This is a genomic window from Streptomyces sp. 796.1 (assembly GCF_047525675.1).
Taxonomy (GTDB): domain Bacteria; phylum Actinomycetota; class Actinomycetes; order Streptomycetales; family Streptomycetaceae; genus Streptomyces.
Genome location: NZ_JBLIWA010000010.1, coordinates 1 through 57,671, shown reverse-complemented (window position 1 = coordinate 57,671; position 57,671 = coordinate 1). Strand labels below are relative to the sequence as shown.

Genomic DNA, 57,671 nt, shown 5'->3' with positions numbered 1-57,671 from the left:
GCCGTGGTGCGACGGTGCCGTAGTGCGACGGTGCGGTACCGAAGACACCGAACGCGCCGAATGCATCGAGTACATCGACGACGAGGCGGGGGCACGGGCCGACGGCGTGCGCACGCCGCGGTCCGATTCCTCGAAGGTGAGCCAGAGGCTAAAAGGACTAGACCAAAGCGTCAATAGGTATGGACCAACATCAACGTCCGGGTGGGTCGGCGGAGTTCCGGCATCCCGGTCTGCCGAGGGGGCGGATTTTAGACATTCGACGGCGAAAGATCTTGTGAGCCAGCCCACAGCGGCCGGCCCGCGTACCCCACCCGGCCCATGGCAGACTGGAAGGCGTACCAGTGACGTCAGCGCACTCCGGGGTCGGTGAAAGTCCGAACCGGCGGTTACAGTCCGCGACCCGTCCGCTGCCAGCGGCCGGTTGACCAGGTGAAACTCCTGGACCGACGGTTAAAGTCCGGATGGGAGGCAGTGCGCGACGGGCGAGCACCGGTGCGCCGTCGCCCGGCGGCTCCCCTTGGGGTGAGCTGCATCCCGGCCTCGGCGTCCCCGCCGTGCTCAGTCCGTTGTCCTGTCATTTCCTGACAGCCCCGGAGTCCGTGCCCGAAGAGGCAGGAGGACCCGGTGGCCGCCGAAGAGGCACCCCCGAGCGAGATCGCCGCGATGCGCCGTGCCATCGCGCTGGCAGCCCGCGGCCTCGGCCACACCCGCCCCAACCCCGTCGTCGGCTGCGTCGTCCTCGACGCCGCAGGCCAGGTCGTCGGCGAAGGCTGGCACCAGCGGGCCGGCGGCCCGCACGCCGAGGTGCACGCCCTGCGCGCGGCCGGCGACCGGGCCCGCGGCGGCACCGCCCTGGTCACCCTGGAACCCTGTAACCACACCGGCCGCACCGGCCCCTGCGCCCAGGCCCTCATCGAGGCCGGCGTGGCCCGCGTCGTCTACGCCGTGCCCGACCCGAACCCGCAGGCCACCGGCGGTGCCGCGACCCTGTCCGGGGCCGGCGTCGCCGTCACCGGCGGCCTGCTCGCCGCCGAGGCCGCCGAGGTCAACGAAGCCTGGCTGACCTCCGTGCGCACCGGCCGCCCGTTCGTGCTGTGGAAGTACGCCGCCACGCTCGACGGGCGCAGCGCGGCGGCCGACGGCACCAGCCGCTGGATCACCTCGCCCGAGGCGCGCGCCGACGTGCACCGGCTGCGCGCCCGGGCCGACGCCGTCGTCGTCGGCTCCGGCACCGCCCGCCAGGACGACCCCCACCTGGCCGTCCGGCACCCCACCCACGAGGGCGAGCCCGCCCAGCCACTGCGGGTGGTCGTCGACACCCACGCCACCGCCGTACGCCCCGGCGCCCGCGTCCTGGACGACGCCGCGCCCACCCTCGTCGCCGTCTCCCACCAGGCCGACGCCCGTCACCTGGACGGGCTGGCCGAAGTGGTCCGGCTGCCGGCCGCGCCGCACGGCCCCGGCCTCGACGTCACCGCACTGCTGGCGGCGCTGTACGCCCGCGACGTGCGATCCGTACTACTCGAAGGCGGCCCGCGACTGGCCGGCGCCTTCATCGCAGCCGGCGCGGTCGACAAGGTCGTCGGCTACCTCGCGCCGGCCCTGCTGGGCGCCGGCCCCGCCGCGCTCGCCGACGCCGGAATCACCACCATCGGACAGGCGTTGCGGCTAGGCGTGACCGACGTCGCCCGCATCGGCCCCGACCTGCGGATGACGGCCCTGCCGCAGCGGCCGAACCATCCCGCCACCTCTCAGGAGAGCTGACTGTGTTCACCGGAATCGTCGAAGAACTGGGTGAGATCGCCGCCATCGAAGAGCTGGGCGATGCACCCGCCGAAACTCCCGAAGCTCTCGAAGCGGCCCCGGCGCGCGCCGCCCGGCTCAGCATCCACGGCCCCAAGGTCACCGCGGACGCCCAGCACGGCGACTCGATCGCCGTCAACGGCGTGTGCCTGACCGTGGTCGCCGTCCAGGACGGCACCTTCACCGCCGACGTGATGGCCGAGACGCTGCACCGCTCCAGCCTCGGCGCGCTCCGCGCCGGCTCGCGGGTCAACCTGGAGCGCCCGATGGCGCTCGGCGGCCGGCTCGGCGGCCACCTCGTCCAGGGCCACGTGGACGGCACCGGCGTGATCACCCACCGGGAGCCGGCCGAGCACTGGGAGGTCGTCACCGTCTCGCTGCCGCCCGAGCTCACCCGCTACGTGGTCGAGAAGGGCTCCATCACCGTCGACGGCATCAGCCTCACCGTCGTCGACGCCGCCACCGACCACTTCACCGTCAGCCTCATCCCCACCACCCTGGCGCTCACCACGCTGGGCCACAAGCAGGTCGGCGACCCGGTCAACCTGGAGGTCGACGTGCTCGCCAAGTACGTGGAACGGCTCCTGGCACACGGCACCGTGCCCGGCGCGCCGACCAGCCCCGCCCAGGGCGCGGCCGACATCCGGGCGGAGGTGGCCCGGTGAGCTGGTGGCAGGAGCTCGCGGACGGGCTCAGCGACGAGGCGTTCACCCTCTTCGGCCAGCACGTCATCTGGTCCGACATGATCGGCAACCTCTTCGGCCTCGGCGCGCTCGCCCTCGGCTGGCGGCGTTCCATGTGGACCTGGCCGGTGCAGTTCGTCGCCGGCGCGGTGCTGGTCACCGCGTACGCCGCCGCCCACCTCAGCGGCGGCCTCGGCAAGCAGCTCCTGGTCATGGCCGTGGCCGCCTGGGGCTGGCGGAAGTGGCACACCGGACGCCAGGACCAGGGCGGCCAGATAGCGGTGCGGTTCGCGAGCTGGCGCGAGCGCGCCGTGCTCGTCGGCGGCACCGCCGCGGGCACGCTCGCCGTCGGCGGCCTGTTCACCGCCGTGCCCGAGCTGTCCTGGAACCCCTGGCCCGACGCCTACATCTTCGTCGGCACGCTCACCGCGATGGTCGCCCAGGCCCGCGGCCTGGTCGAGTTCTGGTTCGCCTGGCTGCTGGTGGACCTGGTCGGCGTCCCGCTCGCCTTCAGCAGTGGCCTGGCCTTCTCCGGCCTGGTCTACGTCGTCTACCTCGCGCTCGTCCTGTGGGGCGCCCGCGACTGGTGGCTGCGCTCGCGCACGGGCGCGCCCGCTCTGGAAGGAGCGCCCGCATGACCGCGTCCGTCAACTGGCACCACCCCGCCGCCGAGCGCGGCGGCACCGCCGGACCCACCCGCCTCGCCCCCCGGGACCTCGCCCTGGACCCGGTGGAGCGGGCGATCAGCGAGATCGCCGCCGGCCGGCCCGTGGTGGTGGTCGACGACGAGAACCGGGAGAACGAGGGCGACCTGATCATCGCGGCCGAAAAGGCCACCCCCGAGGTCGTCGCCTTCATGATGAGCGAGTGCCGCGGCCTGATCTGCGTGCCCCTTGAGGCCACCACCATCGACCGGCTCGACCTGCCGCAGATGGTGGAGCAGAACAGCGAGGCGATGCGTACCGCCTTCACCGTCTCCGTCGACGCGGGCCCCGAGCACGGCGTCACCACCGGCATCTCCGCGGCCGACCGCGCCGCCACCATCCGGCTGCTGGCCAACCCGCACAGCACCGCCACCGACTTCGTCCGCCCCGGCCACGTCTTCCCGCTCCGCGCCCGCGCCGGCGGCGTCCTGGCCCGTAACGGACACACCGAGGCCGGCGTGGACCTCGCCAGGCTCGCCGGGCTGCGCCCCGCCGCCGCCATCGTGGAGATCGCCGGCGAGGACGGGGTCATGCTGCGCCTGCCCGAGCTGGTGCCCTTCGCCCGCAAGCACGGTCTGGCGATCATCTCCATCGAGGACCTGATCGCCTACCGGGCGTCGGCCGAGCCCACCGTCCGCCGCGAGGCCCAGACCCGGCTGCCCACCGCCTTCGGCGACTTCCAGGCGTACGGGTACCGCTCCGCGGTGGACGGCATCGAGCACATCGCGCTGGTCCAGGGCGAGCTGGGCGACGGCGAGGACGTCCTGGTGCGGGTCCACTCCGAGTGCCTGACCGGCGACATCTTCGGCTCTCAGCGGTGCGACTGCGGCCCCCAGCTCCAGGCGTCCCTGGCACGGGTCACCGCCGAGGGCCGCGGCGTCGTGCTCTACCTGCGCGGCCACGAGGGCCGCGGCATCGGGCTGCTGTCCAAGCTGCGCGCGTACGAGCTGCAAGAGCGCGGCCGGGACACCCTGGACGCCAACCTGGAACTCGGGCTGCCCGCCGACGCCCGGGACTACGCGGCGGGCGCCCAGATCCTCACCGACCTCGGGGTCCGCTCGATGCGGTTGATGACCAACAACCCGGACAAGGCCGCCGCCCTCGTCGAACACGGCCTGCGCATCACCGGCCGGGAACCGATGCCGGTCAAGGCCGGTGAGCACAACCTGCGCTACCTGCGCACCAAGCGCGACCGGATGGGCCACGAACTGCCCTGGCTCGACACGGACCAGACCACCACCTGCGACCAGTGACCCCAGCGACAGCCACCGGGCCCCACACCTCCCGGGCCCACCCCGGCACACCCACACCCACCGGGCACCGCCCCGCCACCGCCCCGTACGAACCCGTCCGAAATCCGGAACACCCCGTGCACACCCCTTCTCACCAGGGCCTTCAGCAGCACAGCATGTGAGCGAGCAGGACGCGGGACGGCCCGAAAGCCAGCCAACGCCCGGGCCCGCGGCCCCCGAAGGAACAGCAGCAGCGGCCGTACCGCACGGCAAGAGCACCGCAGCAACCGCAGCACCGCACCAAAGGTTCAGAGCAGCACAACCCCAGCAGCAAGAGAACAGCACAGCAGCACAGCGCACCGAGGAGAGACATGAGCGGCCAAGGCGCCCCCGTACTGTCCGTGAAGAACTGCGGTGACCTGCGGGTCGCCATCGTCGCCGCACAGTGGCACGAGAAGGTGATGGACGGCCTGGTGGACGGCGCGCTGCGCGCGCTGGCCGAGCTCGGCATCGACGAACCCACCCTGGTCCGGGTGCCCGGCAGCTTCGAGCTCCCGGTGGTGGCCAAGGTGCTCGCCGGCCGCGGCTACGACGCGATCGTCGCGCTCGGCGTGGTCATCCGCGGCGGCACCCCGCACTTCGACTACGTGTGCCAGGGCGTCACCCAGGGGCTCACCCAGGTCAGCGTCGACACCGGCGTGCCCATCGGCTTCGGCGTGCTGACCTGCGACGACGAGCAGCAGGCGCTCGATCGGTCCGGGCTGGACGGCTCCCGCGAGGACAAGGGGCACGAGGCCGTCACCGCCGCCGTGGCCACCGCCACCACGCTGCGGACGATCTCCGAACCCTGGCGCTGAACCCGCCCCGGGCACCCCGTAGGCTAGGCACACCATGGCCAACAAGACATTCGAGGAGCTCTTCACCGAGCTCAAGGACAAGGCCGCCACCGGCGACCCCAGCACCTCGCGCACCGCCGAGCTCGTGGGCAAGGGCGTGCATGCCATCGGCAAGAAGGTCGTCGAAGAGGCCGCCGAGGTGTGGATGGCCGCCGAGTACGAGGGCGCCGACGCCACCGCCGAGGAGATCTCGCAGCTCCTGTACCACGTTCAGGTGATGATGGTCGCCCGCGGCATCTCCCTGGACGACGTATACGCTCATCTGTGACGGAGCGCCGCCGTGGCGGACCCCACGGCGGCGCCCGCCGGCGACTCGTCCCGGTCATCCCCGGGCGGGCCCTGCCGCACCGTCCCCCTCACGCCCGCCACGCCCTCCGCAGCGCTCGACCAGCGCGCCGGGCCGGCCCCGCACCGCGCGTACCAGCGGCGCACGCACCGCCGTCGCACTGCACGCACCGCACCGCAACTTGTCGCACAGCCCAGTACAAGCACCGCACCGCACGTAGAGTCCCTGCGTCTCCCGCGCCGTCTCGCGAAAAGGAAGCCCATCCCATGCTGCGCATTGCCGTCCCCAACAAGGGTTCACTGTCCGAGCCTGCGTCGGCGATGCTCCATGAGGCCGGCTACCGACAGCGCAAGGACCGACGCGAGCTGGTCCTGGTGGACAGCGCCAACGAGGTCGAGTTCTTCTTCCTGCGCCCCCGCGACATCGCCGTCTACGTCGGCTCGGGCCGTCTCGACATCGGCATCACCGGCCGTGACCTGCTGCTCGACTCCGGCTCCCAGGCCGAGGAGATCATGCAGCTCGGCTTCGCCGGCTCCACCTTCCGCTACGCGACGCGCCCCGGCACCGCCACCGACGTGCGCGAGTTCGACGGCATGACCGTCGCCACCTCCTTCTCCGGGCTGGTCACCAAGCACCTCGCCGACCACGGCGTGGACGCCGCCGTGGTGCACCTGGACGGGGCCGTCGAGACGGCCATCCAGCTCGGCGTCGCGGAGATCATCGCCGACGTCGTGGAGACCGGCACCACGCTGCGCAACGCCGGCCTCGAAATCATCGGCGAGCCGATCCTGGAGTCCGAGGCGGTCGTCATCCGCCGCGCCGGCGAGTCCGTGGACGACCCGAAGGTGCAACAGTTCCTGCGCCGCATGCAGGGCGTGCTGGTCGCCCGCAGGTACGTGATGATGGACTACGACATCCGGGTGGAGCACGTGGAGCGGGCCGTGGCCCTCACCCCGGGGCTCCAGTCGCCCACCGTCTCCCCGCTGCACCACGAAGGCTGGGTCGCCGTCCGCTCGATGGTCCCCTCGAACGAGGCGCAGAAGATCATGGACGAGCTGTACGACCTGGGCGCCCGCGCCATCTTGACCACCGGCATCCACGCCTGCCGCCTGTGACCGTCTCCGCATCCCACCGATGCACCCGCGCGTGGCCCGCACCTTCGGCCACCCGCGGGCCCGCCGGGGGCGCCGGCCACCAGCCGGCCCCGCGGCGCCCCACCCAGCACACCTGAGAGGCCAGCCCCGTGTCCGCCCCCGCGCCCCAGCCCGAGCTGCCGATCACCTTCCGTCCGACCCGCACCCGGGTCGTCCTGCTGGCCGTCGGCATCCTGCTGTTCGTCACCCTGCTGGCCATCGCGCTGGCCCTGCCGAGCCTGAGCCCCGGCGAGCGGATCAGCTTCATCTTCACCGGCGTGCTCTTCTGCGGCGTGCTCGCGCTGCTCGCCAGGCCCAAGGTGGTCGCCGAGCGGGACGGGGTGACCGTCACCAACCTGACCACCGTACGGCGCCTTGAGTGGCCCGAAATCCTCAAGGTCAACCTCCGGCCGGGTGACCCCTGGGTCTTCCTCGACCTCGCCGACGGCACCAGTCTGCCCGTCCTCGGCATCCAGCCCGGCATCGCGAAGGCGCAGGCGATCGACGACGCGCGGGCGCTGCGGGCGCTCGCCGAGACCTACGGCACCGGCGACCACACCCGCTGACGGCCCTGCCCCAGGCGACTCCTCCTTGATTACTCTGGTGCCGGGGCGCGTCCCGCGCCCCGCCCTCCGGTGGCAGCGCGCGCCGTGCGCGTGCCCGGAGGGGCACCTGCGACCCGAGGAGTGAATTCCTCCGCCGATGGACGGTTCGTCCTGTAGTACCCGCGCCGCCTCGCCACGTTCCCGGGAGGCGGCGGCATGAGCCTCACCGTCTCCCTCGCGCTGCTCGCCGCGGCGTTCTTCCTCATCCTCGCCAACGGCTTCTTCGTCGCCGCCGAGTTCGGCCTGGTCACGGTGGAGCGGGCGGACGCGGAGCGGGCCGCGGCCGGCGGCGACCGCCGGGCCGCCACCGTGGTCAGCGCGCTGCGGGAGCTCTCGTTCCAACTCTCCGGAACCCAACTCGGCATCACCATCACCTCGTTGGTGGTCGGCATGCTCGCCGAGCCCGCCCTCGGCCACCTGCTGACCGGCCCGCTGACCGCGACCGGCGTCCCCGCCGGCGCCGTGCCCGGCCTCGCCGTGGTGGTGGGGATGCTGGTGGCCTCCGCCGCGCAGATGGTCATCGGCGAGCTGGTGCCCAAGAACTGGGCGGTCTCCCGCCCGCTCCAGGTCGCCCGCTTCGTCGCCGGCCCGCAGCACGCCTTCGCCCGCTTCTTCCGCCCGCTGATCGCGCTGCTCAACACGGTGGCCAACCGGCTGGTGCGGACCCTGGGGGTGGAGCCGACCGAGGAGCTGGCCTCGGCCCGTACCCCCGGCGAACTCGTCTCGTTGGCCCGGCACTCGGCGCAGGCGGGCGCCATCGAGCAGGACACCGCCGACCTGTTCGTACGCACCCTCTCGCTGGCCGGGCTCACCGCCCAGCACGTGATGACGCCGCGACTGCGGGTCAGCGCCCTGCACGCGACGGCCACCGGCCAGGACGTGCTGAACCTGACCCGGGCCACTGGCCTGTCCCGCTTCCCGGTCTACCGCGAGCGGCTGGACGAGGTGATCGGCATGGTGCACCTCAAGGACGCGCTCGCCATACCGGCGGGCGACCGGCTGCACACGCCGGTCGACGCCATCGCCCAACCGCCCCTCCTGGTGCCCATGACGCTGCCGGTGCAACTGCTGCTCAAGCAGTTGCGCAGCGACCAGCCGATCGCCGTGGTGGTGGACGAGTACGGCGGCACGGCCGGCGTCGTCACGCTGGAGGACATCGTGGAGGAGCTCGTCGGCGAGGTGCGCGACGAGCACGACGCGGCCGACCTGCCGGAGCTGGTCCAGATCGCCGGCGAGGACGGCCGACTGGTGTGGGAGGCCGACGGGAGCTGTCGTGTGGACACCCTGCTGCGGATCGGGCTCGCCGCCCCGGACGGCCCGTACGAGACCGCCGCCGGCCTGGTGGCCGGGGTGCTCGGGCGGATTCCCGCGGTGGGTGACACCGTCGAGCTGCCCGGTGGCTGGAAGTTGGCCGTCCGCCAGGTGGGCCACCACCGGGCGGAGCGGGTGCGCATCGTCCGTACGGTGCTGCCGCCGGCCGTGCTGCCGGCCCCGGCCGCGCCCGGTAGCCAGCTCGCCAGGACCGGGGCGGCCTCCGCGGCCCGCGGTGCGGCGGGCGTCGAGCCCGGGCCGCTGGCCCCCACCGGCGCGGCGGAGCGCCCGCCGGTGGACGGCGCGGCCGTCCTCGACACCGGCGGTACGGTCCGTGCCGAGTGCGCCCCGGCCGCGCGGGGGACCGGCCGATGAGCGTGCTGCAACTGCTGTTCGCGCTGCTCCTGGTGCTCGCCAACGGCTTCTTCGTGGGCGCCGAATTCGCCCTGGTCTCCGTCCGCCGCAGCCAGATCGAGCCGCAGGCGGCGGCCGGTTCGAGCCGCGCGCGCACCGTGCTGACCGGCCTGGAGAACCTGCCGCAGATGATGGCCGCCGCGCAGTTCGGCATCACGGTCTGCTCGCTGACGCTGGGCGCCGTGGCCGAGCCGACCGTGGCCCGCCTCCTGGAGCCGGCCTTCCACGCCGTCCACCTGCCGCACGCGCTCATCCACCCGCTGGGGTACGCCATCGCGCTGGCCGCCGTGGTCTGTCTGCACCTGGTCATCGGCGAGATGGTGCCGAAGAACCTGGCGATGGCGGCCCCGGAGCTGACCGCGCTGTGGCTGGCGCCCGGCCTGGTCACCTTCGCCCGGCTGTGCCGCCCGGTGACCGCGTTCTTCGGCACCTGCGCGCACCTCGTACTGCGGCTCTTCCGCGTGGAGCCGAAGGACGAGGTGGAGGCGGTCTTCACCAGCGAGCAGCTCACCCACTTGATCGCCGACTCCCGGCAGGCGGGGTTGCTCGCCCCCGACGAGCAGGAGCGGCTGGCGGACGCGCTCGTGCTCGGCACCCGCCCGGTCACCGAGGTGCTGCTCGACCCGGCGACGCTGGTGACCGTCGATCCCGCGGTCACCCCCCGACAGGTCGAGGAGCTGACCGTACGCACCGGCTACTCGCGCTTCCCGGTGCGCGGCCCCGGCGGCGCCTTCATGGGCTACCTGCACGTGAAGGACGTACTCGACCTGGAGGAGCGGGAGCGCGCCGTGCCGCAGCACGTGTGGCGGCGGATCCACACGCTCCGGGCCGAACTGCCGCTGGACGACGCGCTGACCGTGCTGCGCCGGGCAGCGGCCCACCTGGCGGCGGTCAGCGACGCGTCGGGCCGGGTGATCGGGCTCGTCGCCCTGGAGGACGTGTTGGAGATGCTGGTGGGCGAGGTGCACGACCCCGCGCACCGCTCATCGGCGCCCGCCGCGCGCGGCTGACCACCCCGGGCCGGTGGCACCCGCCGCCGGCCCGGGCCCGGCCGCACGCACCTCGCACCACAGCCCCGGCCGCCCGGCCCCTCCCGCTCAGCCGAACGGCGGGTCCTTGCGGTGCCGGTCGGTCGGGCCCCGCCCGGACAGCACCTCGCCGTACGCCTGCATCAGGTCCGGCAGCCGCAAGGTGGCCAGGTCCTCACGCTCGGGTGTGCCGCTCCAGCCGGAGAGCCGCAGGTCACGGTAGGCGCAGCTCTTCTCGTACAGGGTGCGGAGGAAGCGGCCGTTGCCGAGCTCGTCGATCCAGCCCTGGTCCACCACGTGGCCGCTGATGCTGCGCAATTCCTCCACGGCCTCCTCGTCCCACCGGTCGCCGTTCTCGGCCGCCAGCACCTCGCCGATGGCGGTCAGCTCCGGCGGCCGGTAGCTCGGGAAGTCCACCCGGGTGGTGAAGCGGGAGCCGAGGCCGGGGTTGGCCGCCAGCAGCCGGTCCATGCCCTCCGGGTAGCCGGCGAGGATGACCACCAGCCGGTCCCGGTTGTCCTCGGCGCGCTTGAGCAGCACCTGGAGCGCCTCGTCGCCGTACGCGTCGCCCTTGGAGTAGCCGGAGTTGGAGAGGCTGTACGCCTCGTCCACGAAGAGCACGCCGCCCAGCGCCGAGTCGATCAGCTCGTTCGCCTTGACCGCGGTCTGGCCCAGGTACTCGCCGACCAGGTCCGCCCGGCCGGCCTCCACCAGGTGGTCGCCGCCGAGCAGCCCGAGCGCGTAGAAGACCCGGCCCAGGATGCGGGCCACGGTGGTCTTGCCGGTGCCGGAGGGGCCGGAGAAGACGAAGTGGCGCTTGGGCGGCTGGACTGGCAGCCCCTGTCCGGTGCGCAGCCGGGCCATCCGTAACTGCGCGGAGAGCGCCCGCACCTGACGTTTGACCGGCTCAAGGCCGACCATCCGGTCTAGTTCCTTCAGGGCGTCGGCGAGCAGCGCGGGGTCGGCGGGGCCCGGCGGTGGGCCCGCAGCGGCCGGGCCGGACGCCGACGCCCGGTGCCGCGGCCCGTCGGGGACCCGGGGCGTGCCGCCGAGCGTGGGGTCGGGGCCGGTCCGCAGCTCCCGCCCGTCGGCCGGGTCCAGGGTGGGCGCCGGGTCGCCCTCGATGCCGTCCGTGGCGTCCTGCCCGGCGCCGGCCAGCGAGACCGGGGCCAGGTCCGGGCCGTCCTCGAAGCCGTCGGACTCGGCGATGGCGGCCAGCCGGGCGGCGGTGTCCATGAAGGTGGCGTCGATGCGGTGCACCGCCCGGTACAGCGGCAGGGCCGCCGCGCTGCGCCCGATGCCCTCGTGCGCGCGGGCCAGCCAGTAGCGCAACTCCTTGCGCTGCGGCTGCTCGCTGCGGCACCGCATCAGCGCGGCGGACAGCAGTGGCTCCGCCTGCCCGTACATCTCAAGGCGCACCCGGGCCATGCCGCCGAACAGTCCGGCCTCGATGCCGAGCAGCGGGTCCTGGAGCAGCGGTTCGGTGTGCCGTACGAGCTGGTCCCAGTCCTTGACCAGATAGGCCCGGCAGGCGTGCAGGAAGCGGGCCTGCGGATCGGCCTCGACCGGCGGGCAGCCGGCGAGCGCCCGGTCGAGCTCGGGCACGTGTCGGCCGTCGAGCCAGTGCGAGGCGTGCGCGAGCAGCAGGTCACGGCCGCTCTCCAGGACCGGCTGCACCCACCAGCCGAGCCAGTACCAGGAATTGAGTGAGCGTCGGTGCCGGCTGCGCTGCTCGCCGAACCGGTCGCGGTGCCGGTACATGCGCAGCAGCGCGGTCGCGGTGTCGGCGCGCAGCGCGTGGAGGCCGAGCCAGCCGTCGGCCATGCCCGGATCGAGCTCGACCGCGGTCCGGAATTCCTCCTCGGCCTGCGGATACGCGCCCATCGTGTAGGCGTCGACGCCGCGCAGCCAGGCGAGATCGGCCGGGGCCTGCGAGCCCTGGATGCCGAAATCCATCACATCCCCCACAAACCGAGCCCCCGTGGTGTGGCGCCGGGCGGGTGCCCGGTCGCCGCCTTGCCGAACCGCCATGCCATGACCGGGGATTGGCCAGTGTGCAAGTGCGTCCGCCCGTCGGCTGCACTGTTGGGCATCGTACCTGCGAAGACGGTGCTGGCCGAAGGGTGCGCACGGCTGTTCGTCCGGGAAGGGCGTGATCCGGTCGGTGCCCCGGGCCGTTCCGGAACCGCATGGACCGATTCCGGAAGTGGTCACCCAGGGTGAGCATGGAGTGTCACAAAGCGCGCAAATCGCAGGGCGGAGAATGGACGAAGCCCCCGATCACGGGGGAACAATCGGGGGCTTCGCGTAGTAGGGCGACCCGTACGAGTCGCACATTGAGAACGTAAGACCTGTATGGCCCCCAGGTCAAGCGGAGTTGGAGCACTTGTCCGACCGGGTCGGGGCGTGGGAGCTGACCGGGGCGGTGTCGTTCACGCAGAGTGATGCTGATGGTGGCTCATGCGGTGGCTCCTGGCCCCGGCAGCACCACGTACCCCTCCGGTCCCACATCCTGCTGGCGGACCAGGGCGTCGGCGTACGGGCGCGAGGGGTCGGCGGCGAAATGTGCCTGCTCCGCGGGCACCCAACCGGCCCAGAATTCGGACATCTCGGGTCCGTCCCGCCGTTGCCCCCGGCCCCAGGAGTCGCGCGCGTCCCGTTCCATCCACAGCAGGCACGCCAGGAACGGCCGCACGGCCCGTCGCCCCGCCCCCACGCCCTCGACCAGCACCACCGGGGCCACCGGCAGCGTGCGCCGGGTGGCGAAGCGGCGGGCGTGCCAGTCGTAGACCTCGTACGAGGCGTCGACGCCGCGCGCCAGCGGCCCGAGCACCTGCTCGTGCAGGCGCGCCGACCAGTCGAAGAGCGCGGCGTGGCTGGCCAGGTCGTCGGTGTGCAGCACGGGCGCCCCGCCGAGCGCGGCGGCCAGTCGGCCCGCGAAGGTCGACTTGCCCGACCCCGCGTGGCCGTCGACGGCGATCAGCCGGACCGGGCCGCAGGACGGGGGCAGGGCGTGCAGGCGCGCGGCGAGTGCGGCGAGTGCGGGATCGGTGCGGTGGTTCACCGGCTCACCCTACGGGCGGGGCGCGCGGCGGGCGGCCCGGTGCGCTGCGGGGCGCGACGTGCATCGAACGCGCCGTCGGTCGCGTCACTGGCCCTGGGCGAGGCGAAGCGGTCATAGTGGGGCCATCTGTCGTGCACCTGACGTCGCATCGGATGACTGGGGGTTTCCCACCATGAGCAGACGCACCCCACGGCGTACGCTCCTCACCGCAGCGCTCGGCGTCACCGCCGGCCTGGCCGCGGTCTCACCGGCCCGGGGCGCGGACCGCCCGCGGGGCACCGCGGCGACGGCCGCCACCATCGGTTCGACCGTCTCGAACCGCTCCTGGTCGAGCGGCCTCGACTGGCGCACCGGCGCGGCCCGCGGCGTACGGGTCCGCGACGGTCTGCGCCCCGGCATCGCCCTGGCCGAACCCGCCGGCACCACCGACTACACCGACCCACACACCGGCACCACCGCCCGCTGGGAGTACGCCACCTGGACCAGCCCGGTGCACACCCTGCCCACGCCGGCCAACGAGGTCATCGCCTCCTGGAACGCGCACACCCCCCAGGGCAGCTGGCTCCAGGTCGAACTGCGGGTCGGGTACACCGACGGGACCGTCAGCCCCTGGTACGTGATGGGCCGCTGGGCGGCGGGCGACACGGACATCCGGCGGACCTCCGTCGACGGGCAGGGCGACACGAAGACCAGCGTCTCCACCGACACGCTGGCCGTGGACGCGGAACCGGCCGCCGCGGGGCTGCGGATCGCCGCCTACCGGCTGCGCCTCACGCTGCACCGCCGCCCCGGCACGTCGCTGTCGCCGCTGGTGTGGCGGGTGGGCGCGATGGGCTCCAACGTCCCCGACCGGTTCACCGTGCCCGCCTCCGAGCCCGGCATCGCCACCGGCCGTGAGCTGACCGTGCCGCGCTACTCGCAGGAGATCCACAAGGGCCAGTACCCGGAGTACGACAACGGCGGCGAGGCGTGGTGCAGCCCCACCTCGTCGCAGATGATCATCGAGTACTGGGGCCGCAAGCCCAGCAGCAAGGACCTCGCCTGGGTCGACCCGGCCTACGCCGACCCCCAGGTCTGCCACGCCGCCCGGTACACCTTCGACTACCAGTACCAGGGCTGCGGCAACTGGCCCTTCAACGCCGCCTACGCCGCCACCTACCGGGACCTGGCCGGCGTCGTCACCCGACTGGACTCCCTCACCGACGCCGAGACGCTGATCGCCGCCGGCATCCCCCTGATCACCTCGCAGTCCTTCCTGCCGACCGAACTGACCGGAGCCGGCTACGGCACGGCCGGCCACCTGATGACCGTCACCGGCTTCACGGCCGATGGCGACGTGGTCGCGGGCGACCCGGCGAGCGAGAGCAACGCCGCGGTGCGCCGCGTCTACCGGCGACGAGAGTTCGAAAACATCTGGCTGCGCACCAAGCGCTACAACGCCTCCGGCAAGGTCGTGGGCGGCACCGGCGGCGTCTGCTACGTGTACTTCCCGGCCCGGCCGACCTTCCGACAGCTCTGGGCGCTGCGGGCGGTGGGGATCTCCTGCTGAGCGGTGGGGCTCGGGGCGCAGCCTCCTCGATGGCGTGACGGGTGGCGCCCGCTTGACGTCGGCTGACCCGGGCCGGTGAGATCCGTCGGCATGTGCTCAAGCCGGGGCGCGAAGCCATCGACGTTCCGGGCAATGGCCGCGAGAACCGAAGGCAGCGCTCGCCGGGCCCGTTTCTGCCCGGTCGGGCGGCATCGCAGCAGCCGCGGCGCTAGCGGGGCGCCGGCTGGTCCGTAACGGTGAAATGCGCCGGCCCGTGCTAAAGCCGCAGCGCGAACCTTTCGATGCTCCGGGCGAGGGCCACGAGATCAGATGCGGCGCCGGCCAGCTCGGTCAATCCGGGCTGTGCGGCATTGCGGCAGGGCTCCGTCAATTCGCTGCGGCTGCGGCGTGCTCGACTTCGACCAGTGCTCGCGCAGGGCAGCACGCTGCTTGAGCGGGACCGAGGGCACGAACGTCCGTAGGCGTAGCGGTACCAACATCTTTGTCGTGTTGCCGGCATGGCCGCCCTTCCTGGAGCGGCTGCGCTTCGTCGCCGCATGTCAGCTCATCTCGCGGCACACCGCCTCACCCCGCGACGTATCCCGCAAGAACTCCGAAACGAAGGAAGCAGTCATGGCCGGAATCAGTGCAGCGCAACAGCACCAAGAGGACCTGGAAGTCGCGCTGTGGGACGCGCCTTCGCCCCGGCCGGAGGCATCCGCAAGGTACGAGGTCGCTGCGGTCGACGCCGACGGAAACGACCAGGCAGTGGGCAACAAGGCGGCGGGGGACGGCAGTTCGCTGCCCGATCTGGGGCCCCTGTCGGCATTCGGTACGTGGGAGTCGGTAGCCTCCACCATCATGCACAGGGCCGTGGCGATCAGCGACTTCAACCCGGAGAGCGAGGTATTCGACCCGGTCTCCTGGAACAACTATCTCCAGAAGTTCTCCACGATGCCGTTCTTCCTGTCCTATACGTCCGACCAACGCGATGCGAACATCTCCTCGCTCTCGCTGGAAAAGGGCGTCAACGCGGTGGATGACCTGCTCAAGAACATCCTGGCGCCGGCGGCCTGGGAAGGCGTTCTGACGTCCATCCAGAAGATCGGCCAACTGGCGTTGGAGAGCGAAGGAAAGACGCAGAAGCAGAGCAACCAGCAGACCGGTGTCCTCTCACGCCGCAGCAGCCGGCTCTATCTCGGAGTCGTCCGGACCATGGTGGAGATGAAATACAAGTCGGGCAAGGGGTACGAGCAGCTAGAACAGACGATCGTGGTCCGCCGCGGCTATGGCGAACTCGACTTCGAAAAGTGCAAGCGCAGCGCCAGCAAGATCCTTGAGTGGGATAGCAAGAACGTCGACGAATGGGAGAAGGGGACGGGCAGCTACCATAAGCCGCCCAACAACAGCCCAGCCTGGGGCAAGTAGGCCGGCGGAAGCCCCACCCGGGGTGCGCAGGCCAATGCACGACCCTTTCGCGATTTCCAGCGGACCCCCCGGGGCAGGACCCATGTCCAGGAGATCCACGTTCCCCGAGAAGGCAGCGCCGTTCTCCGCGAATGCGCAGCCTCTCCAGCGGGCGCCGGCATCGACCTTCACCCAGGTCCTCTTCGACAACCTCGGTCAGACGGAGGGCGGTTACGCCTTCCTCCGCGAGCACGGGCGCGAGCAGTTCGTGAGCTGGTCGGAGCTGTCGCGGGAGGCCCTGCGCCGGGGGCGCCGGCTGCTCCGGGGCGGCTGGCGCAAGGGGGAGCGCATCGCCCTCGTCATCCCCGATGAGCAGGAGTTCGTGTTCACCTTCCTGGGTGCGGTCGCGGTGGGCGTCGTCCCGGTGCCCCTCTATCCGCCCACGGGCTTCGGCGCGTTCGAGGCGTACTGCGAGGGCGCCACCGCCATCCTCCGCACGGCGGGGGCCACCGCGCTCGTACTGCCGAGGAGTCTGGTGGACCGGTTGGAACCGCTCTTCCGCGCGGTCGCTGGCCTACGGGCCATCGTTGCGGAGGAGTTGTTCACCACCCCTTCGATGGGGCGGGTGCCCAGGCCCGAGGCGATCCTCCCGGACGACGTGATGTTCGTGCAGTTCACCTCGGAGAGCACGGCGGTCCCTAGGGGAGTGCAGGTCACGCACGCCAACGTGCTCGCCAACTGCGCGGCCATCATCAGTGCCCTGCGCCTCGAACGCGGCCGGGACCGGGGCGTGAGCTGGTTGCCCATGTACCACGACATGGGGCTGATCGGCTTCGTACTGGCGCCGTTGATCGCGCGCTGCCCGGTGAGCTTCCTCCCGACGCTGCGCTTCGCGTTCGCCCCGGGCCGCTGGCTGGAGACGGTGAGCCGGCACCGTGCGACCGTGACCTTCGCCCCCAACTTCGCCCTGTCGCTGGCCGTCGCACACACGCCGCCGGCGGAGCTCCAGCGGCTGGACCTGTCCTGCTTGCGGGTCGTGGGCTGCGGCGCCGAGCCCAACCACCCCGAGACGCTGCGCTCCTTCGCGGCGCACTTCGCGCCGGCCGGGCTGCGGCCGGGGGCGGTGGTGCCGTGTTACGGCATGGCGGAGGCGACGCTTGCCATGTCGTTCTGCGAGATCGGAGTCCCGGTCGCCCCGGACGTCATCCAGCGGGAGCCGTACCACGCGAGCGGCCTGGCGCGGCCGGCGCCGGCGGCGGGGCCAGACCAGGCAGCGGGCGCCACCGGGGCCCAGATGGCCTTCGTGCCCTGCGGACGCCCCATCGCCGGTCACCGCCTCCTGATCGTGGACGAGGAGGGGAAGCCGCTCCCCGAGCGGCACGTCGGCGAAGTGGTCTTCCACGGGCCGAGCGTGGCTGCGGGCTACCAGGGGGACGCGGAGGCGACCCGCCGGAGCTTCACGGCGCACGGCCTGCGTACGGGGGACTGCGGATACCTGGCGGCAGGCACCCTCTATGTGACGGGCCGCAAGAAGGACCTGCTGATCATCAACGGGCGCAACCACGATCCCCAGTCGGTGGAGTGGGCCGCGGCCGAGGCGGCCGGCCTGCGGCAAGGCAGCGTCGTGGCCTTCACCCGGCCAGGACGGGCCACCGAAGAAGTGGTGATCGTCGCCGAACTCCGCGACGGGGACGCCGCTGCGGTCGCCCGACAGATCCGCGGCCACATCCAGACGGAACTGTCCCTGCCCGTGGGGGACGTCCTCCTGGTGAAGCCCGGGGAGCTGCCCAAGACCTCCAGCGGCAAGGTCAAGCGGAGCGCCACCCGACAGCGGTACCTCCAGGGCCGGTGGCGTGCCCTCCCGAGCGAGCTGAAGACTCATTCGTACCCCCTCGACGAGGAACAGCCATGAGCACCCGTACGAACCACCCCCAGCTACCCCCGCACGAGCGGGCGCGGCTGTACGCCCTGATCCACGAGAAGCTGGACCTCGGCGGCGAGGATTGGCCCGATGAGGTCAACGGCACCACCGTGGTGCGGGAGTTGCCGGGGGTCGACTCCCTCAAGCTGCTCCGCCTGCTGGGCGCGATCGAGTTGGACTTCCGGGTCAACCTGGGCTTCGAGGCCATCCCCCAGGTGCAGACCGTGCAGGACGTCGAGCGGCTGATCTGCACCTCACGCGCGTCGCGCGATGCGGCCCGCGATGCGCACACCCCGAGCGCCGGAGGGCGACCGTGAGCGCGCTGACCCAGGGCCAGGCGCGGTACGAGGCGTTGCAGATCGCCCTGTGGGCGGCGGGCCCACGGACGCTCTCGTGGGAGGTGCTGGAGAAGCTCGGGTTGCTGGGCGACGACAGCGACCACGAAGCGGGCGTGGGCAACGCCTACGGCGGGGACAGCAGGGGGCTGCCCAGCCTGGGGCCGCTGGAGCCCTTCGGCTCGTGGCAGTCCGTGGCCGCCACCATCCTGCGCAAGGCCGAGCACTCCGCCGGTTTCGACCATTCGTCCACGGTCTTCGACCCCGTCCAGTGGGTCACCTTCCGGGATCAGTTCGAGACGATGCCGTTCCTCACCGGCATCACCGACGACAGCTACGTCGCCGCCATCTCCGCACTCTCCCTGCGGCCGGCCATCTCGGCGGTGACCGAGCTGATCGGCGGTCTGGTGACGTCGGACACGCTCACCGCCGTCATCAACTCCATCAAGAAGATCGGCCAGTTGGCGGTCGAGAACGAGAGGCGGGAGCAGAAGAACAGCAATGTGCAGCAGGGGGTCCTGACCGTGGTGCGCGGCGAGCTGCGCCTTGGGCTGCTCAGGACCACGGTTCAGATGGTGTACCGGTCGGGCAAGGGGTACGAGCAGCTCAACCAGAAGATCACCGTCAACCGCCTATTCGGGAGCCTCGACTACGACAAGTGCATCCGGAACGCCGGGACGCTGCTGGAGTGGGACAGGCGGGACGTGGACGAGTGGGTGAACGGCACCTGTAGCTTCCCGTTCCCCCGCAACACCAGTCCTGCCTGGGACAACTGAGGGGACGGCGGGGCGCGGCGCGGGCCGGCATCGGGCGGGCCCGCACCGGCGCGGCGCTGGGGGAGCGGACGGCGGGGGGGATGGGGCGGCGGTGGTGCGGGGCTGGGGCGCCGGGTGGCGCCGGGCCGCACGCCGAGGCGTTCGTGGGGGGATCGGGCGCGGCGCACCAGAGCGCGGTGGGCGGGGAAGTGGCGGGAAAGCGCCAAGAGGGGAACGCTCGTACGACGAAAAGTGGCCGCGCATGGAAACTCCTCGGCCACGGCGCTGTATTGAGACGCCACGTGCGTACCTGTGAGCCTCCTCTACCTCATCAGGCCCACTTCACACGCGCACCAGGCGACGGAGCCACCCTGAGCACGGCAGAATTCCCCCTGGCCCGCGGCCAGATGCGGATCGTAGATTTCCGTTTGCGTCTTCCCTTCGAACGAGCGATCAGTAATGTCTGCTCAGCAACGGCGCGCGGAGCCGGATCACATTCCCCGGGAGAGGCGGAGATTACCGATGGAGTGGGCCGTAGTGAGGCGCGAGGCGTGACCGCGGGGCCGAGTGGAAGACAGGACGGCGATCCCTACGGCCTGGGGCCGGGCAGCGAAGAGGACCGGCTTCGGCGCTTCGCCACGATCTGGAGCCGGGCCGTCCGCCCGGCCACGGCAACGCCCATGGCGGAGCGCGAGTTCGAGGAGTACCTGGTGCCGCTCGCGCGCCGGCTCGCTCACGCGCTGCGCACCATGCCGCTGGACACCCGGCCCGCCTACGAGGTGGGGCAGGCGCTCGTCGCGGCGCGGTGTTACGACGCGGGCGCACTGCCCCTGACGCTCGGGGTGCTCGACGCGTACCTGGTGCTCTACTGCCCGCCCGACCGCCCGATGCTGGCCGAGGAGAGCCGGGCCCGCTGCGCCAGGCTCCAGCACGCGGTGGCCGCCGGCTTCGCGCACGCGCTCAGCGAACGGGCCAAGGGCGAGCAGGAGTCGGCCTCCCGCGAGGCGCTGGCCGCCCGGGCCGCCGCCGAACAGGCCCTGCACGCCAGCGAGGCGCGCTTCCAGGCGGTCTTCGACGGCGCGGTGATCGGCGTCGGCGTGGCCGACCTGGAGGGTCAGGTGCTGCTCGTGAACGACGCGGTGGCCCGGATGTTCGGCCGCCCCGGCGACCACCTGCTGGGCGAGAACGTGGCGGACTGGGCGCACCCCGAGGACGTCCCGACGGCCATGGAGGTCTACCAGGAGCTGATCACCGGCCAGCGCGAGCACTTCCGGATGGAGAAGCCGTACTACCGCGGCGACGGCAGCGTGCTGTGGACCAACCTGACGGTCACGCTGCTGCGGGACGAATCGGGGGCGCCGCAGTACCAGTTGGCGCTGATGGAGGACATCACCGAACAGCGCAGGCTGCGCGACCGACTGCGGTACGAGGCCACGCACGACGAGTTGACCGGGCTGCCCAACCGCACCCTCTTCTTCGAGCGCCTGGACGAGGCGGTGTCGGCCACCGTCACCCGCACGCCCGCTGCCGACACGGCGGCTCCGACGGCCACCTCCGCCTCCGTGGGCGCCTCTGCCCCCGCGGCACCTTCCGCGTCCACCGCCCCTTCCGCGTCCACGGTGCCCGTCGCCGCCTCCGTCCCGTCCGCCCCGGTCGAGGCGGAGCCGATACCCGAGCCCCCTGCCGACGCCATTCCCCTTCCGTCCGCACCACCCGCCGGCGAGATACCCGCCGGCGGAACACGCCCGGATGAGCCCCCCACCCCCGTTCCCGCGACGGAAGCCCGCTCCGACGCCCATGCCCAGGCCGACGCCGAAGCCCCCGCGTCCGGTGGGTCCGGCGCGGACCCCGGCTCCGCGTCCGGCTCCGCCGCCGGCCGGCCGGCCCCGAGCATCGCCGAATCCGGCAAGTTCGGCATGTGCTACGTGGACCTGGACGGCTTCCGCGCCGTCAACGACAGCCTCGGTCACGCCGTCGGCGACCACCTGCTGATCGCCGTGGCCGAGCGCCTCCAGACGTGTCTGACCCAGCCGTCGCAGATCGTGGCCCGCCCCGGCGGCGATGAGTTCTTCGCCCTGACCGTCGGCCCGACCGCGCCCAGGGACGCCGTCGACCTCGCCGAACGGATGCTCCAGGCGCTCGCCGAGCCGGTCCGGATCAAGGGCCGTGACCTGCTGGTGCGGGCCAGCATCGGGGTCGCGAGCGGCGTGCGCGGCGAGACCACCAGGGCCGCCGTGCTGCGCAGCGTCGACATCGCCATGTACCGGGCGAAGGCGGCGGGCGGCAACCGGTACGAGGTGGCCGACGCGGCCTCCGACGCCCGGGTCATCGCTCGGCACAGCCTCACCAACGGGCTGCCGGCGGCGCTGGAGAACGGCGAGTTCTTCATCGAGTACCAGCCGCTGGTGCGCCTTGAGGACGGTACGGTGCGCGGCGCCGAGGCCCTGGTGCGCTGGCTGCACCCGGTGCACGGGGTGCTCGGGCCCGACCAGTTCATCGCGCTGGCCGAGAACACCGGGCTGATCGTGCCGCTCGGGCGCTGGGTGCTGGCCGAGGCCGCCCGCCAGGCCAGGGCCTGGCGCGACGCGGGCTGCGGCGCCGAGCCGTTACGCGTCAACGTCAACCTCTCGCCCTGCCAGCTCCGCTACCCGGACCTGGTCGCCGACACCGTCGCCGTACTGGAGAACGCAGGGCTCGAACCGGCGGCGCTGTGCCTCGAAGTGACCGAGAACGACCTGATCGGCGCGGACGAGGAGGCGCTTCGCCCGCTGCGGCAACTCGCCGAGATGGGCGTGGACATCGCCCTGGACGACTTCGGCACCGGCTACTCCAACCTCGCCTACCTGCGCCGGCTGCCGGTCAGCACGCTCAAGCTGGACCGGTCGTTCACGCTCGGCATGCAGAGCGATCCGGCCGACCCGGTGGACGTGAAGATCGTGGAGGGCATCGTGTCGCTGGCGCACACGCTCAACCTCGCGGTCACCGTCGAAGGCGTGGAGACCGGTTCCCAGGCGGAGCACCTGCGGATGCTCGGCTGTGACACCGCCCAGGGCTGGTACTACGCCCGCCCCGGCCCGCCCGATCGCCTCCACCAACTGGCCCTGACGGATGCCGCGGGCGGCTGACCCCGCCCGCTCGGCCCCGCCCGCAACCCCCGCGCCGGCCCCGCCCACCCCCGACCCTGCCTGCCCGCCGGCCCCGCCCACCGGGCGCCCGTAGCCGAGCGGGTCCGTACGGAGTGTGGGCGGGGGCCGGCCCGCTACCGGGCTGAGCGGCTGACGCGCCGTCCACGCCAGCCGCCGTCTCATGGGCGTCGACCCGCGCCGACGCCTGCCGTCCGGGGAGCGGTTCACCCGTCGAGTGTGCGCCGCTCCTCCTCGCTGAGCAGCCGGGAGCGGATCAGGAAGCGCACGCCCTCGGGGGCCTCCACCGAGAACCCGCTGCCCCGCCCCGGCACGACGTCCACCGTCAGATGTGTGTGGCGCCACCGCTCGAACTGCTGGCCCGCCATCCAGAAGTCGATCCGCTCGGCCACCCCGGCCACCACGAGCGAGGCGAGCAGCACATCGGACGAGCCGGTACGGAACTCGCCGCGCGGATAGCACATGGGCGCGCTGCCGTCGCAACATCCGCCGGACTGGTGGAACATGAGCGGCCCGTGCATCGCGGTGAGCCTGCGCAGCAGCTCCTGCGCGGCCTCGGTCAACGCGACGCGCGAGACCCCGTACGGCTCCCTCATCCCGTCCCCTCCCTCGCCCGCGCGGCCCGGCCTACGGGCAGTCCGGCCTACGGACAGCCCGCCGTGCATCGGGCGCGCCCGAGCCACCCCGAGGCCGTTCGGGGACACCTAACCCCGCCCGGGGTTGCGCGATGGTTGCACGGGGCGTGCGGCCAGGTCCGCGGGCGCGGGGCCGGCGTTCGGGCGCGCCGAGTACGAATCCGCGCCTACGAGTGCGCGTACGGCACCGCGCCCCGGCCGTCCCGATCCTCGTCACCCGGCCCGGCCCACCGTCAGACGTTCCACAGGGTTATGACGCAATGGGAGTAGGCGCGCCGCGGGGCGGTCATTACGTTGTGTCCACGACAAGAGGGCGTGGTTCGGCCCCTGTCATCTCCCTCTCCTTCCCCCCCGCATGTTCGTTCTGAGACGAGGTGCCCCCGTGAGCCGTGCACGACGTACCCTCAGCCTGCTGGCCGGCTGTCTGGCCCTGTCACTGGGTTCGGGCCCGCTGGCCCAGGCCGATCCCGCGCCGCGGGACGAGGCCGCCGCCGCGCCCTTCTGCTACGACGAGCCGTCGCAGCCCACCGCCGACGTGAGCGACCTCAAGGCCGCGTTCACCGGGGCCAACTGGATGCGCACCCTCCAGGCCATGTACCAACGGCGCTGGCCCAGCGGCGAGAAGCTGGCCATAGCGCAGGCCAAGGACCAGTACTGGGACCAGTTCGTCAACAAGCGGAGCTTCAACGGGTTCGCCGAGTCGATGATGGTGGCCATCCACGAGGAGACCCACATGTGGGACCTCGACCCGTCCCGTACCAAGTGGGACGTGTCGATCGCGGCCTGGATCAACGGCTCCCAGCAGGCCATGCAGGTGCCGGTGCACGGCGGGTTCCCGCGCAAGGAGATCCTGCCGCTGATCAAGGACCGGCTCACCGCGTCCATGGACGACACCTACCTGCGGGACCGCACGCAGGGCGAGTACCGCTTGCAGGGCGTGCTGGCCGAGCAGAACGCCGGGCTGACGGGGCTGCCGGCCGTCACCGTGGTGCACGAGTTCATCAAGGGCGTCGGCGCCAGCAACGCCCGCGACATCGCCGCCACCAACCTGCGCTACCTGCTGCTCTACCTGCGGGTGGCCAAGGACAGGCACCCCGACTACTGGGCCAAGATCAAGGCCGAGCCCAAGCTGCGCGAGCTGGTGTTGACCCAGTTCCTGCGGACGGCCTACTGGTTGGAGAAGTCGGCGCCGTACACCGGGGTGGTCGGCGGCCCCGACGCGGACAAGATCACCAAGACCAACTACGCGCCGGAGAACATCGCCGTCCTGGAGGAGTTCACCGGCCGCAAGGTGCGGGTGGACGCGCAGCGGCACTGCACCGCGGATTGATCCGCAGCCCCGGTCGCCGTGTCCCCGACCGGTGATCGGGGCGTGCCGCACGGGCGACCGCCGGGCCGGGCCCTGGCCCGGCGGTCGCCGCTGGACCACCGCCGCGACGGCCGGCCGGCGGCCCGGTGCGACCAGGTGGGTGGCCCCGGTCGAACCGCGCCGCCCGGCGCCGTCGGCCCGGCCCGGGTCAGCCAGGCCGAGGCCCAGGTCAAGGCCCCCATGAGGCCCCCGGTCGGACCGGTCGGAGTGTCGGTCACGGACCGGTCAGGGCCTCGGCCGTGGGGTCGGGTGCGGCCGGTGCGGTGGCGGGCGGCCAGCGTCGGTCGGCGAGCACCGGGAAGGCGTCCCGGACCCGTGCGACGATCCCCGGATCGACCTCGCAGCGGGTCACCCCCTCGTCCGTACCGGCCTCGACCAACACCGTGCCCCAGGGGTCGACCACCCGGCTGTGCCCGCCCAGTTCGACCCCGTCGCCCTGGACGCCCACCGCGTTGCAGGCGATCAGCAGGACCTGTTGCTCCACGGCCCGGGCGGTGGTGAACAGCCGCCAGTGCTCGCGCCGCGCGGCCGGCCAGGCGGCCGGGGTGATCACGGTCTGCGCCCCGCGGTCCACCAGGTCCCGCCACAACTCGGGGAAACGCAGGTCGTAGCAGGTGGTGGCGGCTACCTGGCCCCACGGCGCGGCGGCCACGGTGAGCCGGTCGCCCGGGGTCAACAGCGCCGCCTCGCGCGAGGCGTGCCCGAAGACGTGCACCTTGCGGTACGTGTGCACCAGCGACCCGTCGGGCGCCAGCAGTACGGCGGTGTTGAACAGCCGCCCCTGCGCGTCGCGTTCGACCACGCTGCCCAGGTGCAGATGGGACCCGAGCTCCTTGGCCCAGGCGCGCGCCGCGGTCACGGTCGGGCCGGTGAGCGACTCGGCGTACGCGGCGTAGCGGTCGAAGGCGAAGTATCCAGGCGCCCAGAGCTCGGGGAGCACGACCAGGTCGGCTCCCGCGGCTGCGGCGACCATCCGGCCCACTCGGGCCCTGCGGTCGGCGGGGGACTCGTCGGCGGGGCTGGCCACCTGGACCAGTGCGATCTTCATGCGGTACTCCCTGGGCTGGCCGCGGCGGCGCCCACGGAAGACGCGCACCGTGCGGGCGGGCCACGCGGCGGCGGCACCGACACCGGCGGCGTCCGGGCGTCGGCGGTGTGGGCTGGGGCGCGGGCTCGGACTTGGGCGTGGGCATGGCTCGGGCATGGCTTGGGCTGAGGCTTGGGCTTGAGCTCGGTGAACAACCTTATGTACGCCATGTATACGTTCCGCCTACGAGCGGCACAAGAGCGCCTGGCGGCAACGCCGTTGGGCTCCGGGGGCGCGGCTCAGTCGAGGCCCACGAGCCGCGCGAGTGGGGTGGGCGTACGGGCTCGGCGCGCGGGTCACGCGCGGCGCGCCGGTCTGCTCCGGACGCCGAGTCATGCGCATTGATGCGCCCTTGCCGCTGCGCGAACGCCATGCATACATTGCGTCTATGACGGGTTCCAGGGTGGCACGGGAGAGCGCGCAGGACACCACGTACCGCTGGTTGAAGGGCCGCATCGGGGCGCTGCCGCGGCACGAGGGGATCTTCATGACCGAGGCGGAGGTGTGCGAGGCGACCGGCAAGTCCAGGACGCCGGTGCGCGAGGCGCTGCTTCGGCTGGAGACCGAGGGGTTCCTACGGATCGTGCCGAAGAAGGGCGCCTACGTGCCGCCCATCTCCGATGCCGAGATCGAGGCCGTCATGCAGGCGCGCGAGCTGGTGGAGGAGTGGTCGGTGCGCCGCGTCGCGCACCTCGCGGACGATCTGACCGCCGAGTTGACCGAGCTCGTCGAGCGGCAGGCCGGTCTGATGGCCGACCCGGTCGCGTTCATCGAGTGCGACCGCGCCTTCCACCGCGCCATCGTCCGCGCGGCCGGGAACCCGGTCCTGGTGGAGGTCTACGAGTCGTTGCGGGACCGCCAGGTGCGCATGGGGTTGCGGGCCATCGCCGCGGCCGAGGACCGGGCACGTGCGGTGCTCGCCGAGCACACGGCCATCGTGACGGGCATCGCATCGGGCGACCCGGAGCGCGCCGCCGCGGCCCTCGGCGCCCATCTCGGCGGCACCCTCGCGGTGCTGAACCTGCCTGCCGTGCGGCATTGGAGCGACCCCGGGCGCCCTGACCAGCGGGCGGAATGACGCCGGGCGGCGCGGCGCTCCGGTGCCGCACCGTCCACCAACGGCTGCGCCCCGCCGGCGCCCTCCGAACGCGGAGGGGCCGGCGGGGCGCAGCCGGTTGACGCGGCGTCAAACGCATCAGATGCCGCCAGGCGTGCCAGACCTAGCAGATGCGTCAGACGCGGCGGGAGGGCGCCCGCCGCGCCAGACGGGGCGGAACGCCCACCGCCCGTGCGGACCTACAGCGTGCGCTCCAGCCGGTCGGCCATCAGCTTGACGAAGCGCGAGGGGTCGCTCAGCTCGCCGCCCTCGGCCAACAGGGCCATGTCGTAGACGAGTTCGGCCGTCTCGGCGAGACCCTCGTCATCCGCCCGCTCGGCGTGTGCCGTACGCAGGCCGCTGACCAGCGGGTGCCCCGGGTTCAGCTCCAGGATGCGCTTGGCGGTCGGCACCTCCTGGCCCATCGCGCGGTACATGTTCTCCAGCGCGGGGGTCACGTCGTGGGTGTCGGAGACGATGCAGGCGGGCGAGACGGTGAGCCTGGAGGACAGGCGTACGTCCTTGACCTGCTCGGTCAGCCGCTCCTTGAGCCAGCCAAGCAGCCCGGCGAACTCCTCCTGCTGCTTCTCGCGCTCGGCGTCGCCCTCGGCCTTCTCCTCGTCGGAGTCGAGGTCCACCTCGCCCTTGGCGACCGAACGGAGTTGCTTGCCGTCGAACTCGGGGACGGCCTGCACCCACACCTCGTCGACCGGGTCGGTCAGCAGCAGCACCTCGATGCCCTTGGCGGCGAACGCCTCCATGTGCGGCGACTTCTCGATGGCCTGGCGGGACTCGCCGGTCATGTAGAAGATCTCCTGCTGGCCCTCCTTCATCCGCTCCACGTACGCGGGCAGCGTGGTCAGCTCCTGCGCGTCGTGGGTGGAGGCGAACGAGGAGGCGGCGAGGATCGCGTCCTTGTTCTCGAAGTCGCTGAGCAGACCCTCCTTGAGCACCCGGCCGAACTCCCGCCAGAAGGTGGCGTAGCGCTCGGGGTGCGCCGACATCAGGTCCTTGATCGAGGACAGCACCTTCTTGGTCAGCCGGCGGTGCATGAGCTGGATCTGCCGGTCCTGCTGGAGGATCTCCCGCGACACGTTGAGCGAGAGGTCCTGCGCGTCCACCACGCCCTTGACGAAGCGCAGGTAGGGAGGCATCAGGGCCTCGCAGTCCGCCATGATGAAGACGCGCTTCACGTAGAGCTGGATGCCGCGCTGGTAGTCCTGCATGAACAGGTCCTGCGGCGCCTGCGCGGGGATGAACAGCAGCGCCTGGTACTCGAAGGTGCCCTCGGCGTGCAGCCGGATGGTCTCCAGCGGGTCGTGCCAGTCGTGGCTGATGTGCTTGTACAGCTCGTGGTACTCGGCGTCGCTCACCTCGTCCCGGGAGCGCGCCCACAGCGCCTTCATCGAGTTCAGCGTCTCGGGCTCGCTCGGCTTCGCGTCCTGCTCGGCCGGCTCGTCCGCGCCCTCGTCCCCGGACTGCTCCGTGGCGGCCGGCGCTGCGGGCTCGGCGGCCATCTTGATGGGCCAGGTGATGAAGTCCGAGTACCGCTTGATGATCTCCTTGATCTTCCACGACGCGGTGTAGTCGTGCAGCCGGTCCTCGCTGTCCTCCGGCTTGAGGTGCAGCGTGACCGAGGTGCCCTGCGGTGCGTCCGCGGCCTCGTCGATCGTGTACGTGCCCGCGCCGTCGGAGGTCCAGCGCGTGCCCTCGCTCTGGCCGGCCCGCCGGGTCACCAGGGTGACCTCGTCGGCGACCATGAAGCTGGCGTAGAACCCGACGCCGAACTGACCGATCAGGCCCTCGGCCGCGGCGGAGTCCTTCGCCTCCTTGAGCTCGCGCAGGAAGGCCGCCGTGCCCGAGTTCGCGATCGTCCCGATGAGCCCCACCACCTCGTCACGCGACATGCCGATGCCGTTGTCCCGCACCGTCAGGGTGCGGGCCTCGCGGTCGGCCTCGATCTCGATGTGGAGGTCGGAGACGTCCGCGTCGAGGGTGTCGTCGCGGAGCGCTTCGAGACGCAGCTTGTCCAGTGCGTCGGAGGCGTTGGAGACGAGTTCGCGCAGGAACACGTCCTTGTTCGAGTAAATCGAGTGGATCATCAACTGGAGAAGCTGGCGCGCTTCCACCTGAAACTCGAACGTCTCTGTCGGCATAATCCGTATTTCCTTTTCGGGCCACCAGGTGACGGAACTGATGGGGGCACTGTAGAACAGCCCGTCAACGGACGGTCACAGGGGGAGCTCACTGGGCGGACCGGCCCGAGCGCACGCCCGGCCCCGCGCCGGCACACCACCCCGCACATCACCCCATCCGGCACCCGCACGCCATCCCGTCCAGCTCCCCCCGCGTACCACCTCGCTCAGCACGAGCTCAGGGGCCCGCACACCGCGCTGTCCGGAGCTCACCGAGAGCTCGCCAGTTCACCCAGCACCCGCCTAGCACCCGCGCCCCACCCCGCTCAGCCTCCCGCGAGCAACTCCGTCACCAGTGCCCCGACCTGCTCCGTCTCGATCAGGAACCCGTCGTGCCCGTACCGCGAGGTGATCACCCGGAGCCGGTCGGCGCCCGGCAGGCCGGCGGCCAACTCGGCCTGCTGCCCGAGCGGGTAGAGGCGGTCCGAGTCGACGCCGGCGACCAGCGCGGGGGCGGTGTAGCGGCGCAGTGCGGCGGACACGCCGCCGCGGCCCCGGCCCACGTCGTGCCCGTTCATCGCCTCGGTCAGCACGACGTAGCTGCCCGCGTCGAAGCGGCGGGCGAGTTTGGCCGCGTGGTGGTCGAGATAGGACTGCACCGCGTACCTGCCCTCCCGCCACGGGTCCTCGCCCGGCTGCGCGGCGTGCGCGAAGCGGCCGGCGAGCTCCGGCTCGCTGCGGTACGTGACGTGGGCGATGCGGCGCGCGATGCCGAGGCCCTGGTGCGGCCCAGCGCCCGGCGCGGCGTCGTGGTAGCGGCCGGCCTGCCAGTGCGGGTCGGCCTTGATCGCCGCGACCTGGATGGTGCCCCAGGCGATCTGTTCGGCGGACGCGGCGGCCGGGCAGGCCAGGACCAGCAGCGAGCCGGTCCGCTCGGGGTGGCACACCGCCCACTCCAGCGCCCGCATACCGCCCATCGAACCGCCGATCACCGCGGCCCACCGGTCGATGCCCAGCGCATCGGCGAGCGCCACCTCGGCGGCCACCTGGTCCCGCTGCGTCAGATACGGGAACGCGGGCCCGAGCGGGCGCCCGTCGGCGCCGGGTGAGAGGGGGCCCGTACTGCCTTGGCAGCCGCCGAGCACGTTCGGCGCGACCACGTACCACCGGTCGGTGTCCAGCGGCCGGCCCGGGCCGATCAGCGGGTCCCACCAGCCGGGCGTCGGGTGGCCGGGGCCGGCCGGACCGGCGACGTGGCTGTCGCCGGTCAGCGCGTGCAGCACCAGCACCGCATTGCTGCCGTCCGGCGCCGGCCGCCCCCACGTCTCGTACGCGAGCCGCACGCCGGGCAGCGCCCCGCCGGCCTCAAGCGGCAACGGGCGCTCCAGCGTCACCCAACGGCGCCGTCCCACCGGCTGCCCCTCCCGCCACCCGCCAGTGGCCGGCGGGAGGGGCACTGCCGTTGACACGCGCATGGTCAGGACGCGCCCTCGGCGACCGGGTCGGCCTCGGCCGGCGCCGGGTCGGCCTCCGCCTGAGCCGGGGCCGGGGCCGCCGCGGCCTTCGCCGCCCGGAAGCCGGCCTCCAGGTCCGCCTTCAGGTCGTCCGGGTGCTCCAGACCGACCGAGAGCCGCACCAGACCGGGCGTGGTGCCGGTGGCCGCGAGCTGTTCGGCGTCGAGCTGGCTGTGGGTGGTGGACGCGGGGTGGATGATCAGGCTGCGTACGTCGCCGATGTTGGCGAGGTGGCTGAAGAGCCGCACCCCGTCCACGAACCGCTTGCCCGCCTCGATGCCGTCCCGCAGCTCGAAGGTGAGCACCGCGCCGGCGCCGCGCGGCAGGTAGCGCTGCGCGCTCTCGTGCCACCGGTTGGACTCCAGGCCCGGGTAGTGCACCACCGAAACCTCCTCGCGCTGCTCCAGCCAGCGGGCCAGCTCCAGCGCGTTGCTGGTGTGCCGCTCGATGCGCAGGCTCAGCGTCTCGATGCCCTGGAGCAGCAGGAACGCCGAGTGCGGGGCGAGCGCGGGGCCGATGTCGCGCAGGAGCTGGATGCGCAGCTTGACGGCGAACGCGCCGGCGCCGAGGTCCGGCCAGTAGCGCAGGCCGTGGTAGCTGGGGTCGGGCTCGCTGAAGTCGGGGAAGCGCTCGGCGTGCGCGCCGAAGTCGAAGGTGCCGCCGTCGACGACCACCCCGCCGATCGTGGTGCCGTGCCCACCGAGGAACTTCGTCGCCGAGTGCACCACGATGTCGGCCCCGTGCTCGATGGGGCGCAGCAGGTACGGCGTGGGCAGCGTGTTGTCCACGATCAGTGGCACGCCCGCCGCGTGCGCCACGTCCGCCACGCCCCGTACGTCCAGGACGTTGCCGCGCGGGTTGCCGAGCGACTCCCCGAACAACGCCTTGGTGTTCGGCCGGATCGCCGCCCGCCAGGCGTCCAGGTCATCCGGCTCGTCCACGAACGTGACCTCGATGCCGAGCCGCGGCAGGGTGTGCCGGAAGAGGTTGTACGTACCGCCGTAGAGCGAGGTCGCCGAGACGATGTGGTCGCCGGAGCCGGCCAGGGTGAGGATCGCCAGGGTCTCCGCCGCCTGTCCGGAGGCCAGCGCCACCGCGGCGACGCCGCCCTCCAACACCGCCAGCCGCTCTTCGAGCACGCCGGTGGTGGGGTTCTGGATGCGGGTGTAGATGTTCCCGGGCTCGGCGAGGGAGAACAGGTTGGCCGCGTGCGTGGTGTCCCGGAAGGCGTACGAGGTCGTCTGGTAGATCGGCACCGCACGGGCACCGGTCGTCGGGTCGGGCGCGGCACCGGCGTGGATCTGCCGGGTCTCGAAGGACCAACCGCTCTCCACACCGCCCGGCGCGGCGTCGGCGGGGGTGTGTTCCGGGGTGGCGGAGTCGACGGACTGGCTCATGTCTGGCCTCGCAGCGTTGTGTTCGGTGGGCACGGTGGGGCGGCACGGTCGCCGGTGCCGTGGCGGGCGGTGGCGCGCCGTGACCCGTACCGTGCGGGCACGGGTGGGTCACACCGGAGCCGTACGGCGCCGGGCGGAGGCGCTCACGGCCGGTGTGCGGGGGTGGTTGACCACGGACGCTAGACGCGCTGACGCGACGAGCGGAAGCCGGTGGCCGAGATGGCCACGGAGGCGCAACACCGGGGAAACAAAGGGCATCTGGCGGCCGATCGCCGGCCGTGCTCCGCTGACCGCGGTGGGGCGGGAGGGGCCGCCGGGCCGGGCGCGGGCGGTGTGCCCGAGGGGGCGGATGGGGGCCGCCGCCGTGCCCGTGTCCCGTCGGGCTGCCTCGCCAGCCGTGGCCCGCAGCGCCTCGGAACCGTGCCGGCTCACCAGCCGCGCCCCGTACCGCCCCGCCGACCGCGCCGCGCCGCGCCGTGCCCCTGCCCCGATCCCGCCCCGCGCTCCCTCACCAGCCGTGTTCCGCGCACATGCACTTGACGCCCTTCTCGATCCACTCGCGGCCGGCCCAGCGCGGGTGGCGTTGCACCATCAGGGCCGTGACCTGCTCGACGATGGTCTCTTCGGTGGCGGTCCCGGCCCGGCGCACCCAGGTCTCGTCCCACAGCAGTTGCAGGTAGTCGCGGGTGTCCGTCAGCAGTTCGGGCCCGCCCACCTCACCGTGGCCCGGCACCACGACCTGCGGCGCCTCGGCCGCGAGCCGCCGCATGACCGCGAGCCAACGGGTGCCCGAGACGTCGATGTCGTGCGGCGGGAACCACGGGAAGATCGCGAACTGCGCGGCCTCCACCAGGTCCCCGGTGAACAGCACGTCGGCGTCCGGCACCGAAACCAACTGGTCCCCCTTGCTGTGCGCGCGGCCGGCGGCCTGCAACAGCACCGTCCGGCCGCCGAGGTCGAGCCGGTGGGCCTTGCCGTAGACGACGTCGGGCCGCGGCAGTTCGACGTCGGCCAACTGGCGCGCGATCGGTTCGCCAAGGCCGCGGAACATCTCCAGGTAGCCGGGGCCCTTGGTCGCCAGGTCCGTGGCCTGCGCCTGGTTGACCACGTACGTCGCCTCGCCGGCGAAGACCTGCGCCCCGTACGCGTGCTCCGGGTGGAAGTGCGTCGTCGTCAGGAACAGCGTGCGCCCGGCCGCGTAGTCGCGCGCGAAGTCCAACACCTGCTGCGCATTGCGCGGGCCGAGACCGGTGTCGACCACCAGCACCGAGTGCTCGCCGCCGATCAGCCCGATGTTGGGTACGAGCTGCACCCGCCGGTCGGGGATGACGAGCACGTCGCGGGCGACTTCCGTGGCCCCCGCGACGTGGACGAGGGGTTCGGAGAGCACGTGGTCGGTCATGGGGACTCCCGGTCCGGAGGGGTGGTGGGGGATCGCGATCCGCCCCGCCCGCCCGGTGGGCTCCCGCGGCGGCGGATCGAACGGAGCCAGTTCACTGCCTGCGTCGCCGAGCCGTCCAACACCGTTCGCGCAGCCCCGATGCCGTACGGGTATCGTCGCTGCTGATGGAGCTCCGTACGCTGCGTTATTTTCTGGCCGTCGCTGAAGAACTGCACTTCGGCCGTGCTGCCGTGCGCCTGCGCATGACCCAGCCGCCGCTGAGCCGGGCCATCAAGCAGTTGGAGGCCGACCTCGGTTGTGCGCTCCTGGAGCGCTCGCCCGCTGGCGTCTCGCTCACACCCGCCGGCGCGTTGTTGCGGGAAGAGGCGCGCGCCCTGCTGGCCCGGGCCGACCGGGCGCGGGCCCGGGTCGCCGCCGTCTCGGGGCCCGCCACCCTGACCGTGGGCACGCTCGCCGACAGCGCCGCGCAGATCGGGGCCCCCGCGGCTGCCGCCTTCCGGGCCCGGCACCCCGGCGTCCACGTGATCATCGAGGAGGGCACGCTGACCGATCCCACCCTGGGGCTGCGGGCCGGCCGGGTGGACGTGGCGCTGACCAGAGGCCCGTTCGACGAGACCGGGATCAGCACCCGGGTGCTGCGCTCGGACCGGGTGGGAGCGGTGCTGCGCCTGGACGATCCGCTCGCCGGCCGCACCCTGCTCCGCCTCGCCGACCTCGCCGACCGGCGCTGGTTCCGCTTCCCGACCGGCACCGACCCGCTCTGGCAGGCGTTCTGGACCGGTGGCCGCGACCCGGCCGACGACCAGCGGGAACCCGTCATCCGTACGGTGCACGAGTGTCTGCAATCCGTCCTGTGGAGCGGCACGGTCGGGATCGCCCCGCTCGGGCAGCCGCTCCCGGCGGGCCTGACCGTCGTCCCGCTGGCCGACACGGCCCCGAGCCACCTCGTCGTCGCCTGGCCGGGCACCGATCCGGGCCCGCTGGTCCGCTCGTTCGCCGCCATCGCCACGGCCCTGCACCGCGCGGCGGGCACAGGCCGGGGCGCCCTGGCCGGGCTGCCGCTCCCACCCGGGCCCACCACGCCGCCGCCCGCCCGACCGGCCACCCCCGGCACGGTGCCCGCGCCGACACCCACCCGCGGCGCCGGCCACCGCTGACGCCTGGCTCGTACGAGGCCACACCCGATACGTACGACGCCACCGCCGAACGGCCTCGCCCCCATGGCGCCCCGCCCGGCAACCTCCCGCACGACACCACACGCAAGCGATGCTGCACGTAAGCGATGCCGCACGGTCGACAACTCGCCTGTCGGAGAATGGAGTTCGGGACGGAAGGGGCCGCCGTGCGGGCTTGCCCTAGAGCGCACTCTGATACGTAGCCTCGCTGGCATGACGACAACACAGCAGCAGGCGATCGGATCGGGCTTCGGGGCGCACAGCACGGCACAGCAGGTGGTGGCGGACGTCGACCTGACGGGCAAGCTCGCGGTCGTCACCGGCGGGTACGCGGGGCTGGGGCTGGCGACGACGCGGGCGCTGGTCGGGGCGGGCGCGCGGGTGGTGGTGCCGGCCCGGCGACCCGAGGTGGCGCGCGCGGCGACCGAGGGCATCGAAGGGGTCGAGATCGACGCGCTCGACCTGGCCGACCTGGACGGCGTACGCGACTTCGCCGACCGCTTCCTGGCCACCGGCCGCACCATCGACCTGGTCTTCAACAACGCCGGCATCATGGCCTGCCCGCTGACCCGGGTCGGCCCTGGCTGGGAGGCCCAGTTCGCCACCAACCACCTGGGGCACTACGCACTGGTGAACCGGTTGTGGCCGGCGATCGCCGACGGTGGGGCCCGGGTGGTGTCGGTCTCCTCCAGGGGTCACCAACTCTCCGGCATGCGCTGGCAGGACGTGCACTTCGGCGACGACGCGGAGTACGACAAGTGGCTCGCGTACGGGCAGGCGAAGACGGCCAACGTGCTGTTCGCGGTGGAGTTGGACCGGCGCGGGCGGGGGTCGGGCGTGCGGGCGTACGCGGCCCACCCCGGTGTCATCCTCACCGAGTTGGCCCGGCACATACCGGTGGCGGAGCAGCGGGCCGCCGGCTGGATCGACGCCGAGGGCCGGCCGACCGACCCGAACAAGAAGACGCCCGAACAGGGCGCCGCGACACAGGTGTGGGCGGCCACGTCGGCCCGGTTGGCCGATGCCGGCGGGGTCTACTGCGAGGACTGTGACATCGCCCAACCCTGGGCCGGTGACACCCCGCTGACCAGCGGCGTCGCCGCGCACGCCACGGACGTCGAACAGGCGGCGCGGCTGTGGGACCTGTCGGCCGAGCTGACGGGCGTCAACGCGTTGGCCGCGGCCGGCTGAGCGACGCCGTACGCAGCCGCCGGGCGGCCGGCGGCGCGGCGGCTTCTTGGGTCACCAACGACCCTGTCTCACAAGCCAGTTGAGCGTGCGGCGAACACCTAGGTCGGGGCCGCGAACTGGCGGGACTGGACGACCAGGGTGCCTTCCGCGTCCCAGACCTCGGCGTCCTCGACGACGCTCTGGTCGCTGCTGATCTGGGTGCTGGTGCTGACCTGGAGCCACCCCGGGGCCGGCTTCGCCCGGATGTGTGCGGTCAACTGCACCATCGGCAGCCAGCCTGCCTGCCCGAAGTCGAACGAGATGGGTGGCAGCGAAGCGATGGCGACCAGCAGCAGCATCGGATCGGGCGGCTGACCGTCGGCCAGCCGTACCCAACCGTCGAACCTGCCGGAGCGCGCCGGGCTGTCGAAGAGCCAGCCGACACAACCTGGCGAGAGCCGGACGTCGAGCCCGGCCACCATGTCCAGGCGCTCCACCAGCCGCGCCGGGGTGTTCTGACGGCCGACGCAGTCGTCGGGGGCGGGGATGTGCGGTGGGGTGGTGCCGGCGTCGACCGGGCGGTCGTCGAACTTGCCGTGCGTGATCAGGGCGCGCATCCGCTCCGTGTACTGCCCGTCCCTGGTGCACTGCGAAAGGGACGCCTGCCCGGTGGTGATCCGGCTGCCGCTGCGCAACACGTCCGCGCGCACCGTGACCGGGCCCGGCTGCGCGGGCGACAGAAAGCAGGCGCTGAGGACGCTGGGAAAGAATTTCTCGGTTTCGACGTGCATCGTACGGGCCGCCGCACGGGCCGCCATCGTCAGCAGAATGCTGCCCGTGAGCCGGCCGTCCGATTTCCACTCCGGGCACAGCCGGCCATCGAAAACATGGGGGGACGCGCCGCGCCGCACTACGGCGGTGGCGGTCGCAAAGTCCGTGTTTTCGCACCCCTCGGTTGCCTGCACGCGGTGATGTTATGCGTCCGCCACGGTGAAATCCTTGAAATGAGCAGGAGTTGATCACTTTCCGAGCAGTTCTCACGGCGTGGTAACCGACCGCCCCGCGTGCCGCACCGCCCCGTGCACTGCACCGCCCCGCCGGCCGTGGCGCGGCCCGGACGCGGCCGGGTCCGGGCGCGTCCGACGGTGGCGGTGGCGGCGGCCGTGGTGCCCCGGGCACCGGCCAGGCCGCCCGCGCCCCTGCCCCCGTGCCGGGGCGCGTCCCGCCCGGCGAGCCGCGTACCGGTCGACGTACGGGCGTGACCGGCGGGTACGCGGCGATCGCGGGCGGCCAGCCGGCGCCCACCGCGTCGGGGCCCGGCCGGCGTCCATGGTGGCCGCGCCCCAGTGCCCGCCGCACCGGCGGGCCGTGCGCGGCGGGCGTACGGGTCGTGGGCCGGGCGTTGCCTGGGAGATCCGGCGGTGCCGGGGAGGGGCGGCGGTGGCACGGCCGTCGAGGCCGGGCCGGGTCGCGGTGCCGCCGGCGGGGACGGTGGGCGGTGATCGACCGCCATGTCATCTGATATCGCCCCATATTTCCCAGGCCACTTCCCTGTGAAGGAAAACAACAGGGAACAGCGGGCGAACCTGGCGGGAAATAGGCAGCCCCCGAGCGGGGAAAGTGCGGTGGCGGGCAAGTGGGCCGCCCCTGGTGCCCGAATGCGCCGTACCGCTGCCCATTCGGGCGTGCGCCCTGTGGTTCTGTCTGAAAAGCCGGGGGGAAGACCGGGGGAGCGGTGTGACCAGCGGATGTGGCGAGTCCGCAGGATCGAAAGGATTTGTGGAGACTTCTCGCCCACGGGCGTTGCCTCTGGTTTCGGTGGATGCCCCGGATAAAGTGAACAGTGTGCACGGAAAGGTAGGGACGGGCAGCATTACGGAGGACAACGGGCACATCAGGGAGTGCCTTTGGGGAAAGGGGGGCCGGCCCGGCCCCGACGCGCGGCAGCCACCCGAAGTGGCGTGGGGTGACCACCCACCGTGCCGCGCCGGTGCTTCGTAGCACCGTGAATGATGTTGACTACGGGGGGTTGCCGACGGTTGACCGTCGTCGGCGCGGCCACGTGGGGAGCCGGTGGACGGCGCGGAGCGCTGTTCGTCGGGTCCTCCTGGCGCCCCACGCCCACTGTTGGCCGCGGTGATCCGGGGCCGGTCCGACGTCCACCGCTGCGACAACGGTTCGCGTCGGACCCGAGGAGACCACTCCTGCGTGAGGGAAAGGAAGGGAGCGGCAATGTCGAAGGAGGACGTCGCGCTCCGGATCGGGGGAAGTTGTGCTTCGAACCGAAGCACGGGTGGAGGCGGCCTGCTGGCGGATCGGCTGGCCTCGGCCCGAAAACACTACTTCGTCGGCCGGGAACGCGAACTCGCCCTGTTCCGCAGTGCCTTGAAAGACGCGCCCGGCGCGCCCACGGTTCTCGTGGTGCACGGGCCGGGCGGCATCGGGAAGAGCGCGCTGCTCCAGCGGTTCGCTGCCGACGCCTGCGCGGCGGGGCGCCCCGTCGTCAGCATCGACACGCGCACCATCGAACCAAGCCCTGCCGACTTCCAGCGCGCGGCCGTCGGCGTCCTGGCCGCCGACCGGCCGGTGCTGCTGGTCGACAGCTTCGAGCGGTGCCGCCACCTGGAGCCGTGGTTGCGCGAGCGCTTCCTGCCCAGCCTGCCCGCCGGCGTGCTGGTGGTGATAGCCGGCCGCCTCGCGCCCGACCCGCTGTGGACGGCCGACCTCGGGTGGAACGACGTACTCCGGGTGATGCAACTCGGGGAGCTCGACGCGGCCGAGTCCGCGCTGTTGCTCGCCTCCCGCGGAGCCGCCCCCGACCGGCACGCCGGGCTGCTCGCCTTCGCTTCGGGCAACCCGTTGGCCCTGCGGCTGGCCGCCGAGGTGGCCGTGCACGACGGTGCCGACAACATGGTCTGGACCCCGTGCCGGACCGTGGTGGAACAACTGCTGCTGCGCCTGGTGGGCGAGCTGCCCTCGCCCGCCCACCGGCGCGCGCTCGAAGTGTGCAGCCACGTCCAGGACACCACCGAGGACCTGCTCAGGGTGGTCATGCCGGACGAGGACGTGGCCGAGCTGTTCTGCTGGCTGCGCCAACTGCCGTTCATGCGCTCCGGGCGGTACGGCGTCTACCCGCACGCCGTGGTCCGCGACTCGCTGGACAGCGACTTCCGCTGGCGCGACCCGGAACAGTACAAGAGCATGCACCGCGCGATCCGGCTGCACCTGGTCGAACGCATCCGCAACGCCCCGGAGAAGGAGGCGCTGCAAGCCACCAGCGCCTACAACTACATCATCGCCAGGGCCCCGTGGATCAGGCCGTTCCGCGGCAGCCGCACAGAGGGCGGCGCGTACGAGGAGCCGCTGCGCCGCGACGAGTGGGCGGTGGTGACGGAGATGGCGCGCGCCATGGAGGGCGAGGAGAGCGCCCGGGCCGTGACGTACTGGCTCGACCGCCAGCCCGAGGGGTTCCGCGTGCACCGCAGCTTCAGCACCGGTGAACTGCTCGGCTTCATGTGCTGGCTGCGCATCGACGACATCGATGACGGCATGCGCGAGGCGGACCCGGTGGCGGCCCAGGCGTGGGAGACCGTCTCCAGGATCGCCCCCGTACGCCACGGCGAACACCTCGGCCTGGCCCGCTTCATGATCCACCCGGACGCCTACCACCGGCCGTCGCGCGCCTGGGACCTGGTGCACATGCGCTTCACGTACGAGCTGATGCGCACCGACCACTGCGCCTGGTCGTGCCTGGTGCACGGGGAGCCGGAGTTCTGGGAGCCGGTCATGGCCTACATGGACATGTTCCGGGCCGACGCCGGGCCGTTGAGCCGCACCGGGCACGCGCTGTTCTGCCATGACTGGCGGGTGGACCGGGTGGACGAGTGGACCGAGGGCATCGCCGCCCGGCTGCTCAGCGGGCCACCGGTGGCGGCCGACGAACCGCGCGCCAGGGAGGGTGCGTTGACCCGTGAGGAGTCGGACGCCGCGGTGCGCGATGCGCTGCGCTGCTGGCTCGACCCGGACGGGTTGGCCGCCAGTCCGCTGCTGCGGCTGCGGCTGCTCCAGGGCCAGCCGGAGGTGGACCGGGTGGCCGGCCTCGGGGAGCTGCTGAGCAAGGCCGTCGAACGGTTGGAGCGCAACCCGCGGACCAGGCACCTGCACGCGGTGCTGATCATGACGTACCAGTCCTCCGCCACGCAGGAGGCGGTGGCCCGGGGCCTGAACATGGCGTTCAGCACCTACCGCAGGCATCTGGCCCGCGGCATCGACGAGGTGCGCGAGCGGCTGTGGCAGTGGGAGATGCAGGGGCACGTACCGGACTGAGCCGGGCCGGTCCGGCTCGGCCTGGTCCGGCTCGGCCTGGCTCGTGGCGCGGGCGCGAGGTGCCCGCCTGCCCGTGCCACGGCCGAACTCCCGGTCATGGCCCGCGCCGGGCTGGCCGGTTGGTGGGACGCCCGCCCCTGTCCGCGCGCCGGGTGGGTACGGGGCCGTGCCAGCCGGGTGCGAGTCACGTGCCGGCCACGTGTCAGCCGGGTGCCGCCCGGGTGCCGGGCATGTGTCAGCCGGGTGCGGGCGGTCCGTACGCCGGAGCCGGCGGCCGACGCGGCAGGTGGGTGGCTGGGCGGGGCCGGGGTGGTGGGCCCTTACGGCTGCGGTTCCCGGCGGCCGGTCGGAAGGGCCTGCCGCCGGGCCCCTGCGTGGGCCTGTCGGTGGGTTGGGTTGGTCGGGTCGGCCAGGGTCAGTCGGGCTCAGTCGGGCTCAGTCGGGGTAGTCGGGTTGGTCAGGCCCGGCGGGTGGTGCGGAGAGTGGGTTTGCGAGTGGGCGCGGGACTCAGATGTAACCCTCGCGCAGCGCGTGCGCGACCGCGTGGGCGCGGTTGCGCAGGTGCAGTCGGCTGGTCAGTGCCTGCATGACGTTCTTGATGGTGCGTTCTGAGTACGAGAGCTTGTCGGCGATCTCCTTGGTGTCGTAGCCGTCGGCCACCAGGCGGAGCACGTCCACCTCGCGCGGCGAGAGCCCGCTGGTGGGGACGACGGTCGCACCGGGGGCCACCCGGGAGAGGCTGCCCACCTGGTTGAGCAGCCGGCCCAGCAGGTCGGCCGGCAGGTCACCGTCGCCGCGCGAAGCTGCGAGGACCGCCTTGAACAGCCGGGCCGCTGTCGCGTCCCGCCGCCACACGACGGCGCCGACGCCACAGGTGATGAGCTCCATCAGATCGGGTTCGCGGAGCTGGTGCACGACCAGGACCGAGCGCGTCCCGTCGGTGCGCACCAGCTTGCGCAGCCGGGCCAGGGTGGTGTCGTCGAGGCTGTCGGCGACGAAGACGGCGACCGTGCCTGGTCTGGCGGCGTCCGGGTCGACGAGTTCGAGCGCCGGGTGCGGGGCGAGGTGGTGCACCACGCCGGCGCTGGAGATGGGGTCGGCGGCGTAGACCGCGACCTGGATGCGTTCCTCGGTCGGCGAGGGAGTGGCGACGAGTATCGAACTGAGCACAGTGGTGGTCCCCCCACGTCATGCCCGGAGTGGTGCGGCCGGAAAGGTTGTCCGTCACCCTCCGGGCGCGAGGCGGTGCGGACGGGGTCTGCGTGCGGCGTGTCGGTGCCGCCCGGGGCGCCGCCGGTCGTGGCGATGTCTCCGAGTGGGACGCGGTGTCGGCCCGGGGTGGCGGCCCCGGTGGACTGCCTCCCGTACGGCGCACACCGCCTGCGGCGCGGGCCGGCATGACCCACAGGATGCACCGGCCCTGATTCCCCATTCTCGGCTGGACCGGTCCCGACCACCAGCTCAGGAACTGCTCAACAACTACTCATCGAAGGGCCGGTTGCGACCGAGCAGCCACCGCTCGCGCCCCCGGCGACCAGGCAGTTCGCGCCCGGACCGACGGCGCGGTGCGGCGTGGGGCAGGCCCGGTTGAGACGGCCGGGCCGGGTGGCGGGTGTGGTGCGGTGGGCAGGGTGGCGCGGTGGTCGGTCGGTCGGGGCGGCGCGGTGTGGGGGTGGTTGGGGTGACGCGATGGCCAGGGTGGCCGGGCAGCCGGGCAGCCGGGCAGTCGGGACGGCCGGGGCGCGCGGCGAGTTGTGGGGTGTGGGGTGTGGGGTGGCGCATCTCCCGCTGGGGCGGCGGGTGTCGCCGTGGCGGTGGCCGCCGTTCGGGGTACGCGCCTGCCGGGGCCCCGCCCGCGGCGGTGGTCGCCCTGTCCGCTCCCACATCCAAGTGGGCTTGTTCGTGGCGCAAGTTGACCCATCGGGGCGCCGGCTCCCTTCCGAGCGGCACGGCGCCGCGCCCGGGCTCGCAGGCGCTTCGATGCCCACTTCTGGCAGGTTGCTGACACGCTTTTCCGGGCCCGCCTGCCCGCATCCGCGCAGCTCGGTGCTAGGCCCCTCGCGTCCTGTGACGTATATCACAGTGCGGGCATGAGGGTGCCGTGGCCGTCTCCTCGCCTTGACCGACCCGGTGCGGGCGCCATGCGGAAGGTGGCGGGAGGTCAAATCCTCGTAGCGGGCGGATATCAGCGCCCGTTCGGGCATGGCGGTGCACGAATTTTCGGCCCACTGGTGGCCCTTGTTCTGGCGGGATCAGGATCGGCACAGTGCAATTGAACTCCGCCCGGCTTCCTCGGGTGAGACACCTTCTGCATGGTCCCGTCCCGGCGCCGCCGGGACGGATGGGAATGTGCGTCACGACCGGGTTGGTCCGCGGCGTTCTAGCATCTCTAAGCAGCCCACGGGGGAACGGCCTTGGAACGCACCCTGCGCGGTGGCCCACGTCGCCACCGCGCCCACCCGACCCAGGTACACCTCAGCGAAGCCCACCCACCGACCCTCCACTCAGGGGCAGTTGCCGCAGTGGCACACCCGCGCGGGCCGGTGCGCGAGGGTCGTCACCCGGGCCCTTCCCCCACCTTCTCTCTGCCGTACGGCTGTGGGTGTGTGTTGTTCACGGTTGTACGGCCCTGGTGCCGGAGCGCGGCCGTGGGGCCGGGCCCGGATCGAATGGAGGCGTCATGAAAGCGGACCCGAAGAAGCTGCGGCTGGTGGCCGTCACCCTGGCGGTCGCCGCCCTGGGGCTGGCCGGTCCGGTCGAGGCGCAGGCCGTCTCGGCCCGCGCGGACGGAGCGAGCAAGGCCGCCGCGATCGACTACGCAACGTGGCAGAACGACGTGCGCAAGGTGATAGACCAGGCGCGGCCCGGAATCGAGCAGCGCATTGCGAACGGCGGTGGTCAGAAGCAGGCCATCGTGCTTGACATTGACAACACCTCGCTGGAGACCCACTTCCAGCTCTTCCCGCCGACCCCGGCCGTGAAGCCCGTTCTCGATCTTGCCAAGTACGCCCATGACCGCGGTGTCGGTATCTTTTTCATCACCGCACGCCCTGACCTGCTCGACCAGGTGACGCGTGGGAATCTTGTGCATGTCGGCTATCCCATCACCGGTCTGTACCAGCGGCCCATCGGTGACGTCTTCGACAGCCCGGCGGCATTCAAGACGGCGAAGCGGATTCAGATCGAGTCCGACGGCTACACCATCATTGCCAACATAGGGAACAGTGCGACCGACTTCGCGGGCGGACATGCGGAGCGTGATGTCAAGCTGCCCGACTACGACGGCCAGCTCTCCTGAGCGCGGCGGACACCGGCGGCCCCGCAACCGCGGCCGTCGGTGTCCGCCCTGGTCAGCAAGGATCTTGAAAGGTGGCGCAGTGCCGAAGAGCGGACCCTGCGGTTTCCCGCAGCCCTTGCTTACGGTAATTCGCAGGTCAGACCCTGCGGTTTCCCGTAACGCATTCTGCCCAAGAAGTATTTGACTTTTAACGTATCGCGTGCGTATTGTCGCGGTAATGCTGACTGGAGTACCTGGCGATTGTGGCGGCAATCGAAGGAATGGGCACTCCCCATCGTCGTCAGTGCAGGACAGAGAAGGCTAACGCGGGCCCTCGCGCAATGTGTCGGTCGTGCGACCGTTCGACCGAATCAATTCCTTGCTGAAATCTTTGCGCCATGGGTTTGTGCGGGGCCATGACATTACCTCGGCAGCGAGAATGTTACGGCCGGATGAATGGTCAAGTTCTTAGGGGGAGCTGTGCCAAGTACCTCTGTCAATCGTCTATCCATCGCCATGGATTCCACCGGAGGCCCAAGTGCCGTCCTGCCTGGCGCGCTCGGCCACGGTGACACGGCGTTACCGAAGGCCAACCGACTCTCCAGCGGGGAACTGGAGCGGATGCTCCTCGAAGCGCGCAGGCTGGTCGAGTCGGCCGTCGACCGACACCGCACCGAAGAGTGGCTGTTGACCGCCCTGGAGCCGAACGAGGGCACCGGCGCGGTGGAGCGCACCATCGACTCGGCGGAACGCTCGCTGTCCGTGGTGCTCTCCGGGTGCAGCGACGAGGAGATCGCCTGGCTCATCCCGCGTCTCGGCCGCGCCGTCGGCCGGGGTGTCGACGTCCGACTGCTGGCCTGGGTGGGACTCCTGGAGAACCGCTCGTTCGTGGACCGGCTGGACAAGTACGCGCCGCGGGTCGACGTACGACTGGTCAGGGAGCCGCTCCAGGAAACGGTGCTCGCGGACGGCACGCTGAGCGTGGCCTGGTCGCGGCCCGGCCCCTCCTCACGCGAGACCGTCGTGGTGCGCGCCCCGGCCGTGCTGCGCAACCTGCGGACCCTCTTCCAGGTCTCCTGGAAGAGCAGCCCCACCCTGGCCGACCACCGTCGGCTGAGCGACCACATGCGGGGTGCCGTGGCCCGCCGCATACTGTTGGCCCTCAGTTCGGGCCGTACGGACGAGGTCGCGGCGCGCGACCTGAGCATGTCGGTGCGCACCTACCGCAGGTACGTCGCCGAAATCACCCGTGAACTCGGCGCCAACTCCCGTTTCCAGGCCGGCGCCAGGGCCGTGGAACTCGGCCTGCTGCCGGCCAGCGTCGAGGGGGTCTGACCGGCCGGTGACCCACCGTCCCGACGTACGCCACTGACCACGGCCGTACGCCACGAAAGCCACTGCCCGGCAGCACCGGCAGCACCTGAGCCACACCCGACAGCAAGCAACGACGACCGCGTACGACGCCTGCCGACGACGCCGCGTACCACGACCGGGTACGACGGCTGCCGACGGCGCCGCGTACGACGCACACGTATGCCGGCCACGGCCGCTGACCGCGGACGACCGCCACGGACGCTGACCACGGCCGCGGCACGGAGCCGGCAGATCCGGTGCGCGGTGCGGGCGCCGGCCGGGCCAAGCGCGGCCCCACCGCCGCGGCGATCGGCCACCAGCACGCCCGGCCACCAGCACATCCGGCCACGAGCCCACCGATGTGGGCCCGCGGCCGTGACCCACGAGAAGGCTGACCCGCAGCAGCAACCCACCGCAACGACCTCAGTACGACCACTACACGACCACCGCAACCCCCGTACGGACGGCAGCAGCGGCCAGCCACTGACCGAGGTGGGCGCCTGCCGTCGCCCGGGCCCGGTGGCCTCGCGTGCGAGCGCCCCGGGGCCGACCGCCACCCCCCACTCCTTGTCTCACCCACCGCCCCTCTGTGAGGAATGACTTCCGGTGAACAGTGTGATGATCGAAGCCGTCGACGTCGGCCGGTCCTTCGGCGGCACCCAGGCCCTGGACGGCGTCAGCTTCCGCATCGGCCAGGGCGAAGTGCTCTGTCTGCTCGGCCACAACGGGGCGGGCAAGAGCACCCTGGTGAGCATCCTGGCCACCGCCCTGCTGCCCACCCGCGGCACGGCCCGGGTGGCCGGCTACGACGTGGTGCGCGAGGCGGGCGAGGTGCGTCGCCGCATCGGCCTGACCGGCCAGTTCGCGGCCGTGGACGAGAGCCTGACCGGCCGGGACAACCTGATCCTGGTGGCCCGGCTGCTCGGCGCCGGCCGTCAGCAAGCCCGGGCCAGGGCCGAGGAGTTGCTGACCGCCTTCGCCCTGACGGATGCGGCCGACCGGGCCGCCGCCACCTACTCCGGCGGCATGCGCCGCCGGCTCGACCTGGCCAGCAGCTTCGTGGGCCACCCCAGGGTGCTCTTCCTCGACGAGCCCACCACCGGCCTCGACCCGGTCAGCCGCAGCGGACTGTGGGACCAGGTCCGCGCCACGGTGTCCACCGGCACCACCGTGTTGTTGACCACCCAGTACCTCGAAGAGGCGGAACAACTCGCCGACCGCGTCATCGTGTTGGGCCACGGCAGGACCATCGCCGACGGCTCCGTGTCCGAGCTCAAGGCGCAACTCGGCGTCAGCACCGTACGCGCCACCCTGGCCGATCCGGCCGCCACCCCGCGGGCGACCGAGGCGCTGCGCAGGGCCGGACTCGAACCCCAGCCGGGCGAGCCCACCGGGACCGTCGGCGTGCCGGTGCCCGAATCGACGGCGCTGGCCGCGGTCGTACGGGCGCTGGACGACGCGGGCGTGGCGATCACCGGCATCACCCTGTCCGAACCCACCCTGGACGACGTCTACATGGCACTCGCCGAAGAACTGCGCGGCTCCCCGGGCCCCACCGGCGCCCCCGTGGCCTGAGCCGGCCACACCCGCCACCCGCCCGAGCCACCCACGCTCAAGCCACACCCACACCCACACCCACACCCACCTCAGCCACGCCCGCGCCCCCTTCCCACCCGCGCACCACACCACCGCGCCCGCGGGCCGCGTCCCCGCGCCCACCGACGACGCTCATGCACCAGCGACCCCCACGACACCAGCGCGCCACCGCCCGGGCCACGCCACCCGGCGCCCGGGTCGAAGCCGCCGTACCGGCCGCCGCGCACCGCACCGCTGACCACGATCGACACGGCGAAGCCCAGAAGGAGCCGAAGGGCATGAGAGACGACATAGCGAACCTGGCGTTCACCACGATCCCGCGCTGGAGCGCTCCCGGCGGCGCCACGCCCCGTGCCGCGACCGCTGCCGCCCCCGACCCGGGGGCCCACGGCGTACGACTGCACACGGAGCTGACCGAGGCGCTGGAGCGCACCGCCCGCGGCCTCCGTACGGGGCTGCCCGCCCTGCTGCGCGCCGCCCACGCCCGGGTGCTGGCCAGCCTCGCCGCCGAACGGCAGTTGCTCATCGGCCAGCTCCCGCCGGGCGCGCCGGACCGCCCCGAACTCCTTGAGCTGTACGTCGCCGACTCGCCCTGGACGGAGCTGGTGGCGCACGCCGCTGCCGCCCGCGGCTTCGACCAGCCGGCCGGGGCGCACCCCGAGGTGGTGCTCGACCTGTCCGGCGTGGAGTGGGACGAGGACGCGCCGCAGGACCGGCCGGCCCCCGCGCCCCGGCTCGACGGGGCGCTGCTGTGCGTGTCCTGGACGCGCGACGAGGCGGGGCTCGCGCTGCGCGTGCTCTACGACCGTGCCGCCTTCGACGGTTCGTACGCCGGCCGCGTGGTCGGCTACCACCTGTCCGCGCTGCGCCTGCTGGCCGCCGATCCGGCCGCCGAGCACCACCGGCAGAGCCTGCTATCGGACGCGGAGCTCAAGCAGCAGCTCGACCAACTCGCCGGCCCCACAGTTGAGTTGCCTGACCGTAGCTTCATCGAGCTGTTCGAGGAGCGGGCGCGCAGCACACCTGATGCCCCCGCCGTCGTGCACCGCGCCACCCGGTGGACCTACCGGGAGCTCGACGAACGTTCGCACCGGATCTCCCGTGCCCTGGTCGCGGCCGGCGTCCGCACCGAAGACGTGGTCGCCGTCGTCATGGACCGCACCCCGGACTGGATCGCCGCCGCCCTCGGCGTGTTCAAGGCCGGCGGCGTCTACCTGCCGGTGCGCCCCGACTTCCCGGCCGCCCGCGTCGCCACCCAACTGGAGCGCAGCGACTGCCGCTTCGTGCTGACCGAGCCGGACAGCGAGGACCTGGTACGGGCGGCCTCCGCGGCGTTGGCCACCGCGCCGAGCACGCTGTCCGTGTCGGCGATCGAGGCCGCCGGGGGCCCCGCCGAACCGCTGGCGCTGCCCGTCGCCTTCGACCAGGCCGCGTACATCTACTTCACCTCGGGCTCGACCGGCACCCCCAAGGGCGCGCTGTGCGAGCACGGGGGGCTGCTCAACCACCTCTACGCCAAGATCGACGACACCGGTCTGGCGGCCGGGGCCGGGGAGGTCGTCACCCAGATCGCCTCCCAGTGCTTCGACATCTCTCTGTGGCAGTTCGCCGCCCCGCTGCTGGTCGGCGGTGCCGTGCAGATCGTGGACACGGTGACCCAGCTCGACGTGACCGCCTTCGTCGACGAACTGGTCGCCGGCGGCGTCACGGTGGCCCAGGTGGTCCCCTCCTACCTGGACGTGCTGCTGACCCACCTGGAGGCGCACCCGCGTCCGCTCGGCGCGCTGCGGGTGGTGTCGGTCACCGGCGAGGCGCTGAAGCGGGAGCTCGTCCAGCGCTGGTTCGCGGCCTACCCGGACATCCGACTGGTCAACGCCTACGGCCTGACCGAGGTCAGCGACGACACCCTGCACGAGGTGCTGGACCGGGTGCCTGAGCGGGACTTCGTCAGCGTCGGCAGGTCGCTGCGGAACGTGTACACGTACGTGCTGGACGAGAACCTGCTGCCGGCGCCGCTCGGTTCGCCGGGTGAACTCGCGTTCGCCGGCGTGTGCGTGGGGCGCGGGTACGTCAATGACGAGGAGCGCACCCGGCAGGCGTTCGTGGCCGACCCGTTCCGGCCGGACACCCGGATGTACCGGACCGGCGACTTCGGCCGCTGGCTGCCTGAGGGGCGGATCGAGTTCCTCGGCCGCCGCGACGAGCAGGTGAAGATCCGCGGCTACCGGGTGGAGATCGGTGAGATCGAGAACAGGCTGCTCGGGGTCGCGGGCGTGCGGGAGGCGGCCGTCGTCATCGACGGCGGCGCCCGCCAGCAGCGCAACCTGGTCGCCTGTTACGCGGGCGAGGAGGGGCTGACCGCCGACCGGCTGCGCACCGCACTCGCCGCCGCGCTCCCCGACTACATGGTGCCGGCCGCCTTCCACAGGCTGGAGCGGCTGCCGCTGACCGAGAACGGGAAGGTCGACAAGAAGGCGCTGACCAAGCTGGCCGCGGCGGTCATCGCCGAGGCCGGCCCCGCGGACGCGCCGCGCACCCCGGCCGAGCGGCGGCTCGCGGCCCTGTGGGCCGACGTCCTCGACCTGCCGCAGGAACGCATCGGCCGGCACGACGACTTCTTCGCGCTGGGTGGCACGTCGTTGGCCGGCGTGCGGCTGCTCATCGCCCTGGACCGGGCGCTGGGCCTGAAGGACCTGGTCGACCGGCCGACCCTGGCCGACCTCGCGGCAGCACTCGAAGCGACCGGTCACCCGGCCGCCACCGAGTCCCCGGCGGACCACGACGCCGGCCCGCTGGCCGAAGCGGCAAAGGCGGCGGAGCCCGAGAGCGCGTGACCCCCGTTCGCTCCGACGCACCGCCGGGGGAGCGGGGCGAGGCAGCGCCCTGGCGGCGCACGCGGAGCGGCCCCGGAGGCCACCCACCCGACACGAGGAGGGGCGCACCCGAACGAGCGGGTGCGCCCCCGTGGGCGTGGCCGGTCTGCGGCGGTACGGATGCGGGTGTGGGCGCCGGTGTGGAGCGGGTCCGGGCCCGTCGTACGGAACGTGGCTAAGTGTTCACTGGGCGAACGAGCCGCCGAGGCCCACGATGATCTCGCGCTCCCCCCGGTAGGGCTCCCGGCTGTGCGCCACCCGTACGTTGTCCACCACCAGCAGATCGCCGCGCTGCCAGGGTTCCCGAACGGTGTGGCGCTCGTACACCTCGTTGATGAGGTCCACGGTCGCCGGCTCCAGCGCGGTGCCGTCGCCGTACCGGGTGTCGAACGGCAGCGCGTCGGGCCCGAACTCGCTGATGAGGAACTCGCGCACGTCGGGGGCGAGGGTCCAGCCGTTGAGGAACGCGATCTGGTTGAACCAGCAGCGCTCGCCGGATTCGGGGTGGTGCACCACCGCCGGGCACCGCTGGGTCGTGTGCAGACCGCCGTCCTCGCTCCACCGCGTGGTGATGCCGCGCGCCGCGCAGTACTCCTCCACCTGCGCCCGCTCGGCCACCCCGAAGGCGTCCTGCCAACTGAGCCCGACGAACGGGTTGTAGTGCCGCTGCAACAGCCAGCCCTCCCGCTCGAAACGGGCGACGAGCTCGGCCGGCAGGTCCGCCAGGACGGCCCGGGCATCGGCCAGGCCGGTCACCCCGCCGCGGCGGGGCGGCGTGCAACAGGCGAAGGCCAGCACCCGGGGTGCTTCGGCCGCGTAGCTCAGCTCGTGGTGCATGCACATGGGTTGGTCGGCGGGCCACTGGGAGGAGGAGTAGACGCCCGGCGCGTACTGTTCCCGCGGCGCGAAGCCCTCGCGCTCGACCAACCCGGTGCCGATGACCTCGCGTACGGCGGCGACCGCCGACCCGCGGTCCGCCAGCGGCAGCCCGCGGACGAGCACCGCGCCGTGCTGCGCCACCAGGGCGTCGATGTCCGAGCGGTGCGCCGCGACCCAGGCCGCGGCGTCGTCGGGCGCATCGGCTGCGGCGTCCAGGCGGGCCAGGGTGTGGGGTTGCAAGTCGACCATGGGTGTCTCCGTTTCGTGTCGTTGGGGTGGCAGGCAGGCAGGCAGTCAGTCAGCCAGGCAGCGGCCGGGCCGAGCCCGGGTGGGCGAGGCGGGGCGGGCCGGGCCCGGCGTCGGCCCACCAGCACCGGCGCCCGACCACCAGCACCTAACCCACCAACACCCAGACCCACGCCCACGCCCGACGGGGCCCACCCAGCGGCGGCGGCCCGCCCGGGGCGACTAGCGTGCGGGGCGTTGGAACGCCCAGACCGCCAGCGTCGAGCCGCACAGCGCGACCAGCGCACTGGTGCCGAGCGCCGACCACACCTGGGCCCCCAGCGGCTGGTCCAGGGTGAGCGCACGGGCCGCGTCCATCGCGTACGTGAGCGGGTTGACCGTGGCCAGCACCTGGAGCCAACCCGGCAGCCGCTCCACCGGGACGAAGGCGCTGGAGGCGAACATCAGCGGGAAGGTGATCAGATAGCTGGCGCTCTGCATCGCCTCGGCGCTGCGCAGCCAGGCCGCGAGCGCCAGGAAGATCCACATCATGGCCCAGACCACCACACAGGTCAGCAGCAGCGCCGCGAACATGCCGGGCAGACCGCCGTCCGGATCGGTGTCCAGGAACAGGTTCGCGACCACCAGCAGGATCACCAGTTGTACGGCGGTGCGCAGCAGGTCGGCCAGGCTGCGGGCGAACAGCAGCAGCGGGGCCTGGATCGGCAGCGTGCGCAGCCGGGACACCACCCCGTTGTCCATGTCGCGCACCAGCCCGATGCCCGAGGCGATCGCCGGCCCGATGCCGGTGGTCACCAGCAGCGCCGGCAACAGGTAGTCGAGATAGGCCACCCCCTCGGGCAACTGCCTGCGGTTGACGATGCTCCCGAACACCTCGCTGAACAGCAGCAGGATGAAGACGGGTTGCAACAGGCTGAGGAACAGCGCCCTGCGGTGCGCGAAGTGGGCCCGGACGGAACGGCCGGTGAGGATCAGCAACTGGGTCGCGGGGCTGCTGCCCTGCCAGGGCTGCACGGGGCGGTCGACGTCGACTGGCGGTGCTGCGCTGGTCATGAATTCCTCCGATTCATGGGCCCGGCGCGGGTCTTCGCGCATCGGTGCCCCGGCCGTCAGATGCCGGCCAGACGAATCCACGACGCCTGGCCCATTTCCTTGGGTCACCGGTCGGAATGAATTCGAGAAAAGGTTTTAGCGCATGGAACTCGTGCGCGAGGCGACCGCAGTCGATGGGGTCGACGCGCGGCCTCGGGGAAATGTGGGGAAAAGCTGAGCGATAAAGGTGGCCGGGCTTCGATGCTACTGCCGGAGCGCAGCCACGGCGTCGGATCCGATGACCGCTACTGGACGGTCCGCCCCGGAACTACCGTGCTTTATGGGTGATTTGACCTCAATGTCGTGGTGGGGTTTGGGGGCCAGTGCAATTTGCTGTCAGTCGCTTCCCTGCCCGCTCGGCCCCCGGTACAAAAAACCAGAGCGCCTTCTCGGCAGGCGCCATCAATTCGTGATCACGAAGGGCAGGCCCCGGTTATGACGGGAATAGTCACCGCCCCCAGCGTCAGCGCACTGATCCGCAGCCACACAGAAAGCAAGCCAGCGAAGAACGCTGCGGCATTCGTCACCGACCCGGGACGCGAGGACGGCACGCAGTGGCTGACCCGCGGTGAACTCGACCGCCGGGCCAGGGCCATCGCGCTGCGGCTGGCGGCCCACACCGAGCCCGGCGACCGGGCGCTGCTCCTCTACCCGGCCGGGCTCACCTTCCTGACCGCCTTCTTCGGCTGTCTGTACGCGGGCGTGGTCGCCGTGCCCTCCTCGCTGCCCGGCCGATACCACCACGAGCGGCACCGGGTCGGCCGCATCGCCGCCGACGCCGGCATCGCCACCGTCCTCACCGATGCCGCGACCGAGCCCGACATCCGGGCGTGGACCGCCGAGGCGGACCTGGCCGACCTGCCCTTGCTGGTCACCGACGACGGCGCCGACCCGGACCCGGCCGCGTGGACCATGCCGCCGACCGACCACGAAACCCTCGCCGTCCTCCAGTACACCTCCGGGTCAACGGGCGACCCCAAGGGCGTCATGATCAGCCACGGCAACATCCTCCACAACAGCGCCCACCTGGTGGACCGGCTCGAACTGGACGAGGACGCCCCCGTCGGCGGCTGGATACCGCACTTCCACGACATGGGCCTGATGGGCTCCATCCTCCCGCCGCTGCTGGTCGGCTCGGCCACCGTCCTGATGAGCCCCAGCACCTTCCTCAAGCGCCCGCACCTGTGGCTGCACATGATCGACCGGTTCGACCTGCGCGCATCGGCCGCTCCCGACTTCGCGTACGACCTGTGCAGCCGGCGCGTCACCGAGGCGCAGAGCCAGGGCCTGGACCTCTCCCGCTGGCGGCACGCCATCGACGGCTCCGAGCCCGTACGCGCCGCCGTCCTCGACCGCTTCCACCGCCGCTTCGCCGGCAACGGCCTGCGCGCCGACGCCCCCACCCCCTGCTACGGCATGGCCGAGACGACCCTGTTCGTCTCCGGCGCCGTCGGTACCGCACCCCGGGTGGCACAGGTGGCCGCCGACCACCTCGCCCGCCACGCCTTCCGCCCCGCACGGCCCGGTGAACCCCACCGCACCCTGGTGAGCTGCGGCCCGCCCACCGGCGCCGACCTGCGCATCGTCGACCCGAACGACCGCCAGGTGCTCCCCGACGGCGGCGTGGGGGAGATCTGGGTGCGCGGCCCCGTCGTCGGCCACGGCTACTGGAACCGGGAGGCGACCAACCCGGCCGAGTTCCACGCCACGACCGCCGACGGCGACGGCGGCTACCTGCGCACCGGTGACCTCGGCGCCCTCTTCGACGGCGAGCTCTACATCACCGGCCGCCTCAAGGACGTCCTCATCCTCCGCGGACGCAACCTCTACCCCGGCGACATCGAGGACGAGCTGCGCACCCAGTTCCCCGCCCTCGCCGGCCTGGTCGGCGCCTGCTTCACGGTGCCGGCCGACGAACCCGACGGCGTCGACGCACTCGTCGTCACCCACGAGGTACGCGGTGTCCGCGAAGCGGAGCAACTTGCCGAACTCGCCGCGGAGATGCGGCTGATGGTCGCCCGCGAGTTCGGCGCCCCCGTCGGCGGCCTGCTGCTGCTACGGCCGGGCAGCGTACGCCGCACCACCAGCGGCAAGGTGCAGCGCTCCGCAATGCGCGAACTCTTCCGCACCGGAGCACTGGAACCCAGTTTCGCCGACTACCCCGAGGACCGGCTGCGCCCCGTGCTCCCGGCCACCGCAAGCCGGGGGGCCGCCTGATGGCCACCGCACCGGCCGGGCCGGGCCAAGGCGCCGCACCCGCCGTCGACCGGCTCACCGAACTACTCGACGGCCTCACCGCGGACGAGCAACCCTACGCACCACACCGGCTCGCCGCGCTCGACCTGGCCGGCGCCTTCCCCGAAGCACCCTGCCACGTGCTCGACGTGTTCGGACTGCGCCAGTACTACGTGCCCGCCGAACATGGCGGCGCACTGGACGACTTCACTGTCGTCATGCGCCTGCTGCGCGCCGTCTCCCGACACGACCTGACGGTCGCCGCCTCGCACGGCAAGACCTACCTCGGCGCCGTGCCCACCTGGATCGGCGGAACCCCGGAAGCCGCCCGCAGCCTGGGGCGCCGGGTGCTCGCCGGCCAACTCGTCTCCTGCGCACTGACCGAACGCGACCACGGCAGCGACCTGCTCGGCGGCGAGGTGGTGGCCACCCGCACCCCGTCCGGTGGCTGGCGGCTGACCGGCGAGAAGTGGCTGATCAACAGCGCCACCCGAGCCGACCTGGTCACCGTCCTGGCCCGTACGGACCCCGCCGGCGGCCCGCGCGGCTTCAGCCTCTTCCTCGTCGACAAGGCACGGCTGGCCCCGGACGCCTACGCCTGCCTGCCCAAGGTGGCCACCTACGGCATCCGCGGCGCCGACATCAGCGGCATCAGCTTCGACGACACGCCCCTGCCGGACGAGGCGCTGATCGGCGAGGTGGGTCAAGGCATCGAGACCATCGTCAAGGCCCTGCACCTGACCCGCACCGGCTGCGCCGCCATGTCACTGGGCGCCGGCGACCAGGCCCTGCGCCTGGCCGCGACCTTCGCCACCCGCCCGTACGACGGCGACCAGCAGCTCTTTCAACTACCGCAGATACGCAGGGAGTTCGACCGCGCCGCGGCCGAACTCCTGCTCGCTGACGCGACCACCCTGGTCGCCATGCGCTCCGTGCACGCCCTGACCCACGAGATGAGCGTCGTCTCGGCCGTCGCCAAGGGTTACGTGCCCACCCAGGTCGACGGCATCATCGCGCGCCTGCTGCACCTGCTCGGCCCGTACGGGCTGCTCGGCCCCGACGACCCGCACGGCCGCTTCGCCAAACTGGAGCGCGACCACCGCATCATCGGCATCTTCGACGGCAGCAGCCTCGTCAACCGCAACGCCCTGATCGAGCAGTTCCCGCGCATCGCCCGCGCCTACCGCAAGGGCCGCTGGGACGCGGCCGGCCTGGCCGAAGCCACCTGCATCGACCTCCCGCTGCGCCCCTTCCGCGGCGACGAGCTCAACCTCGTCTCACCCACCGGCTCGTCGCTGGTCGCCAGCCTGCCGGTGGCCGTGGCCGACCTGCGCGAACGGGCCGCCGACGGCCGCGCATCGGCCCGCCTGGCCGACCTGGCGGGACGGCTGCTCGCGGCCACTGACCGGCTGCACGCGGAACTCGCCGCGGTCAGGTTCCCACCCAGGGCCGTCCCCGACACGGCCTTCGCACTCGCCGAACGCTTCGAGCTCACCTTCGCCGCCACCGCCGCCCTACACCTGTGGCTGAACGCCAGGGCCCCGCACACACCCGGCCGCGACACACCCACCCTCGACACCCGGCACCTGCCCACCGGAGCCGGGCCCGCCGACGGGACGACTGCGCAGGTCACCGGGACAGGCCCGCAACCCGGCCCCGAGACCTGGCTGCACGGCTGCCTGCTCGCCGCCCTCATCGACCTCGGCGAACCGGTCGAACAGGCCGAGCACACCATCTTCGACACCCTCGCCGACACCACCGTGCGGCGCGCCCCCGAAGGCTGGCCCACCCTCGTCGACCACCTGGCGCCCGCCCACCCCAGGGAGGCGACCACCGCATGAACCCGGCCCGAACCACCGACGCCACCTCCACACCCACCCCGACCGACGGCGCGACACACCCCGACCACGTCGGCCCCGCCGCGGCCCTGGAACACCACCTGGGTGACCCGTACGACGACACCAACCCGTACGGCTTCCGGGCCCTGGTCGCCGCGCACGAGGCGGGCCGACCGCTGACCGGCGAGCCCTTCGCCCACCACGTGCCGCAGCCGCAGGACCGGGCGGCGCTGCCCGCCCTGCGCGCCCTCTACCGCAGGTCACCCGCGCTGGCCGGGCCCGCGGCCGACCAGACGCGGGCCACCGCGGCCCTGCGCACCGGCGCGGCCGTCGGCACCCTGGACTCCGGCCTCCGGCTCACCCTGCGCCACCTGCGGGCCCGCGAACTGTACGGGGCGCCCGCCGTGGACATCCCGCAACTCCGCGCGGTGCTCGCCGGCGCCTTCGCCGACCTCTTGCTGTGCGACGCCCTCACCACCCCGACCGCGGACGGCGACGGCCCGGACACCGCACGGTCACGCGCCGTCCAGGCCCTGGTGCCGCGCGCGCTCCAAGGCGCCATGGACCGCCTCTCGATGCTCCTCGGCTCCCGCTTCTACCTCAGGGAAGGCGCCCACGCCGGGTTCCCCCTGCTGCTGCGCGAACTGCAACACGAACTCTTCTCCGCCCGCAGCCACCAGCCGACCAGCGAAGACCGGCACCCCGGCCCGCCGCCCACCCCCAACGCGACCGAACTCCTCACCGCCGCGCAGACCACCGACTTGTGCGACCCCGCCTGGCTGGCTGCCGCGCCCGCCCGCGCCCTGACCACCGACGTACGCCGCCCCACCCAACCGACGGGCGCGGTCCAAGCCCAGTTGTACGCGGACCTCGTACGCCGCTACGAGACCGGCCACTCCTTCGACCTGGCCGACCGCCCCGTACCCGACCGCCCGCACCGCGCCCCCTGACCCACCCGCCGAAGGACACCCATCGAAGGAGAGTCCCACCGTGTTGGAACCCACCATCGACACCCACAGCGCCGACAGCCTCCGCACCTGGCTGATCGAAAGCGTCGCCACCCACCTCCAGCGCCCCGCCGAGACCATCGACACCACGGCCAGGCTGTCCGACTACGGACTGGACTCGCTCTACGTGCTGGCCGTCGCCGGAGAGTTGGAGGACCACCTCGACGTCTCCCTCGACCCGACCCTGATGTGGGACAACCCGACGATAGACGGCCTCAGCGAGGCGCTGGCCAAGGAACTCGCCACCCTCGCCTGACCCGGCACCACCTCCGGACGGCCGCGCCCGTAGCCCGCCACCCCGCACGACCGAGAGGACCGCCCCGCCATGTCCGACGCAGCTCCCACGCTCCGTCCGGTGTCCGCCGCCCAACTGGGCATCTGGGTCGCCCAGCAGCTCCAGCCGGACAGCCCGCTGTACAACTGCGGCTCCTACCTGGAGATCGCCGGCCCGATCGACGCGGAACTCCTCGCGGAGGCGGTACGGCGGGCCGTCGCGGAGACCGAGGCGCTGCGGTCCTCCTTCACCGAGGCCGGCGACGACGCCGACGGCGAGCCCGGCGCGGCGGCCGGTGCCGGGCCACGCCTGCACCAGGTGGTCCAAGCCGCCGACCCCAACCCCCTCCAGATACGCGACCTGCGCGCCGAACCGGACCCGGAGGGCGCCGCACACCGCTGGATGGACGAGCAACTCGCCCAGGTCTACGACCTGTCCCGGACACCACTCAGCCACCAGACGCTCCTCGTCCTGGCCGACGACCGCTCCTTCTACTTCCACCGCTACCACCACGCGGTGCTCGACGCCTTCGGCCAGGCCGTCTACGGTTCCCGGGTCGCCGCCCTCTACACCGCACTCGCCACCGGTGCCGAGCCACCCGCCACCACCTTCACCACCCTGGACCAGGTGGTGGCGGCCGAGACCTCCGACCCGCACTCCCGCCGCACCGGCCAGGCCCGCGCGTACTGGCTCGACCAGTTCGCCGACCTGCCGGACCCGGTCGCGCTCGCGGGCCAACCCGGCAGCAGCACGCACAGCAGCCTGCGCCGCATCGTCACCCTCCCGGCCGAGCTGGCCACCGGGTTGACCGCGCTGGCCGACCGCCTGGGCGTCCAGTGGCCGGCGCTGGCCATCGCGGCCACCGCCGCGTTCTACCACCGCATGACCGGCCGTACCGACCTCACCTTCTCGCTGCCGCTGGCCGGCCGCACCGGCCGGGTCTCGCTGACCACGCCGAGCGCCATGGTCAACGTCCTGCCGCTGCGCGTGACGGTCGATCCCCAGGCCACCTTCGCCGACCTCGCCGCCCAGGTCTCCCGCTCGCTGTCGGACGCCGTACGCCACCAGCGTTTCCGCGGAGAACAGCTCTACCGCGAACTCGGACTCTCCGGCGGCCGACAGGCCCGCCTCGGCCCCACGCTCAACGTGGTCGGCTTCGCCAACGACCTCACCTTCGGCGCACTCCCCGCCGTGGCCCACCCGCTCTCCACCGGCCCGGTCAACGACCTGAAGATCAATTTCTACGGCTCGACCGCCACCGGCACCGGAATCCGCGTGGAGTTCGACGCCGATCCCACCCTGTACGACGCCCGCGAGATCGACGCCCACCAACAGCGTCTGGTTCGGGTCTTGGAGTGGGTGGTGGGTCATCCCAACGGTGTGGTGAGTGGGGTTGAGGTGTTGGGTGTGGGTGAGTTGGAGGGGTTGTTGGTGGGGTGGGGTGGTG

General features: G+C 72.5%; 41 protein-coding genes, 1 pseudogene and 1 riboswitch. Of the genes and pseudogenes, 30 read left to right on the top strand and 12 right to left on the bottom strand.

Annotated elements, in window-relative coordinates; genetic code table 11:
• Nucleotides 1-348 precede the first annotated feature (348 nt).
• Nucleotides 349-479, top strand: a riboswitch (FMN riboswitch).
• A 184-nt stretch (nucleotides 480-663) separates the two neighbouring features.
• From ribD to ACMA1D_RS09125, 10 genes are all read left to right on the top strand, one after another.
• Nucleotides 664-1,764 carry a bifunctional diaminohydroxyphosphoribosylaminopyrimidine deaminase/5-amino-6-(5-phosphoribosylamino)uracil reductase RibD gene (gene ribD, locus ACMA1D_RS09170; protein ID WP_414723449.1) on the top strand — a complete coding sequence of 367 codons (1,101 nt, stop codon included), beginning with the start codon at nucleotides 664-666 and terminating at the stop codon, nucleotides 1,762-1,764.
• A 2-nt stretch (nucleotides 1,765-1,766) separates the two neighbouring features.
• Nucleotides 1,767-2,468 (top strand): riboflavin synthase, encoded by a 702-nt coding sequence (locus tag ACMA1D_RS09165; protein WP_414723368.1) that lies wholly within the window; start codon nucleotides 1,767-1,769, stop codon nucleotides 2,466-2,468.
• On the top strand, nucleotides 2,465-3,124 hold the full coding sequence (locus ACMA1D_RS09160) for a nicotinamide mononucleotide transporter family protein (RefSeq protein ID WP_414723367.1): 660 nt from the start codon (nucleotides 2,465-2,467) through the stop codon (nucleotides 3,122-3,124). The genes ACMA1D_RS09165 and ACMA1D_RS09160 overlap by 4 nt, the downstream gene beginning before the upstream one ends.
• Entirely contained in the window at nucleotides 3,121-4,443 is a 1,323-nt protein-coding gene (locus ACMA1D_RS09155) for a bifunctional 3,4-dihydroxy-2-butanone-4-phosphate synthase/GTP cyclohydrolase II (protein ID WP_414723366.1), read from the top strand. The genes ACMA1D_RS09160 and ACMA1D_RS09155 overlap by 4 nt, the downstream gene beginning before the upstream one ends.
• A gap of 350 nt (nucleotides 4,444-4,793) precedes the next feature.
• A complete protein-coding gene (ribH, locus tag ACMA1D_RS09150; RefSeq protein ID WP_414723365.1) occupies nucleotides 4,794-5,279 on the top strand; it encodes a 6,7-dimethyl-8-ribityllumazine synthase in 486 nt (161 codons plus the stop codon).
• Between the two features lie 34 nt (nucleotides 5,280-5,313).
• Nucleotides 5,314-5,586: a phosphoribosyl-ATP diphosphatase gene (locus ACMA1D_RS09145; protein WP_349991867.1), complete on the top strand. Its 273-nt coding sequence runs from the start codon at nucleotides 5,314-5,316 to the stop codon at nucleotides 5,584-5,586.
• A 284-nt stretch (nucleotides 5,587-5,870) separates the two neighbouring features.
• Nucleotides 5,871-6,719: an ATP phosphoribosyltransferase gene (hisG, locus tag ACMA1D_RS09140; RefSeq protein WP_414723364.1), complete on the top strand. Its 849-nt coding sequence runs from the start codon at nucleotides 5,871-5,873 to the stop codon at nucleotides 6,717-6,719.
• 128 nt (nucleotides 6,720-6,847) lie between these two features.
• A complete protein-coding gene (locus tag ACMA1D_RS09135) occupies nucleotides 6,848-7,303 on the top strand; it encodes a PH domain-containing protein (RefSeq protein WP_414723363.1) in 456 nt (151 codons plus the stop codon).
• A 195-nt stretch (nucleotides 7,304-7,498) separates the two neighbouring features.
• Entirely contained in the window at nucleotides 7,499-9,028 is a 1,530-nt protein-coding gene (locus tag ACMA1D_RS09130) for a hemolysin family protein (protein ID WP_414723362.1), read from the top strand.
• Nucleotides 9,025-10,077, top strand: coding sequence for a hemolysin family protein (locus tag ACMA1D_RS09125; protein ID WP_414723361.1), 1,053 nt, complete (start codon nucleotides 9,025-9,027; stop codon nucleotides 10,075-10,077). Before ACMA1D_RS09130 ends, ACMA1D_RS09125 begins: the two co-directional genes overlap by 4 nt.
• Nucleotides 10,078-10,164: 87 nt before the next feature.
• Here the strand turns inward: ACMA1D_RS09125 and ACMA1D_RS09120 are convergent, their stop codons facing one another.
• On the bottom strand, nucleotides 10,165-12,051 hold the full coding sequence (locus ACMA1D_RS09120) for an AAA family ATPase (RefSeq protein ID WP_414723360.1): 1,887 nt from the start codon (nucleotides 12,049-12,051) through the stop codon (nucleotides 10,165-10,167).
• Between the two features lie 502 nt (nucleotides 12,052-12,553).
• Nucleotides 12,554-13,159 carry a uridine kinase family protein gene (locus tag ACMA1D_RS09115; protein ID WP_414723359.1) on the bottom strand — a complete coding sequence of 202 codons (606 nt, stop codon included), beginning with the start codon at nucleotides 13,157-13,159 and terminating at the stop codon, nucleotides 12,554-12,556.
• Between the two features lie 172 nt (nucleotides 13,160-13,331).
• Here ACMA1D_RS09115 and ACMA1D_RS09110 point away from each other — a divergent pair, with 172 nt between their 5' ends.
• The 6 genes from ACMA1D_RS09110 (at nucleotide 13,332) to ACMA1D_RS09085 (ending at nucleotide 22,230) form a co-directional block, all read left to right on the top strand.
• Nucleotides 13,332-14,708: a peptidase C39 family protein gene (locus tag ACMA1D_RS09110; protein WP_414723358.1), complete on the top strand. Its 1,377-nt coding sequence runs from the start codon at nucleotides 13,332-13,334 to the stop codon at nucleotides 14,706-14,708.
• A gap of 486 nt (nucleotides 14,709-15,194) precedes the next feature.
• Nucleotides 15,195-16,115, top strand: coding sequence for a hypothetical protein (locus ACMA1D_RS09105; RefSeq protein ID WP_414723357.1), 921 nt, complete (start codon nucleotides 15,195-15,197; stop codon nucleotides 16,113-16,115).
• A gap of 82 nt (nucleotides 16,116-16,197) precedes the next feature.
• On the top strand, nucleotides 16,198-18,006 hold the full coding sequence (locus ACMA1D_RS09100) for an AMP-binding protein (protein WP_414723356.1): 1,809 nt from the start codon (nucleotides 16,198-16,200) through the stop codon (nucleotides 18,004-18,006).
• Nucleotides 18,003-18,332: an acyl carrier protein gene (locus tag ACMA1D_RS09095; RefSeq protein ID WP_414723355.1), complete on the top strand. Its 330-nt coding sequence runs from the start codon at nucleotides 18,003-18,005 to the stop codon at nucleotides 18,330-18,332. Before ACMA1D_RS09100 ends, ACMA1D_RS09095 begins: the two co-directional genes overlap by 4 nt.
• The gene (locus ACMA1D_RS09090) at nucleotides 18,329-19,126 is read left to right on the top strand and encodes a hypothetical protein (RefSeq protein WP_414723354.1); all 798 of its coding nucleotides are present in this window, start codon (nucleotides 18,329-18,331) and stop codon (nucleotides 19,124-19,126) included. The genes ACMA1D_RS09095 and ACMA1D_RS09090 overlap by 4 nt, the downstream gene beginning before the upstream one ends.
• Nucleotides 19,127-19,785: 659 nt before the next feature.
• Nucleotides 19,786-22,230, top strand: coding sequence for an EAL domain-containing protein (locus ACMA1D_RS09085; protein ID WP_414723353.1), 2,445 nt, complete (start codon nucleotides 19,786-19,788; stop codon nucleotides 22,228-22,230).
• Between the two features lie 224 nt (nucleotides 22,231-22,454).
• On the opposite strand, the gene ACMA1D_RS09080 is transcribed toward ACMA1D_RS09085, so the two are convergent.
• Nucleotides 22,455-22,844: a DUF779 domain-containing protein gene (locus ACMA1D_RS09080; RefSeq protein WP_414723352.1), complete on the bottom strand. Its 390-nt coding sequence runs from the start codon at nucleotides 22,842-22,844 to the stop codon at nucleotides 22,455-22,457.
• A 421-nt stretch (nucleotides 22,845-23,265) separates the two neighbouring features.
• Here ACMA1D_RS09080 and ACMA1D_RS09075 point away from each other — a divergent pair, with 421 nt between their 5' ends.
• Nucleotides 23,266-24,213: a hypothetical protein gene (locus ACMA1D_RS09075; RefSeq protein ID WP_414723351.1), complete on the top strand. Its 948-nt coding sequence runs from the start codon at nucleotides 23,266-23,268 to the stop codon at nucleotides 24,211-24,213.
• Between the two features lie 253 nt (nucleotides 24,214-24,466).
• Here ACMA1D_RS09075 and ACMA1D_RS09070 read toward each other — a convergent pair whose 3' ends face one another.
• Nucleotides 24,467-25,300: a carbon-nitrogen family hydrolase gene (locus tag ACMA1D_RS09070; RefSeq protein ID WP_414723350.1), complete on the bottom strand. Its 834-nt coding sequence runs from the start codon at nucleotides 25,298-25,300 to the stop codon at nucleotides 24,467-24,469.
• A gap of 427 nt (nucleotides 25,301-25,727) precedes the next feature.
• On the opposite strand from ACMA1D_RS09070, the gene ACMA1D_RS09065 reads away from it, so the two are divergent.
• Nucleotides 25,728-26,417, top strand: a complete 690-nt coding sequence (locus ACMA1D_RS09065) for a GntR family transcriptional regulator (RefSeq protein WP_414723349.1) — start codon at nucleotides 25,728-25,730, stop codon at nucleotides 26,415-26,417.
• A 218-nt stretch (nucleotides 26,418-26,635) separates the two neighbouring features.
• On the opposite strand, the gene htpG is transcribed toward ACMA1D_RS09065, so the two are convergent.
• The 4 genes and pseudogenes from htpG to ACMA1D_RS09045 form a co-directional block, all read right to left on the bottom strand.
• Entirely contained in the window at nucleotides 26,636-28,591 is a 1,956-nt protein-coding gene (gene htpG, locus ACMA1D_RS09060; protein ID WP_414723348.1) for a molecular chaperone HtpG, read from the bottom strand.
• 305 nt (nucleotides 28,592-28,896) lie between these two features.
• Complete coding sequence (gene metX, locus ACMA1D_RS09055; RefSeq protein ID WP_414723347.1) at nucleotides 28,897-30,045, bottom strand: homoserine O-acetyltransferase MetX; 1,149 nt, start codon at nucleotides 30,043-30,045, stop codon at nucleotides 28,897-28,899.
• Between the two features lie 77 nt (nucleotides 30,046-30,122).
• Nucleotides 30,123-31,481: pseudogene (locus tag ACMA1D_RS09050) on the bottom strand (bifunctional o-acetylhomoserine/o-acetylserine sulfhydrylase); the annotation flags it as partial.
• Between the two features lie 508 nt (nucleotides 31,482-31,989).
• On the bottom strand, nucleotides 31,990-32,883 hold the full coding sequence (locus ACMA1D_RS09045; protein ID WP_414723346.1) for an MBL fold metallo-hydrolase: 894 nt from the start codon (nucleotides 32,881-32,883) through the stop codon (nucleotides 31,990-31,992).
• 164 nt (nucleotides 32,884-33,047) lie between these two features.
• Here ACMA1D_RS09045 and ACMA1D_RS09040 point away from each other — a divergent pair, with 164 nt between their 5' ends.
• Both ACMA1D_RS09040 and ACMA1D_RS09035 read left to right on the top strand, forming a co-directional pair.
• Nucleotides 33,048-34,040, top strand: a complete 993-nt coding sequence (locus ACMA1D_RS09040) for a LysR family transcriptional regulator (RefSeq protein WP_414723345.1) — start codon at nucleotides 33,048-33,050, stop codon at nucleotides 34,038-34,040.
• A 231-nt stretch (nucleotides 34,041-34,271) separates the two neighbouring features.
• Nucleotides 34,272-35,249 (top strand): SDR family NAD(P)-dependent oxidoreductase, encoded by a 978-nt coding sequence (locus tag ACMA1D_RS09035; protein ID WP_414723344.1) that lies wholly within the window; start codon nucleotides 34,272-34,274, stop codon nucleotides 35,247-35,249.
• 98 nt (nucleotides 35,250-35,347) lie between these two features.
• Here the strand turns inward: ACMA1D_RS09035 and ACMA1D_RS09030 are convergent, their stop codons facing one another.
• Nucleotides 35,348-36,139, bottom strand: coding sequence for a thioesterase family protein (locus ACMA1D_RS09030; protein ID WP_414723448.1), 792 nt, complete (start codon nucleotides 36,137-36,139; stop codon nucleotides 35,348-35,350).
• 1,321 nt (nucleotides 36,140-37,460) lie between these two features.
• Here ACMA1D_RS09030 and ACMA1D_RS09025 point away from each other — a divergent pair.
• Nucleotides 37,461-39,554 (top strand): AAA family ATPase, encoded by a 2,094-nt coding sequence (locus ACMA1D_RS09025; protein ID WP_414723343.1) that lies wholly within the window; start codon nucleotides 37,461-37,463, stop codon nucleotides 39,552-39,554.
• 507 nt (nucleotides 39,555-40,061) lie between these two features.
• Here the strand turns inward: ACMA1D_RS09025 and ACMA1D_RS09020 are convergent.
• A complete protein-coding gene (locus ACMA1D_RS09020; protein WP_414723342.1) occupies nucleotides 40,062-40,724 on the bottom strand; it encodes a helix-turn-helix transcriptional regulator in 663 nt (220 codons plus the stop codon).
• Nucleotides 40,725-42,234: 1,510 nt separating this feature from the next.
• On the opposite strand from ACMA1D_RS09020, the gene ACMA1D_RS09015 reads away from it, so the two are divergent.
• The 4 genes from ACMA1D_RS09015 (at nucleotide 42,235) to ACMA1D_RS09000 (ending at nucleotide 48,614) form a co-directional block, all read left to right on the top strand.
• Nucleotides 42,235-42,852 (top strand): HAD family acid phosphatase, encoded by a 618-nt coding sequence (locus ACMA1D_RS09015; protein ID WP_414723341.1) that lies wholly within the window; start codon nucleotides 42,235-42,237, stop codon nucleotides 42,850-42,852.
• Nucleotides 42,853-43,347: 495 nt separating this feature from the next.
• Nucleotides 43,348-44,166, top strand: coding sequence for a hypothetical protein (locus tag ACMA1D_RS09010; protein WP_414723340.1), 819 nt, complete (start codon nucleotides 43,348-43,350; stop codon nucleotides 44,164-44,166).
• Nucleotides 44,167-44,790: 624 nt separating this feature from the next.
• Nucleotides 44,791-45,759: an ATP-binding cassette domain-containing protein gene (locus ACMA1D_RS09005; protein WP_414723339.1), complete on the top strand. Its 969-nt coding sequence runs from the start codon at nucleotides 44,791-44,793 to the stop codon at nucleotides 45,757-45,759.
• A gap of 299 nt (nucleotides 45,760-46,058) precedes the next feature.
• A complete protein-coding gene (locus ACMA1D_RS09000) occupies nucleotides 46,059-48,614 on the top strand; it encodes a non-ribosomal peptide synthetase (RefSeq protein WP_414723338.1) in 2,556 nt (851 codons plus the stop codon).
• Between the two features lie 222 nt (nucleotides 48,615-48,836).
• Here the strand turns inward: ACMA1D_RS09000 and ACMA1D_RS08995 are convergent, their stop codons facing one another.
• Nucleotides 48,837-49,781, bottom strand: a complete 945-nt coding sequence (locus tag ACMA1D_RS08995; protein WP_414723337.1) for a TauD/TfdA family dioxygenase — start codon at nucleotides 49,779-49,781, stop codon at nucleotides 48,837-48,839.
• A 219-nt stretch (nucleotides 49,782-50,000) separates the two neighbouring features.
• A complete protein-coding gene (locus tag ACMA1D_RS08990; protein ID WP_414723336.1) occupies nucleotides 50,001-50,831 on the bottom strand; it encodes an ABC transporter permease in 831 nt (276 codons plus the stop codon).
• A 474-nt stretch (nucleotides 50,832-51,305) separates the two neighbouring features.
• Here ACMA1D_RS08990 and ACMA1D_RS08985 point away from each other — a divergent pair, with 474 nt between their 5' ends.
• The 5 genes from ACMA1D_RS08985 to ACMA1D_RS08965 all read left to right on the top strand — a co-directional run.
• Nucleotides 51,306-53,087, top strand: coding sequence for a fatty acyl-AMP ligase (locus tag ACMA1D_RS08985; protein WP_414723335.1), 1,782 nt, complete (start codon nucleotides 51,306-51,308; stop codon nucleotides 53,085-53,087).
• Nucleotides 53,087-54,946, top strand: coding sequence for an acyl-CoA dehydrogenase family protein (locus ACMA1D_RS08980; RefSeq protein WP_414723334.1), 1,860 nt, complete (start codon nucleotides 53,087-53,089; stop codon nucleotides 54,944-54,946). The genes ACMA1D_RS08985 and ACMA1D_RS08980 overlap by 1 nt, the downstream gene beginning before the upstream one ends.
• Nucleotides 54,943-55,893 (top strand): hypothetical protein, encoded by a 951-nt coding sequence (locus ACMA1D_RS08975; RefSeq protein WP_414723333.1) that lies wholly within the window; start codon nucleotides 54,943-54,945, stop codon nucleotides 55,891-55,893. Before ACMA1D_RS08980 ends, ACMA1D_RS08975 begins: the two co-directional genes overlap by 4 nt.
• Before the next feature lie 40 nt (nucleotides 55,894-55,933).
• Nucleotides 55,934-56,206 carry an acyl carrier protein gene (locus ACMA1D_RS08970; RefSeq protein WP_349991581.1) on the top strand — a complete coding sequence of 91 codons (273 nt, stop codon included), beginning with the start codon at nucleotides 55,934-55,936 and terminating at the stop codon, nucleotides 56,204-56,206.
• A 69-nt stretch (nucleotides 56,207-56,275) separates the two neighbouring features.
• The coding region (locus ACMA1D_RS08965) for a condensation domain-containing protein (protein ID WP_414723332.1) at nucleotides 56,276-57,671 on the top strand (1,396 nt) is incomplete at its 3' end.

Excerpts from the sequence above, each read along its gene's own strand:
- ACMA1D_RS08990 (WP_414723336.1), bottom strand. The coding sequence starts at position 50,831 with ATGACCAGCGCAGCACCGCCAGTCGACGTCGACCGCCCCGTGCAGCCC.
- ACMA1D_RS09000 (WP_414723338.1), top strand. The coding sequence starts at position 46,059 with ATGAGAGACGACATAGCGAACCTGGCGTTCACCACGATCCCGCGCTGG.
- ACMA1D_RS09095 (WP_414723355.1), top strand. The coding sequence starts at position 18,003 with ATGAGCACCCGTACGAACCACCCCCAGCTACCCCCGCACGAGCGGGCG.
- ACMA1D_RS09125 (WP_414723361.1), top strand. The coding sequence starts at position 9,025 with ATGAGCGTGCTGCAACTGCTGTTCGCGCTGCTCCTGGTGCTCGCCAAC.
- ACMA1D_RS09100 (WP_414723356.1), top strand. The coding sequence starts at position 16,198 with ATGTCCAGGAGATCCACGTTCCCCGAGAAGGCAGCGCCGTTCTCCGCG.
- ACMA1D_RS09025 (WP_414723343.1), top strand. The coding sequence starts at position 37,461 with ATGTCGAAGGAGGACGTCGCGCTCCGGATCGGGGGAAGTTGTGCTTCG.
- ACMA1D_RS08980 (WP_414723334.1), top strand. The coding sequence starts at position 53,087 with ATGGCCACCGCACCGGCCGGGCCGGGCCAAGGCGCCGCACCCGCCGTC.
- ACMA1D_RS08975 (WP_414723333.1), top strand. The coding sequence starts at position 54,943 with ATGAACCCGGCCCGAACCACCGACGCCACCTCCACACCCACCCCGACC.
- hisG (WP_414723364.1), top strand. The coding sequence starts at position 5,871 with ATGCTGCGCATTGCCGTCCCCAACAAGGGTTCACTGTCCGAGCCTGCG.
- ACMA1D_RS09065 (WP_414723349.1), top strand. The coding sequence starts at position 25,728 with ATGACGGGTTCCAGGGTGGCACGGGAGAGCGCGCAGGACACCACGTAC.
- metX (WP_414723347.1), bottom strand. The coding sequence starts at position 30,045 with ATGCGCGTGTCAACGGCAGTGCCCCTCCCGCCGGCCACTGGCGGGTGG.
- ACMA1D_RS09010 (WP_414723340.1), top strand. The coding sequence starts at position 43,348 with ATGGATTCCACCGGAGGCCCAAGTGCCGTCCTGCCTGGCGCGCTCGGC.
- ACMA1D_RS09130 (WP_414723362.1), top strand. The coding sequence starts at position 7,499 with ATGAGCCTCACCGTCTCCCTCGCGCTGCTCGCCGCGGCGTTCTTCCTC.
- ACMA1D_RS09110 (WP_414723358.1), top strand. The coding sequence starts at position 13,332 with ATGAGCAGACGCACCCCACGGCGTACGCTCCTCACCGCAGCGCTCGGC.
- ribD (WP_414723449.1), top strand. The coding sequence starts at position 664 with ATGCGCCGTGCCATCGCGCTGGCAGCCCGCGGCCTCGGCCACACCCGC.
- ACMA1D_RS09035 (WP_414723344.1), top strand. The coding sequence starts at position 34,272 with ATGACGACAACACAGCAGCAGGCGATCGGATCGGGCTTCGGGGCGCAC.
- ACMA1D_RS09155 (WP_414723366.1), top strand. The coding sequence starts at position 3,121 with ATGACCGCGTCCGTCAACTGGCACCACCCCGCCGCCGAGCGCGGCGGC.
- ACMA1D_RS09085 (WP_414723353.1), top strand. The coding sequence starts at position 19,786 with ATGGCGGAGCGCGAGTTCGAGGAGTACCTGGTGCCGCTCGCGCGCCGG.
- ACMA1D_RS09080 (WP_414723352.1), bottom strand. The coding sequence starts at position 22,844 with ATGAGGGAGCCGTACGGGGTCTCGCGCGTCGCGTTGACCGAGGCCGCG.
- ACMA1D_RS08995 (WP_414723337.1), bottom strand. The coding sequence starts at position 49,781 with ATGGTCGACTTGCAACCCCACACCCTGGCCCGCCTGGACGCCGCAGCC.
- ACMA1D_RS08985 (WP_414723335.1), top strand. The coding sequence starts at position 51,306 with ATGACGGGAATAGTCACCGCCCCCAGCGTCAGCGCACTGATCCGCAGC.
- ribH (WP_414723365.1), top strand. The coding sequence starts at position 4,794 with ATGAGCGGCCAAGGCGCCCCCGTACTGTCCGTGAAGAACTGCGGTGAC.
- htpG (WP_414723348.1), bottom strand. The coding sequence starts at position 28,591 with ATGCCGACAGAGACGTTCGAGTTTCAGGTGGAAGCGCGCCAGCTTCTC.
- ACMA1D_RS09120 (WP_414723360.1), bottom strand. The coding sequence starts at position 12,051 with ATGGATTTCGGCATCCAGGGCTCGCAGGCCCCGGCCGATCTCGCCTGG.
- ACMA1D_RS09070 (WP_414723350.1), bottom strand. The coding sequence starts at position 25,300 with ATGAAGATCGCACTGGTCCAGGTGGCCAGCCCCGCCGACGAGTCCCCC.
- ACMA1D_RS09045 (WP_414723346.1), bottom strand. The coding sequence starts at position 32,883 with ATGACCGACCACGTGCTCTCCGAACCCCTCGTCCACGTCGCGGGGGCC.
- ACMA1D_RS09040 (WP_414723345.1), top strand. The coding sequence starts at position 33,048 with ATGGAGCTCCGTACGCTGCGTTATTTTCTGGCCGTCGCTGAAGAACTG.
- ACMA1D_RS09145 (WP_349991867.1), top strand. The coding sequence starts at position 5,314 with ATGGCCAACAAGACATTCGAGGAGCTCTTCACCGAGCTCAAGGACAAG.
- ACMA1D_RS09015 (WP_414723341.1), top strand. The coding sequence starts at position 42,235 with ATGAAAGCGGACCCGAAGAAGCTGCGGCTGGTGGCCGTCACCCTGGCG.